The organism is Fischerella sp. (assembly GCF_013388695.1).
Classification (GTDB): Bacteria; Cyanobacteriota; Cyanobacteriia; order Cyanobacteriales; family Nostocaceae; genus PCC9605.
In genome coordinates this window covers 1-56,290 of sequence record NZ_JACAEU010000002.1, presented here as the reverse complement: position 1 = coordinate 56,290, position 56,290 = coordinate 1, and the positions used below count along the sequence as shown (strand labels likewise).

The window sequence follows — 56,290 nt, the reverse complement described above, 5'->3', positions numbered from 1 at the left end:
TATCCGGCTGTTTATTTTTTGACCTCAGCCTCGGTCTTTATTCTTTACTCCCGCAGGCAAGGTGCTTTATAATGGCTTTCAAAACTATCTTGTTTTCATGGTTCGGTCGCCACCCGAGCGGTTCTGTTTCGTGCCCGCTCCGAAGGCACTTTCTTATAGTAGCTACTCCACATCCCTTTGTCAACTATTTTGAGAAAAAATTTTTGAACTACTTTTTTTGATATTCCAAAACTGCTCACAGTGCTGAGTTTAGGCAACAATGGGTTAGGCAATGTTGAGTTTACGGAAGGGTTGTTGTGAATTTTCAGTCGGTAATAGAGGTTTTGCACAAATTTTGGAGCGAGTCTCTTTCAGAGAGACCTGGCGGTCAACGCGGTTGTCTGATCGCTCAGCCTTACGATATTGAGAAGGGAGCAGGAACCAAGAACCCCCATACATTTTTAAGAGCACTGGGGCCAGAACCTTGGGCAGTTGCTTACGTTGAACCTTGTCGTCGCCCTACTGACGGTCGCTATGGCGAGAATCCCAATCGCTTTCAGCATTATTATCAGTACCAGGTGCTGATTAAGCCTTCGCCAGATAATATCCAGGATATTTATCTAGACTCCTTACGGGCTTTAGGTATTCGTCCGGAAGATCACGATATCCGATTTGTGGAGGATAACTGGGAAGATGCAACCGTAGGCGCTTGGGGTACTGGTTGGGAAGTGTGGCTAGATGGGATGGAAATTACCCAATTTACCTACTTCCAGCAGTGTGGAGGAATTGATTGTCGTCCTGTATCGATTGAAATGACATATGGTCTGGAGAGACTGACTATGTACCTCCAGGGAGTGGAGGCGATCGCTAAGATCCAGTGGACGGACAATATTAAATATGGAGATGTTCACCTCCAAGGCGAGATTGAACAGTGTGTTTACAACTTTGAAGCCTCAAATCCAGAAATGCTGCTGACTTTATTTAATATGTACGAGCAAGAGGCGCAACAATTAACAGAGCGAGGATTAGTTTTACCCAGTTTGGATTATGTATTGAAGTGTTCGCACACATTCAATTTGCTGGATGCAAGAGGTGTAATTTCAGTTACCGAACGGACTCGCTACATTGCCAGAATTCGGCATTTAGCACGCAAGGTAGCGCAACTGTATGTGGAACAGCGAGAAAAGTTGGGTTTTCCACTGTTGAATCAGATAGCTGGCTCAATCAGCAACTGATTAGCATTACATTATGATTTGGAGATGCGTTAGTGTAGCTCTAATCCAAGCAGCTTGCTGGCATCTCTTGCCAAGTTATGACTTACGCATATATCCCCAACCCCAAAATGGGGAAATAGATTCTGTGTTATTGAAGGGAATGTGAAAACTAAGTGATGGTGTGAATAAGATGGTTAATTTGACTGAGGTTCTAGAACCGATAGCTGCTTGGTTTCGTAATTTAGGCATCCCCGAACCGATAGTGCATTGGGGACACCCAGCAATGATGGGAATTGTAATCTTTGCGATGGGAAGCTTTGTAGGGTTCACTGGTTGGCGAGGGCGACTTGCTGAAGATAAAGAAGTAGCGATGAAAAGTCGCAGTGATCATCGCAAACTTGTACCGTGGATGTTTTTATTTATGGTGCTAGGTTACACAGGTGGTGTATTGTCTCTAGTAATGCAGCGTCAGTCAATTTTTGAAAGTTCTCATTTTTGGACTGGTTCAATTTTGCTGTTATTGCTGGGGATTAATGGTGCAATTTCTTTGAGTAAATTTGGTGGCAATAAACCTGGATTACGTGCACTTCATGCATATTTGGGTAGTACAGCACTTTGTTTGATGCTTGTTCATGTTGTATTGGGATTGAAATTAGGCATGTCTTTGTGATCTGGGTATTGCCAAAGATAAAAAACGCCCTCAGACTAGAAGTCTGAGGCTACACAAACAAAGCCTGCCTATGCAGGCTTGATGAAGTCCGCTTGCGCGGACTTTGTTTTTGTAGCTGCGACTTTAGTCGCTAGGTATTTTCATAAGAATTGTGATGATTCAAGCAAGTGGTGTGATTATCTGTCTTGGTTACATTATTGGGTTGCTGTTTACAGCAATTCCTTGGGGTGGCGTTTGGATGATGCTTTTAGGTGTAGTGGGAGCAGTTATTTTTCAAAGACGACGCTTGATCCTACAGAAAATCTCGCAAAAAACCAAGACAGCACCACAGCTGTTGTCAACTATTCCTCACCCAAGGATATGGCTAATTGCTGGGGTGGTGGGATTATTGGCAACTTTGTATTTTTCACTACGAGTTCCTCAACCGGGAGCAAACGATATCAGTAAGTTTGTCCCATCAGAGAATAATAACCAAGAACAAATTTTTATTGTGCGTGGTGAGGTGGTGAGTACACCGCGCTTAACTCGCAGTCAGCGAGGACAGTTTTGGCTACAAGCAACTAAGCTTGATGAAGTTAAAAATGACAAGGGATCGGCAGGTGCAAGTAAAGGTGTAACAGGTAAGTTATATGTAACAGTGCCTATACTTCAGGCTACTGGATTGCACTCTGGGCAAGAAATTGCTGTGACTGGCGTTTTGTACAAACCGAAACCACCATCAAACCCCGGTGGATTTGACTTTCAAAAATTTCTTCAGCAAGAAGGAACATTTGCTGGTTTGGTTGGAAGACTAGTAAATGTGTTGCATGAAGAACAACATCAATGGGGATGGTGGCAAGTTCGAGAAAGAATTGTACGATCGCAAGTTCGGTCTTTGGGTGTTCCAGCAGGGCCGCTTGTGAGTGCGATGGTGTTGGGTAGCAAAGCTGTTGATTTACCTTATGATACCCGTGATGTGTTTGTCAAAGCTGGTTTAGCTCATGCTTTGGCTGCGTCTGGATTCCAAACTTCGTTGATTTTGGGTGTAGTGTTGGGATTGACAAAAGGTTTCAAAGAATCAACCCAAATTACCCTTGGTAGTTTAGCTTTAATTATTTTTCTATGCTTGACAGGTTTCCAACCTGCGGTGCTAAGGGCTGTAATTATGGGATTTGCTGCTTTAATTGCTCTAGGATTAAAGCGCAAAGTTAAACAACTAGGATCGCTGCTGGTTGCGGCAACTCTGTTATTGTTGTTTAATCCTCTGTGGATTTGGGATTTAGGATTTCAGTTAAGTTTTTTAGCAACGTTGGGGTTGATAGTTACAGTACCGCCCTTGACTCAACGTTTGGAATGGCTACCACCTGCGATCGCTTCTTTAATTGCTGTTCCCCTCGCAGCTACGATCTGGACTTTACCACTTCAACTTTTTGTATTTGGAGTTGTGCCAATTTATAGTCTATTGCTGAATATTGTTAGCACACCATTGATTTCAGTTATTAGTATAGGTGGGATTGTTAGCGCTGTAGTTGCGTTAATTGCACCGGAAACTGGCACTGTTGTAGCTGGAGTATTGCATTACCCTACTGATTGGTTAATCAAGCTAGTAGAATTTTTTTGCAATCTACCAGGAAATTCTTATGCTGTCGGCAAAATTGGTACTTGGCAGCTGCTAGCTATTTATATGCTGATTATATTAGTTTGGTTGATACGTTGGTGGCAAAAACGATGGTGGCTTGCTGGTTTCATTGCCCTTGGGTTGGTACTAATTCCGATGTGGCACTCTGTAAATACGCTATTTCGGATCACGGTATTGGCAGCTGGCGAACAGCCTGTTTTGGTGGTTCAAAATAGAGGTAAGGTAACGCTAATTAATAGTGGTAATGAGGAAACAGGACGCTTCACAATCTTACCGTTCTTACAACAACAAGGTGTGAATCAAATCGATTGGGCGATCGCTTTTGATTTTGAACACAACGGTAGCAATAGTTGGCTAGAAGTGTTGCAAAGTTTGCCGATTAAAGTCTTCTATGATTGTGCTCCTACTCAGGAAAATGCCCTCAATCGTCAAGTAATTCAACAAGTAGTGCAAAAGCAAAAGGGCTTTTACCAAGCTTTGCCAGTAGGTCAAACTATCAGTACTGATGCAATTGTTGCTCAATTACTTAACAATGAATTGCCGATTTTACAAATGCAGATTCAGGGTCAATATTGGCTATTAGTAGGCAATCTCAAACCCACGGAAATACGTCAGCTAGTTCAAACAGGAGGATTACCTCGTCCGCAAGTGTTGTGGTGTCCTGGTGAGACCTTAAAAGAATTGGTTACTACCTTGCAACCACAAGTGGCGATCGCACCTAGCGCCAACATTGACCAAAAAGCTTTACCAGAAGAAAACCAAAGTCAGACAAAACTATACTTTACAGGCAGAGATGGAGCAATTCAATGGACTGCTAATGGTGAGTTTGAAACATTTATCCAAGCAACAGAAAATAATACTTCAGTGTTGTAAATTTCATCGGCTTTAGTATCTTCAGTTGCGTTTATGCTGTTTTAAAGAATCTGATAATTTCACGAACATGATCGAGAAATTGTCCATCAGTGGAAAGTTGGGCGATCGTAGCTCGTGCATCTCTTGCTAAACGTTCGTGTTCTGTCTGATTTGTAGCACGTAATTCTTCTAAATTAGCAGAAATCCGAGCTAATTCTTTACGTGTTTCTTCTGCATAACGCTGTTGATTTGCTACGACTGAGTAAGAATTTTCTGGATTAAGTTGTTCTTCTAAACGCTTGATACTTTCTTCTAGCGTATAAAAGCGGTTGCGGAGTTCAAATATATCTTCTCGGGGATACTTCCATTCATCACGAATTAAATTCAGGCGTGCATATAAATATTCATAAGCACTGATAGCTGGACGTAAACCTGTTAACAGTAAAGCCGCACCAGAACCAACGTATCCTACAGCACTAATACCTGTGGCGGATAGGATATAAAGACCAGCAGCTGAGAATAGGTGTAAGGCAATGGCAATAATAAGCGATCGCTTTGCTAAAACTTTAACGTAATCAACTTGTTTCTCATCTACGGGAATTTCTTTTTCAGTTGATTGTTCTCCTTCTGCTAATACTTCTTTTGCTTTAAAATATACGTTCCACGGCACAGTTACAATCACTAACAGCCACCAAAAACTTGCACCACCAATTACCCAGTCAAGGAAACTACCAGCAGGTACATGAAACCATTGCAATACACTGAAAATTAGCAGCACTAAAGCTACAACTCCGATACTAGAGCTGATAAAAAAGTTAAAATACACAATCTTCTCTCCTGTAGAGGTATCGCTTCCATCTTGACTTTGGATGAGGAGAGAAGCAGAAATGCTTGTGATGGTTTTTAGAGTTACACACAATAATTTGGATTTTGTTGTTTGTTGGTAGTTGGTAGTTGTTTGGGACAACCAACAATCAACAAACAACAACCAACTCATAACCATTAACTACTGAATCAGATAGCTGTGCCAAACAGGTTCAGTGTCCTTGCCGATTTTTTCGGGAAGCAGCAACCGCCAAGTTTTACCTTCTTGTTGAAGTTGCAAATAAACTTCAAACGGTTTTTGTGGTTGTGTTAACTGACGTTTTGGCAGTTTAAAGGTGAGGTTATACGTTCCACGAACGCGGTAAGTTAGCAGATTTTGAATAGTCAGAGGTTTTTCTTGATTAATTGATAGGTGATTTATTTTAAATCCTTGGAAATCTAGATCCAATTGTTGGTTGAGTTGCTGTTGGGTTTTCTCTAACTGAAGTGCGATCGCTTTTTCCACTAATTGACTTGTTGGTGCAAGTACGGTGGTAGTACACGCAGTCAATAGTCCCAGCAAAATTAAAATCACAATTAATCGCATGATTCCTGCTACTCCTTTATAGTCTTGTCTGCGTTCAAGGCTTGTCTAATTTTCATAACTTTTTTAAAAATAAAAATGCTGCGCCGAGTCACCAGAAATTCTCGAAATACTTTCACGTCATGAATTTTACAGTAAGTAGATAGTTAAATACAGCCATAAAGCCAGATTATACAAATAGATTTGATAGTAGAACTTTGTATAATTTTCTCCGGAACCTTACGTCATGAAGTACTCTTTTGTTTAAGAACATTCATATTTTTTAGAATTTGGCGATCGCATAGCTAGTTTTGTTAAGCAAAAATAAATTTTTTGTAAAAATCAAGACAATTAATTAGACAAACACACGTAACACTACTTAAAATACATCAGAACAATTTCATACAAAAAAAATAGGTAAAAATATGAGTGTTCTTGTTAAAAAGCTACGTAATCGAATCTTAAGAAATGTTTATAAAGTTTCGTTCTTGCTAAATCAAGCAGAACGAGATTATCAAGCAGCGCTAGAACAACACTTTGCTCGTCTACCTGTTATTTCAACTGCAGATTGGAACTTGGTTGAGGCTATTAAACGTGAAGGAGTAGTAGTTACTTCACTAGAAGCTTTATGTATCCCTTCTACAGAGCAAATGTTTGCAGCAGCAAAAAATTTAATGCCAAAACTGCCAAAAGGTAGTTCTGGTGATAACAATGAGTATGTTGTTCATGCTAGTTCTGAACAAATGATGGAGTACCCAGAAATTTTTCTGTGGGGACTCGAACAGCGTTTACTCAATATTGCTGAGAATTATATTGGTTTGCCCGTAGCTTATCATGGTGCATATTTTCGCAGAGATATTGCCAATCAAGTCGAACGTAAATCTAGGCTCTGGCATATAGATGTAGAAGACAGAAAAATTCTGAAAGCGATCGTGTATTTAAATGATATAAATGAAGATTATGGACCATTTCAGTATATTTCAAAGTCCCTAACATCAAAAATAGCTAATTCTTTAGGATATAAACAGGGATATATTCAAGAAAAAAGAATGCAAAATGTTTTATCGCCATCGCATTGGAAATCATGCACAGGTTCTGCTGGCACAGTAGTTTTTGCAGATACTGGCAACGTTTTTCATAGAGGTAAAATACCTATATATGGCGATAGAATAGCAATATTTTATGATTACACTAGCAGACAGCCAAGATATCCATTTTATTGCAAATCTTCCCTACCTGGGGAGGATTTGCTGTTAATGGCTGACAAGTTATCTGAACAGCAAAAACCGTATGTTTTATGGCGATAAAATCTTTCAATTTACTTGGAAAACGCCAGATAAAAGTTTCTCAAACTTCCTGAAAGTATTCAGGATAACGCACCATACCACTAATATTTGTCAAAGCATTAGGTTTTAGCTCTAATGCCATAAATACTGGATCGGGAATAGATAATGATGATTGCAAGCCGAATTCGCTTGCTGTTTGGAAACCAAAGCGTTGATAATAATTCGGCTCTCCAATAACTATGACAATGGCATGATCCAATTCACAGCATTTTGATAAACCTGCTTGTATTAACTTACTACCAATACCTTGGTGCTGGCGTGATGATATAACTGCTAGTGGTGCCAGTACTAGTGCTGGAATAGTTTGCTGAGGCGCTTCAATAACTATACGACTAAAAAGAATGTGCCCTAGCACCTGTTGATTTTCTACTGCTATGAGCGACAATTCGGGTATAAAATTTGGAGAGTGACGGATTTTGTCTACAAGGTCAGCTTCTTCTGTTCGACCAAAAGCATCTATTATTACTTGGCGAATCTTTGCTATTTCTTCGTTTGTTTCTGGGATAATATTTAGCATTATTAACTTTCTGCTATGCTAGCAACACCTGATTAGCTGTCAGGGTGAGTTCAGGAAAGATTTGAGAGATAATCCGGTCATTGCCCCAGAAAACCGCTTGTTCATAAAATCTGTCTACTAAGGTGAAAACTGTTACCCCAAGCGGATACTTTGGATCATTCTCAATAAAGTCCACCACCCAGTATTCAGGAATCTCTACGACGTTGTATTCAGCCCGTTTCCGCCTGTGGTCAATAATTTTGGTTCCCTCACTCACTACCTCAACTACCAATAGGGGCGGCGAGTCAACCAAAACAGCAAACTGATTTTGCAGTTCCTGCCACTGTGACGCTGTAACCACACAAATATCTGGAATCCTAGAGGTTGCCCGTCTACCAACACCAGGAACCATCACTCCTATAGAACTGTGCCGAGAAATCCAATCCTTTCCCAGACGTTTAATTTCCACTTTGAAGATGTCATTGAAAGCATCAGTAATGTCTGCATGTTTACCTCGTGCTGGGGGCATTTCTACCAACTCCCCATCAACAAGTTCATAGCGCTTATCAGTCCCATCACAGAATTTTAAATACTCCTCAAAGCTAACATTGGCTATTGTAGCCCTCATGATTTTGCCTCACCTATTGCCCTTAACTTATAAATTTTATTTTGCCCCTACAATATCATTGCTTCTTTTTTACGTCCTCTGCGATTCTATAATTCTTTATCCACTAAACTTGTTAACAACTTTCACTAGTACACTTGAACTTCGAGCTTCCCAGGTAATCAGTGCCTATGGTGCATATTAAACGGGTGGAACTTACCAATTTTAAATCCTTCGGTGGCACTACCTCTGTCCCTCTGCTGCCGGAGTTCACTGTCATCTCTGGGCCAAATGGTTCCGGCAAATCAAATATCCTTGACTCACTACTATTTTGTTTGGGACTCGCTAGTTCTAAGGGAATGCGTGCCGATCGCCTACCCGATCTTGTCAACACCACACAAACAAGCAAATCTCGTTCTACTGTCGAAGCGATCGTGACAGTGACGTTTGATTTGTCAGATCATCAACCGGATGAACTCTTAGAAAGTGAGCCTATTGTTTCTACGGTGGAAGTGGATACCCTCCCCGCTAGCGAGGAGGATACAGGAAGGGTTCAGGAGGATGTAGGAGAAGCAGAAGAAAGCGAGGATGAAAAAAATCGTAAAGAAAAAATCCGCGCTAAACCTGGCGGAGACTGGAGTGTGACTAGAAGGTTGCGCGTTACCCCACAAGGAACTTACACTTCCACTTATTACATTAATGGTGTCTCTGCCACACTTACAGAGTTACACGAAGAATTAGAGCGGTTGCGTGTTTATCCAGAAGGTTACAACGTCGTTTTGCAAGGGGACGTAACCAGTATTATTTCTATGAACGCTCGCGAAAGGCGGGAAATTATTGATGAATTGGCAGGGGTGGCAGCATTTGACCGTAAAATTAACCAAGCCAAAGAAACTTTAGAACAAGTTAAGGAAAAGGAAGATAGCTGTCGCATTATCGAAACAGAATTAACCGCACAGTGCGATCGCCTTTCCCAAGACAAAGCCAAAGCCGAAAAATACCAAAAACTTCGCACTGAATATTTGGAAAAACAAAAGTGGGAAGCGGTGTTATCTTGGCGTACACTGCAAAATCAACAAGAAAAGTTAGCTAACCAAATTCAAGCAGGCGATCGCAATAAGAGTGAACTCACAGAACAACTCACTAACCTCAATACAGTCATCACTCAAACAAACACCGAACTTGAGCAACTCAACGCCCGTGTGAAAGCATTGGGAGAAGAAGAACTTTTAGCAGTACAATCAACCCTTGCTAACCAAGAAGCAGAACGCAAACAACTCCAGCGCCAGCAAACGGAACTAACAACAGCATCTCAAGAAACAGCAAAGCGTCTTGCTCAAACTCAGCAAGAAATTCAACAGCACCAGCAAACCATAGAACAACTGGTGCAACAACACGGTGTAGAGACGTTGCATGCAACGTCTCTACAAACGGAACGCGATGAAGCACAACAAGCATTAGAAAATTCGCGCCAAGCAGCGGCGGAAATTGCTTCTGCTTCCGAGGCGTGGGTACAGCAACAAACTGCACTCAACCGCCAAATCGAAACTTTATTGCAAACCGTCGAACCTCAACGTACTGAGCAAGCACAACTACGGGAACGCGATCGCCAACTACAGCAGCAAATTCAAGAGCAAACCCAGCTAATTGAAAGCATAGAACCGCAATTAGCCGAAAAACAAGCAGAGTGTGCTAGTTTGGAAACAGAATTTAACGCTGGTAGCGAACCGATCCAAGAATTAGCGCAGAATCTCGCCGCCACAGAACAAGAACTGCAAATTCAACAGGAAACTCAAAAACGCCTGTTGCAAGAGCAGCGAGAGAAACAACGCCAGTTGGATAAATTAGAAGCACAGGCGCAAGCGCAACAAGAAGTGCAAGGAACTGGCGCAAGCAAAGTCATCCTGCAATCAGGGATGCGTGGTATTTGTGGGTTAGTTGTGCAGTTAGGACGGGTGGAACCACGCTTTCAACTCGCTTTGGAAATTGCTGCTGGTGCGCGTTTGGGACATATTGTCGTGGAAGATGACTCAATTGCAGCTGCGGGAATTGAACTGTTAAAGCAAAAACGCGCTGGTAGAGCCACTTTTTTACCACTGAACAAAATTCATGCCCCCAAATTTACCCCTGATGCAACACTGCGCTTGGCTCAAGGTTTTATTGGCTATGCTGTCAATTTAGTAGAGTGTGCGCCTCGTTATCGAGATGTGTTCGCTTACGTTTTTGGCAGTACGGTTGTATTTTCCACCTTGGAACACGCGCGTAAAAACCTGGGATTGTATCGGATAGTGACTCTGGAAGGGGAATTGCTAGAAACTAGTGGTGCGATGACTGGTGGTAGCATCGTCCAGCGTTCGGCGTTGCGGTTTGGCAGTGGGGAAGCGGCAGAATCTGAGGAAGTCGTGGCACTGAAAAAACGCTTGGCAGATGTAGAGAGAATTTTAGAACGTTGTACGGAAGCGATCGCATCTCTTTCTACCCGCACCAAACAGCTTTCGCAAGAACTGACAGAAGCACGACAGGTGCGGCGCGAACAGCAACTGCAATTGGAGCAGTTACAAAAAGAAATAAAAACTTTGACAGCGCAGCTAGAAAGTACGCGATCGCAGCTTGCTCAAAACAGCGAAAGATTTGCTCATGCTCAATCTCGCTTGGAAATTTTAGATCGGGATTTACCAGATCAAGAGCAACAATTGCAACAATTACGTCAGGCATTGGCAGAGTTGGAAGCATCCCAAACTCCGCAAGAATGGCAACAAATTCAAGCAGTTATTAAAGATCAAGAGCAACAATTGCAACAACGAGATAAAGCATTAAGGGAAGCAGAACAACGCCTAAAAAGCTTGGAAAATCAACAACAGCGGTTGCAAGAAAAAATTCAAGAAGCAGAACAGCGTATTACTGAATATCAAAATGAACAAGTAAACCAGCAAAATCAACTAGCGGCGCTCAGAGAACAAGAAGCAGCACTCAGCACTGAAATTGCTGCAACTCGCCAGCGTTTCAGTGAAATGGAGGCGAGTTTGGGAGAAGAAAAACAAAAACGCGATCGCACTGAACAGGAATTGCGATCGCACCTGCTGCGTCAACAACAATTGGAGTGGGAAATTCAAAAACTCCAAGAAACTCAGCAGACACGGCGGGAGGAACTCGCCAACGTGCAAGCGCAACTGCAAACAGTGGCGGCAGAATTGCCATCTCCCTTGCCAGAAGTGCCAGATAAAGTCGATTTAGAAGAATTGCAAAAAGAATTGCGATCGCTTGCTAAGCGCCTGCAAGCGATGGAACCAGTCAACATGCTGGCTTTGGAACAATACGAACGCACCCAAAAACGATTAGAGGAACTCAGTCAAAAATTACAGACATTAGAAGCAGAACGCACTGAATTGCTGCTGCGGATTGAAAACTTTACTACTTTGCGCCAACGTGCTTTTAAAGAAGCTTTCGACGCCGTTAATGAAAACTTTCAATCAATTTTTGCCACACTTTCTGAAGGTGACGGCTATTTGCAACTCGACAATCCCGAAGATCCATTTAGCAGCGGATTGAATTTGGTAGCACACCCAAAAGGCAAACCTGTACAGCGCCTCGCTTCCATGTCTGGGGGAGAAAAATCTCTCACCGCATTAAGTTTTATTTTTGCCTTGCAAAGGTATCGTCCATCGCCATTTTACGCATTTGATGAAGTAGATATGTTTCTCGATGGGGCAAACGTGGAACGATTAGCTAAAATGATTAAACAACAGGCGCAACAAGCACAATTTATTGTTGTGAGTTTGCGTCGCCCGATGATAGAATCAGCCGAACGCACGATTGGCGTTACTCAAGCAAGAGGAGCCTTTACTCAAGTTTTGGGTATTAAGTTACAATCGTCTAATAATTCGGCTTGAGAATTTGTTAATAATAGTGTATAGATAAACCGGATTCGAGATCAGGACTCGGTATAGAATGACCTCTGAACAAGTAATTAGGCGTTCCGATATTTTAAATACTCAGGTAATCACCCGCGACAATGGCAAGCGGCTAGGAATAGTAAGTCAAGTCTGGGTTGATGTAGATCAGCGAGAGGTTGTGGCTCTTAGCTTGCGAGACAGCCTGATCTCTGTGTCTGGGATACCGCGCTACATGTACCTCAACAACATCAGCCAAATCGGGGATGTGATTCTGGTTGATAACGAGGATGTGATCGAAGATATTGAGGTTGATGTATACAGCAACCTCATTAATTGGGAAGTGATTACAGAAACTGGTGAAGTCTTAGGCAAGGTGCGGGGCTTCAAGTTCAACGGAGAAACAGGTAAAATCTACTCTATTGTCGTTGCTTCTTTAGGACTGCCACAAATTCCAGATTCATTCCTGAGTACCTACGAACTGTCGGTAGAAGAGATTGTCAGCACAGGCCCGAACAGACTGATTGTCTTTGAGGGGGCAGAAGAACGGGTAACTCAGCTGACAGTTGGTATCTTAGAGCGCTTGGGTATCGGTAGAGCGCCGTGGGAGCGGGAAGCAGTCGAAGACTACAATTATGCTCCACGGACAGTAGCACCATCAAATCAGCTGCCAAGTGGTGTACCAATCGAGCCAATTAAGCCGAAGGTTCGCGCTCCCGAACCTGTAGCGCAAGAATGGGACGAAGATTATTACGAAGAAGAACGGCCTCCCCAACGTCGGGTAATGGAAGCGCGATCGTACGAATCGATTCGCTACGAAGAAGAGGAAGAAGATAACTGGAGTGAGGCAACGGGTAAAGATAGGTATGAAGCCCAACCCTACGAACCCCCACAGCCTTATACCAGCAAGGCATACGACGAAGATTACGAAGATTACGACGACGATCTCAATCGCGATGCTTGGGATGACGAACCACCAAAGCCAATCAACATTCCCAAGAAGGTGAAAGAGAGACAGCCAGAGTACGAAGAAGAAGGCGGATATTAAGTTTACCCCTCTCCCCAGCCCTCTCCCCGCTTGCGGGGAGGGGGTTATTTTATGTAAAAGTATTTTTCCTCAAACTTTCAAGACAAATTGGAGATTAACTAAGATAGCTTTGCCTAAAAAAGTAGCGATTTTAAACGCAGAGGGGCACAGAGGTAAGCGCAGAGGGACGCAGAGTCTTGGTACAAAATTTTCGCTATGAATTTATGAAATGTGTACTAGGTTCTGATACCTGAAAATTGGGGTTATGGTTTTCAACCATGCCAGTGAATCCACCGATAGAAAGCTGAGCGCTGTCTTCTATACTATCCAATCGGACATATATGAAGTGTTATAGAGTGCGATCGCCCTTACCAATCTTAGGAAACACCAAGGGAGTGTAAATGGCGTTGCTTTGAAGATTTTTGTCCCCATCGACTTGCTCCTCTTGAAGTGCGATCGCAGTTATGGAACAAACTCGCACATCCGTTTTCACTTTTGTCCCCCCAGCAGAATTCTGGTGGGCACTTGGAGGCGCAATTTTATTTGCAGTTGTGGGATATCTGCTGAAGAAATTTAGTCGCCTGTTCTATATTTATGAGTTTGAACACGCCCACAATGATTGATTAAGAGCGATCGCTCTTAAACTCTAAAAAATAAACTAGGTTGCTAGACTCTAAAACTGTATCAATCGCAACCAACCTTTTGGGCTGTCAGATGGCTCAATAGTTTCAATTTACTCTGTTGTAATTTCTTGAAGTTGGCGATTGGGTTAGGCTCAAAAATGACAAATTATGAAAAGTCTCAAAACCGTGGGACTATCTTAATCGAGCATTAAAAATATCGATAAATTTATCTATGAACCATTCCTCGATCCCAGCACAAGAATCCTCTGTCATCTGGTCTAACTTGCTGCAACAATTATTAGACTGCCAATCTTTATCACGCACTCAAGCCGCAGAATTGATGCAAGGATGGCTCAATGAAGCTATCCCTCCAGAGTTGTCAGGAGCAATTTTAGCCGCATTCCACTGCAAAGGTGTGTCTGCTGAGGAGTTGGCAGGAATGGCTGAAGTATTGCAATTCCAGTCTCTAGGGGCATGGGGCAAGGGGCATAGAAAAGATCCAATGCCCAATTCCCAATTCCCAATGCCCAATTTCCTAATCGATACCTGCGGCACTGGGGGGGATGGGGCATCAACATTTAACATTTCGACAGCTGTTGCTTTTGTTGCTGCTGCCTATGGCATACCCGTTGCCAAACATGGTAATCGTTCGGCATCAAGTCGTGTTGGCAGTGCTGACGTATTGGAAGCGTTGGGCATAAATCTGAGTTGTTCAAGTGAAAAGGTGACAGCAGCGTTAAAAGAAGTAGGGGTCGCTTTTTTGTTTGCTCCTGGTTGGCATCCTGCACTCAAGGCGGTTGCTTCGTTGCGGCGAACTCTTAAGGTGCGGACAGTGTTCAATTTACTCGGGCCGTTGGTAAATCCTTTACGTCCAACAGGGCAGGTAATTGGGGTGTTCGATCCTAAGTTGTTAGTAACAATTGCTCAAGCCTTACAGCAACTAGGTACGCAAAAGGCGATTGTGCTGCACGGGCGAGAAAAACTGGATGAAGCAGGCTTAGGTGATATAACTGACTTGGCTGTTTTATCTGGGGAGGAGGTACAGCTAACGACACTGAATCCTCAGGAATTGGGTTTAACTCCTGCTCCCGTATCAGCACTGAGAGGGGGTGATGTCCAAGAAAATGGGGAGATTCTGAAGGCTGTACTGCAAGGTAAGGGAACACAGGCACAACAGGATGTAGTGGCGTTAAATGCTGCATTGGCCTTGCAAGTGGGTGGTGCTATATCACTGTTGGATCACGCTCAAGGCTTAAAAGTGGCTAAGGATATTCTCCAGAGTGGTGCGGCTTGGGCGAAGTTGGAGGAGTTAGTCCAGTTTCTGAGGAATTGAGATGATGCAAGGAAGATGGAGGGCGAAATTCTACTACATTGCGCTTAATGGTGATCTCGTAGTCGCCAAAAAAGTCATGTCCCAAAAGTCCAGTTTCTAGTTCAGCTCCGGCGATCGCCACTGCGATTTTTTTCGCACTCATCCCACCAACTTCAATTGAATTTACATAACCGATCGGAAATTCCACTGCTTTGGCACTGGCAGTATTTGCCTTAGCTTTGCCTACAGGCACTATTGCCAAGGCATTTGCCATATCTTGGGTAATCACGGTACCACTAGCTCCTGTATCCAAAATCATCTCAAATTGCTGATTACCATTAAAGGTAACGTCAATGATTGGCGTACCTCCAACTCGCCGTTTAATAGGAGCAACAAATACCACTGGTTCACTTCGCCGCGTACTCGGTGCTGCAAGTACTTGTTGCGGGTTAGGTGGCGGAGGTGAGAATGCTGTTAAAGGTGGTAGTAGTTGTTCTGGTGTTTCTGGAGGGGGTTCTTGTGCAATCTTTGGTGTAGGAGATGCTTGGGGAACAACAAGTACAATCCGGTTTGGTTTGGCTTGTGTTGTAACTGGTGGCGGGGACTCCCAGCGAGGAGAAGCTTGCTGTTGGGCGTATTTGATTTGGCGTTGATACTCTAGTATTTTGTTTTGAGCACTAGTGAAGTACGGGCTTTGTCGCTCTACTTGCTTCATCAGCGCGATCGCATTTTGATACTGGTTAGCCACCAAATTCCAATCTTCTGGCGATTGAGCAGATTGACTGATAGTATCAGCACTGGCTGCTTTATCTAATCCCAATTCAAAACTGTTGGGTTGCATCTGGGAAGTTTTGATTGGTTGTGGTTCTGGGCTTGCTGTTGGCAATGCAGTAGTCTGAGGAGATGCGATCGCACTGGACGCAATTGATTGTGGCGTTGGTTGCGATCGTTGTTCACCAGTAATGACACTCTGTTTGTCTTCACGGCAAGCAACAGCTAAAATCGCCAGTGTGAAGGAGAAAAATATTAGCCCAATTTGGGATAAAAAAGACTGAAGCATAACTTTTTATAATGCCTACCTTCTCCATACACCGACGATACTTTGGAATAGTATCTGTATCCACTTGACAAAATACACGCCATTCTTTGCTTATTATCGTAGCCGATGCACAGTGTTCTAGGAACCTTTTGACATGTGGCTATTGTACCTTAATAAATTAAGGGGCTTGAAGCCTTGATATTTGGGGCGCTTATATTCCCCCATATCCTTACACCCAACTCAAAGGGGCTTGGTCAAGAAAAAATTGAATAAGTTGAAATAAAAACGGCATAATTATACAGAATTCAAAAACAATGATGAATGCTAAAAATTTCATAATTCATAATTCATAATTCATAATTCATAATTCATATGCCTCTGTTTGACGCAATACCTGCTCTACTTGTTCTCGCTGACGGAACTACTTATCGCGGTTGGTCTTTTGGTGCCACAGGTACCACGATTGGGGAAGTGGTGTTTAACACTGGTATGACCGGATATCAAGAAGTGTTGACCGACCCTAGTTACTGCGGTCAGATAGTAGTTTTTACTTATCCTGAATTAGGAAATACGGGTGTGAACTCAGAGGATGAGGAGTCAACTAGACCACAAGTGCGAGGAGCGATCGCGCGGAATATTTGTACCCGACCGAGTAACTGGCGCTCCACGCAATCCTTGCCTGACTACCTCAAACAGCACCAAATTCCCGGCATTTACGGCATCGATACCCGCGCGTTAACCCGGAAAATTCGCATCTATGGAGCCATGAACGGCGGTATTTCCACAGAAATTCTTGATGAAGCCGAACTGCTAGAACGAGTACTAGCAGCTCCTTCGATGAGTGGATTAAATCTCGTTCGTGAAGTTACCACACAAACAGTTTATGAATGGTCAGATCCCACCCATCCAGTTTGGGAATTCAACCCAGATGCCACAGCCAATTCTGAAGAGACCTTTACCGTTGTGGCTTTGGACTTTGGCATCAAGCGCAATATTTTGCGTCGTTTGGCGAGTTATGGATGCCGCGTAATTGTTGTTCCCGCTCACACCCCACCAGAGGAAATTCTCAAATACAATCCAGATGGAATTTTTCTGTCCAATGGTCCTGGCGATCCAGCAGCTGTCACTGAAGGAATTGAAACTACCAAGGCGCTGCTTTCGGCTCAAAAACCGATGTTTGGTATTTGTATGGGACATCAAATTTTGGGTCATGCGCTGGGAGCAGAAACTTTTAAACTAAAATTTGGGCATCGTGGTTTGAACCAGCCAACAGGTCTAAAACAACAAGTAGAAATTACTAGCCAAAATCACAGTTTTGCGATCGATCCAGACACCTTACCCAATGCAGTTGTGGAAATCAGCCACTTGAATTTGAACGATCGCACCGTCGCTGGGGTACGTCACAAGAACCTGCCTGTATTCTCCGTCCAGTATCATCCAGAGGCTTCTCCTGGCCCTCACGACGCTGATTACCTGTTCGAGAATTTTGTCCAAGCAATGCGAGCAGTGCGTCAAGCAGAAACAACCGGAGTAAAGTAAAAGTAGTAAAAATGGAGAAAGCGAAAGATTGGGAATAGGGAATGAGGACTAGGGACTAGGGCATCGGGCAATGGGCATCGGGCATCGGGCATAGAAAATATCCAATCCCCAATCCCCATTACCCCTTATCCCCAGAGGGGGCCCCACCTTCCCCAATCCCCAGTACCCAATGTAGACAACATCCACCAAAACCATCTATACTTGAGCGTTCACGATAAATATGAGGAGGGAATTATTGCTGAGCCACTTAATTTAACCGTTAGCCTGAGAGGTACTCGAGAAGTCCGGGATAACTGTCAGCTATTCCGCCTCACAGGTTTGTTAGACGCGTTTTCTGAGCCAACATTTCGTAAGGTACTTGGCAGCAAGATTGAAGAGGGACCCAAGCATATTATTCTGGATCTCTCACAAATCGATTTTGTTGACAGTTCCGGCTTGGGAGCTTTGGTACAGCTAGCCAAGCAGGCACAAAATGCTGAAGGTACTTTGCAAATTGTTACCAATGCTCGTGTCACTCAAACGGTCAAGCTTGTTCGCCTAGAGAAGTTTCTCATGCTGCAATCTTCAGTCGATGCTGCTCTAGAAAACATCAAATCATTTTGATTGCTTGACCGTCCAGACAAAATTAGCTATCCGATCTTTCAATCTGGATAGCTTAATTTTTATTTAATTGCCTTGGGTAAAAGACCCTTATGCACAGGGACGCACAATAAAGGAATAAACTCTTCTTCTTCCTTTTGCTACGACAGGCAACACTAGTGGTCTGACAACTTAACTTTGATGGTTAAATAAACGAACTGCCCTACTCTGCCTTCTGTCTTGAAGGCAGAAGGTGCAAATGCTTACAAAATGAGTGTTTGGCTTACTTTCAGGGTAGGATTACTTCCGCTCAAATATAAAGATGGAATGAAACAAAAATTGACAAAACAATCCCAAAAAAACTATGAAGAATGGGATTTTGATACTTCACAAGTTCACACTTTATTCTAATCTAAAAGAAAGTTGTCGTGCAGCGAGGACATTGAACTAGATTCCTGTAGCTGGTAGTTATTCGTGCCAAAACCTGTTCAGAGTCTGTATTTTCTGTAAACTGAGTTTCGGAGGGTTTTCCCAACAACACAAACGTCTCTGTTGAACTTAACAGTTGACAAAATTTTAATTTCCAATTAAAAAGCTAAAATTAGGAAGTGAATTTTGAGCCTGGATTATGCTAGGTAGACCTGCACGACAAACATCCTGCGAGCAAAAGAACATACTTAAATGTGACCTCCCCTATATAGCCTACGAGGAATAGCTCACTTGTGAAATCAAAGGAGGAAAAATTACTACATGAACAAGGTGAACATCTTCAGGTAGATTCATCTTGGTGCCAAGTAATGCAGGCAGCCACAGGGCATTTATCTCAACAAATTTCTCAGGCACAACTACAACAAATTTCTCCTACAGCTCTAGCATATTTGGGAGATGCTGTATATGAACTGTTTGTGAGGATGTTTTATCTCATGCCACCGCAGCGAAGCGAAACTTATCATCGTTTGGTAGTGGCACAGGTAAAAGCGGAAATGCAGGCGCTACACTTGCGATCGCTAATTCCTCATCTGCAACAAAACGAGTTAGAAATTGTCCGACGGGGTCGTAATGCCGCCACAGGACGCCCAAAACGAGTTGATCCCGACACTTACCAACAAGCAACAAGTTTAGAAACCCTAATTGGCTACCTCTATCTCACCGATTGCCAACGCTTAACAGAACTGTTGCAAAAACTGCAATTAGAAAAATAGTGAGAAATCTACCTCACAATAGCAGAATTACCTTTTCTAAGTTAAGGTAGCTAGGCTATAGGGATGTTCACTCACACGCTTAACCCAAAACTCTTATGACAAACAAAACAAAAAAAATTATCACTTCCGGTGAAAAGAATCGTGGGCAACCCTTGAAATTTAAGAGCAAGCGAGTTGTTCCTAATATTGTTCGCACTTCCACAGATATTGATGAACAGAGGGTTAGAAAACAAACCCATGATAGCGATCTCATCTACGGTCGGTATCCGGTGTTGAGTGCGTTGGAAAATCAGCGTTTTCTCAACCGTATTTGGATTACTCCCCGGCTGCGCTACGATCCCCGCTTTCACTCCCTGATTTTACAAGCAAAAGAAAATGGCACCATCATCGACGAAGTTGAACCCAAACGCTTAGATCAAATTACCGACGGAGGCAACCACCAAGGTGTGGCAGCTCAAATTGCCCCCTACGCCTATCTCGAATTGCATGAGTTAATCGAAAAAGCTAAATCTGTCACCGATCCTGTGATTGTTGCCGCTGATGGCATCACTGACCCCCATAACTTAGGAGCAATCATTCGTACAGCAGAAGCAATCGGTGCTCAGGGATTGGTGATCCCACAACGCCGTGCTTCCGGTATTACTTCTACAGTTATGAAAGTCGCAGCGGGTGCTTTAGAAAACTTTCCCGTTGCCAGAGTGGTGAACTTGCACCGTGCTTTAGAGGAATTGAAAGCCGCAGGCTTTTGGATTTACGGCGCTGCTTGTGATGGTGGTAGCGAGCCAATACAAACAGTAGATTTCAATGGTGCGATCGTTTTGGTAATAGGTTCTGAAGGGGAAGGTCTGAGTTTATTGACACAACGTTCTTGTGATGTTTTGGTGTCAATTCCCTTACAGGGCAAGACTCCTAGCCTCAATGCTTCAGTCGCAGCAGGCATGGCACTGTATGAAATTTATCGTCAACGCTGGATGAAAAATACGCTGCATTTCGATAAATTACAAAAAACTACTTGGAAAAAAGAATAGTAACAGAGTATAAAGAAATGTAAAACCACTAAAAACAGCAGCACACTTTTTTAAACCCAGTACCACGTTAATAAATTGGCGAAAACCATGAAAACTATTTGGGATAGCACTAAGGAATTTTTGATTAACGCGTTCCAGAATTTTGGATTAGCTTGGTGGGTGGAAATCGTCACACAGCATCCCCGTTGCACATACTACTTTGGGCCATTTTTAAATTCTGCGGAAGCTAAAGCAGCGATCAAAGGCTACGTAGAAGACTTGGAACAGGAAGGAGCGCAAGGAATAGCTGTGAACGTAAAGCGCTGCAAACCGGAAGCATTGACAATTGCTGAAGACCTGGGGGAACGGATTGACCGCAAAGTACAGCCTGCCTTTAGCGGTCAAGTGTAAAAATAAGGCTTGTTATTAGTCATTTGTCCTTAGTCATTCGTCATTCGTTGATGGTTGTTTGTTGCTTGTTCCAATCAACTATCAACTATTAGCTAACAAGCAATAATCAATGACCAATGACCAATGACTATTGACTATTGACTATCTGTGGATGTGCCTCCAGCCAAAAGTCTATATCGCTCAATACCCGATCGGGAATTTCCCACGGGAAGAGATGGGCTGTATTGGCATAGCATTGCCACTGGCAATCACCCAGGTGTCGGGCTGTTTCTAAGCTAGCATCAGCCGTGATATGGCGGTCTTGGGCACCAGCAAGTACTAAAGTAGGGCACTGAATTTGCTTGAGATCGGTAAGGCGGTTGTATCCTGCTTTTATCGCTGTATAGAGGGCGCGAGTTGCAGCCGCAGAAGTTTGCAAATAGGCTGATACTGCATCTTTGGCAATGTAGCTGTAGCTGGTGGTGGTATGTTGTTGGATCAGGTAGCGAAAGAGCGATCGCTTGCCAAACGTCTCAATATTCCATTCCCAGCCTGGTTTGATCCAGTTCACCACAGAGGCAATTCCAGTATATAAATTATCCTGCCAATTCACAGGCGGATGATTGCCTCTTGGTCGAGCCGCTGTTGCCACTAAAATTAGCCCAGTGACACGCTCAGGTAATCTCAGTGCTAATTCCATTGCTAAGATGCCACCCAACGACCATCCCAATACTAGGCATTTTTGAATTTGAAAGCGGTCTAGAAGGACTTCTAAGTCAGTCAAATGGTCGCTCATATCAAAATTGCCATCAAACCGGCTTTTGCCGTAACCGCGTAGGTCTGGAGCGATGGTTTGGAAGCGTTTTGAGAGGTGATTGGTGAAAACAGAAAGACTAGAACCGGAACCAGGATGACCATGTAAACAGAGAATGGGAAAGCCTTGGCCTTGGATGTAGACGTTGAGAGGAGTGGTTGTGGAGTTTGGGAAATGAGAGCGATCGCCCATATGTGATTTAGTTGCAAAGTAAGGGGATTAAACCGATTTTTCTATATATCCTCCAGCATAATTAATAACGCACATCTGCCTGTATGTGGCGTGAGTACCAAAAGCAACCCCTGTTACTTGAAAAGCTGGGTTAAAAATATTTGTTCGATGACCGCGATCGCTCACTCCATCATCAATAATTAATTGCATAACGATATCCTGGGCAGTATGCGAACCGTAGCTGATATTTTCGCCAGCACTACTTTGCCAAGTTCCGTAGCGACTGAGGCGAGTAAAGGGATCGCTACCATCACTACCATAATGACCCGTCGTACCTTTTGCTCCTTGGTCTTTAACGTGATCTCTAGCTGCCAAAGACATTCCTTTAGACGCAGTTAAAGCGCCGACAGGGCTAACAGACTTGAGAAAAGCGATCGCCTCATCAACAGCTGCAACACCTTCTTGAGTTTGTAAATAGACATTGTTAGAAATTCGGACTCGATCGCCCTCAAAGCGGCTTTTATAGTTTTCTAGTACAGCAACATAACTTGTGGGATCTGTTCTCGCCTTGTTCATTTCCACAATCACTTGTTGTTCCAATGGCGAGAGGGTATCTCCCTGTGTCAGCGATTCTGAATTTCCTGGAGGAGTTTCAGACGCGACTGAGTAAGGCTGAAGCGCTTGCTCAAAAGAGCATCCAGTGAAGAAAGTGATGGGGGCGATGACCCGAAATAGCATCCGATGCATTAACAACCTCACAACTTGGCTGTGATGAGTCAATATATGTTGAGATCCATCCCATCAGAGAAACTTTCCGGAGTCTTCGCCAACAAGTGATAAGTAGTTAGTTGTTAGTTGTTGATTACTACTATCCACTATCCACTATCCACAAGTCTACTTAGCACGCGCCAACAGCTTTTCTAGATCGGTTAGCTGCACAGCACCAGAAACAGTTTCACTTTTCATAATAAAAAATGGCGTGCCAGAAAGACCTAATTTTTCAGCTAATTGAATATCTTGTTGAATTTCTGTATTAGCAATCTCTCTATCTTTTTCAAATTTTTCCAAATCTAAATTTAGTTTTTTGGCAACATCTATGTTTTATTATTCGCCAACAAATCCAGGCTTTGGCAGCTGAGTTAGGATTACTTCAGTACAAGCACATTACAAATCAGCAATCCCCAAGTCTTCTGCTGTAATCCGGGAGATTGCGGAATCATCCATCTGTTCTAGACAATCTGCGATCCGGTTTGCTTGTTGTTCAATGCTGCGCTCGAAGATAACACGCGCAAAACGCCCATTGCCAAAACTTCGATCGCGTTTCGCATACGCAGTTTCAAAAATTGCTTGCAAAGCTATATGTGCTGAAATATCAATTGTGTATCCGTTATCGTGACAGAATTTCTTGAAAATTAAAATGAGTTCGCTGGGTGTGTAGTGATCGAGGTAAAACAATCGACTAAAGCGAGATTGCAGACCGGGGTTCGACTCGATCAAATACTCCATTTCATCTGTATATCCAGCTACAATCACCGCCAGGCGATCGCGGTGATCTTCCATGCGTTTGAGCAAGGCTTGTACCGCTTCCAAACCGAAATCGTTGGATGATGCCTCTCTTGGGACAAGAGCATGGGCTTCGTCGATAAAAAGCACACCGTCTAGCGCTTGCTTGACTGCATCGTCTACACGCAGTGCGGTTTGTCCGATATACCCACCAACGATTCCAGCTCGATCGGTTTCCACTACATGTCCGCGTTGAAGGCAACCCAGTTGTTTGTACAAGCGACCCACTAAACGCGCTATGGTGGTCTTACCAGTGCCGGGTGGCCCGTAAAGGACAAGGTGCAGTGAAGTGTCTGCAGTTTTGAGTCCTCGCGCCTTCCGTTCAGTCTGCACTTTTAAGAAATTTGTCAATGACAAAAGTTGACGCTTGGTGTGTTCGTGCCCAACCAATGCCTTTAAATCGACGAATACATTCTCAAGTGTGTCGCTAGCGGGTGGTTCATGCTCAACGAAGGATGCTGTTGTGGCAGTGTCAGCTCGACGATTTGATTGATGAGTGTTGGTTTCGGTGCTTGGGGTGCTAATGATCAAGCTGTGTACCTTGATTTTAATTTTGTCGTAGATGATGAAGCCAAACTTGCGATCGCTCACCTGCATCACTGTATCTACTGATAGTTTCTCAACCAGCATACTGTTGATATAAAACTCTACGAGTTCTCCATTACGTCGGATATCCAGAATATTTACTGCATTGGGATGTTTAATTTCGTAGCAGCGTTTCCAGGCGACGTAATCTTGAAAAATACCATTCTCGTACTTGGAGATTCGGTAGTAGCCATTGTCGGAGATCACAAACTCAAAGAAGTTACTTGTATTTGCAAGTCCCCAGACGAAACCATATCCATGATTGACACCAGTGACTTTTTCCAGCACAACATGAATGCGAAATTCTTGTTTGTCGTAGAAGAAGTCTGCTGATTGCCACGATAGCCACGAACTACCACCTGAACGTTTGTGTTCAAATGTATAATAATTGGCTTCAACGCAGACAGTGCATTCGGCGGAATCGTTTGTATACCATTTGTGGCGATTGTCTTGAAAGTGTTCCTCGAAAATCAACATAGCCTTCTTGCGTGGACTCAAGCTTGGACAAAGCTTACAGTCATAGTGTAAGCAAGACTCACGTTACCTCAAGGTACTGCTATGACTACCTTGAGCAAAAAGCTTTGAGCCAAGCAATTTAAAATTTAACTTCAGTTCCAAGTAGGCATTTTCCGCTTTTACCTTTTCCTGGGGAATTGGCCCTCTAGGTGAATATCTCATTACTTCTGGATTACTTAAAATCACTGCGAGTTCATCCAGATCGTCTATAGTGTATGGTTTTAGCCGCAATCGTGTAGTTTCAATCTCTGGCATGGTGGCAAGGTAGAAATGCAAACACTACCTTATTACTATTGTAAAAATTAATATAATTTTTATATTATGAGTATCTCCATACCTCGAAAAAAAACTCACTCAGAGTACCGTCGGCGTGAAAACGACTGGCGGTTATTTTTGCATTTGACACCATATGCGCGTACTCATGTACGTTTGTTGGTAGTGTCAATGGTGTTACTTGTGCCAGTAGCTATAGCCAACGCCATACAACCATTGCTAATTGGACAGATTATTTCTCTGATTCGCAATGAACCAAGCACTTACGAATTTCTCCGCAATCTTTCCTTTTGGCAGGCGCTGCAAATTTTGGAAGTATTGTTAGTTGTAACGGTAGTTATCCGACTGATATTTTCAGGTTTTCAGGGTTATTTGGTACAGAAGGTAGGGCAACAAATTACTGCTGCAATTCGCCAAGATTTATTTCATCATGTTACTTCTTTGGCAGTGCGCTTTTTTGACCGCACACCTGTAGGTAAATTAATTACCAGACTCACCAGTGATGTGGAAGTTTTAGGAGATGTATTTGCCACTGGAGCAATTGGTATTGTGTCCGATCTGTTTTCCATGCTGGTGATAGTTGTGTTTATGTTTTCTATTCAGTGGCAACTTGCCTTGTTGCTGCTGTTGATGCTCATACCTGTATCGTTTTTAATTATTTACTTTCAACAGCAGTACCGCAAAGCTAACTATAAAGCTAGAGAAGAACTTTCCGTCTTGAATTCCCAACTGCAAGAAAATATTGTTGGCATTAATATAGTGCAACTATTCCGACGAGAAAAATTTAATGCCAAGTTATTTAGCAATACAAACAAGCACTATGTCAAAGAAGTAGATAAAACCATCTTTCATGATTCCGCTGTTTCTGCAACATTGGAATGGGTTTCTCTAGTGGCGATCGCCGCTGTGCTTTTGGTTGGCGGTTATTTACTTTTGCAAAAAAACTTGACTTTTGGGATTTTATCTGCATTTGTATTGTATGCAGAACGATTATTCCAGCCTTTACAACAGTTTGCAGAAAAATTTACGGTCATCCAAGCGGGTTTCACAGCGATTGAACGCGTTACCGACATTTTAGATGAACCAATAGAAATACGCGATCGCACCAATCCCAGATTATCAGTATTTGATTCTCAATTCGGATACATAGACGAGATAGTTGCTAATCTTGAATCCCAAACTCAAGATTCCCAACCACAAATGGGAGAAATCAAATTTGAACACGTTTGGTTTGGCTATAAACAAGATGATTATGTCATTAAAGACCTAGACTTTACGATTCATCCTGGAGAAAAAGTGGCATTGGTTGGCCCCACTGGTGCTGGGAAAAGTACTATCATTCGTCTTTTGTGTCGTCTTTACGAACCCAGCCAGGGACGTATTTTAGTTGATGGTATTGATATTCGGGAGTTACCCCAAGCCGAACTACGGCGCTACATGGCAGTGATTTTGCAGGAAGGCTTTTTATTTGCTGGTAATGTTAAGAGCAACATCACCTTAGGAGATGGCTACAGCTTTGAGGAAGTTCAACAAGCAGCAGAGAACACCAACATTGCCAAGTTTATTGAACAACTTCCCCAAGGCTACGATACCCAACTTCGCGAACGGGGTACAAATCTTTCTAGCGGTCAAAAGCAACTGTTAGCCTTTGCCCGTGCAGCAATTCGCAATCCGCAAATTTTAGTCTTAGACGAAGCAACAGCTAGCCTAGATGTGGGAACAGAAGCATTAATTCAGGAAGCTTTAAACAAGCTGTTGATCGGACGTACCGCGATTATTATTGCCCATCGTCTGTCTACAATTCGTAACGTAGATCGAATTTTCGTACTCAAGCGTGGAGAATTAATAGAACAGGGAAGCCATGAAGAGTTACTGCAACTAGGTGGACTTTACGCTACCTTACACAATTTACAGATGTTGGGAACATAAACTGTAACTGTTGTTTGTTGTTAGTTGTTGGTTGTTTGGAGAAAGTAAGAACTAAGCTAAATTGCATCATTACGTAAGACTGTGAATTTACAAATATCGGTAATAGGTAATTGGCCCATTACCAATTACCTATTACCAATTACCAAGTTTAATTGAACTTTTATGATTTACATTGATGGATCTTACGGCGAAGGCGGAGGGCAAGTTCTTCGCACCTCCCTAAGTTTAGCCGCCATTACTGGTATTCCTACAACAATTTATAACGTCCGCGCCGGACGCAAAAAACCAGGGTTAGCTGCCCAACACTTAACAGCAGTTCGTGCCGCAGCAGCAATTTGTCATGCCGAAGTGCGAGGTGATGCTTTGGGTTCGATGATGCTGGAATTTATTCCCAGTAGAGTTGTGACAGCAAAAAACTACACCTTTGATGTCAGCGAAGCACGAGAAGGTGGTTCGGCAGGTGCCATTACTTTAGTATTGCAGACTATCCTGTTGCCTCTAGCGCTTGCAAGCGGTAGCTCTCAGGTAATGCTAAAGGGAGGGACGCATGTTCATCATAGCCCCCCTATGACTTACATTGAGCAAGTATATCTGCCGCTGTTACATCGAATGGGTGTGCAGTCAGAGGTTGAGTTGTGTGCTTGGGGTTGGTATCCCCAAGGCCAGGGTGAAGTGAAATTACTGGTGAGAGGTGATAGCAAGCTTGCTGGGATCAACTTGCTGGAACGCGGAGACTTGCGGCTAGTGTATGGTTCGGCAGTAGTGACAGAATTACCTTCCCACATTCCCCAGCGTATGGCCAGCCGTGCCGAGAATTTATTGCGAGAAGCAGGATTAAAAGCTGTAATCCAACCTGTGCGAAACAAAGGCATTGCACCAGGAGCAGGTTTGTTTCTGACTGCCGAATATGAGCATAGCTTAGCTGGGTTTAGTGCCTTGGGGCGTTTAGGCTTGCCAGCAGAAAAAGTAGCACAAATGGCTTGTGAGGAATTGTTGAAGTTTCACCAAACTGGTGCAGCAGTGGATGAACATTTAGCAGATCAATTATTGTTGCCAGCTGCTTTAGCTTCACAGGAGAGTGAATACCAGGTGGCGGAAGTCAGTACCCACTTGAAAACGAATGCTTGGGTAATTGAACAATTCGCCTTGGCAAAGGTAAGGATAGATGAAGTTCAAAAGATGGTGACAGTACAGCCTTGTTAATGCATCTCTACTGAATTTGATTATTAGATAAACTTATAGCTTATCTTTTAAAATTCTCACTTTTATTTCCGGACGATACTTGTGAAATGATGAATGTCTGTAGAGGTCTATAGATACCTATTGTTCAACACTATAATAAGTAAAATTTGATACTTAAGTTGTTTTACTTAAGCATGATTAGATAATCTCTACTATGAAATGTATTTCTACGAATAAATATCTATCAAACACAAGAATAGAGGTTGCCGCAGCCAATGAAAGCTTAAGTTACAATAGTCGTTAATTTTGTGTCTGTGAAAATAATATCTGCAAAGCGTTAAAACTTTATCACCGTAATTGTTTGAATCTACTATTGGAATTTGACGATTGAGATAAGATTGAATTACTATATAAATAGAACTATAAATAGCAAACAAGTATACTCAAGTATCTTGAAAGTAAGACCCTTAGCTTTTCAGAGTAAATTTAGTTTTTAACCAGAATCCAAGAAATTTATTATGCGATTGAAAAGATGGGAATCTCCACGCCGACAAGGCAGGAATGACAAAGGTAAAGGTGGCTCAGCAAGAAAGCGACAAATCAAGAAACAACAGCAGATGCTGCGACAGAGGCTAAAGGCGGGTAATGAAGAAGACAAGAAAATAAACCAAGGAACGGGGGAAGCAGAATTTAACTTCCCCCTATTTTTTGGGCTTTTCTCTGAATGATAAGAAACAAGGTTATTGATTCCCTGTTACTAAGTGACAGTTATTTCACTAGCACAACAGTAGTAATCAACTAGTCTATATTTTGTTTATAAATAAAAGATTATCAGTCTAAATAAATTTTTCATCAATAATATCTACGCAACAACCAGATAGTCTTGCTGTTTGGTTGTTTTAATTTTATAGTAATTATTTTTACTTCAAGAATAGTTTTCTAAGTCTATATAATCATCATAAACTTTTTTTAAAAAACTAAAGCAAAAATAAAGTAAATATAAAAAAAGCATGAAGTTTACTAAAAAACTACTGACAAGGTACGAATCTGGAGTAAAGTAAGATACAGGTCAACATGATTAAATCATCACCAGGGAAGCAGTTATTTGCTGTAATAACGATTGCATCTCCATGTGTTAACTACCGACCATATCCTAGCCTTTAATGCAAGTCAATCTTGACATGACCTGAAGTTTTTTAGATGTTTAGGTAGGCAATGGTTCAGTGGTTTTTTGATTTTATCTGTGACACAAGGAGTGACTTATGGTAGGAAGAGCTTTTCTACCTACTCAGAAAGTGCTAGAGTTTCCAATTACTGCTTTACGTTTTGAAGAACAAATACAAACAATACTGAGGTGGGCGATCGCACACGAGAGTAAGACTGTATGTGTAGCCAACGTGCATATGCTCATGGAGGCTTATTGGAATCCAGAGTTTGCTTGTGTGTTGCGAGGTGCCGACTTAGTCACTCCTGATGGTATGCCTCTAGTTTGGATGATGAGGCTTTTAGGAGCGCGATACCAAGATCGCGTAGCAGGGATGGATATCTTATCAGCATTGTGTGAGTTGGCTCAAACACTTGATGTAAGTGTTTTTTTTGTGGGTTCTCAAACAGAAATTCTGTCTTGCATGAGAACAAGGCTGGAGCAAGAATTTCCTCGCTTGAAAATTGCAGCGATGGAACCCCTACCATTTCGCCCTTTAACAGCAACAGAAGATGAAGCTCTTTCCCAAAAAATTAACTCCAGTGGTGCTGGTATAGTGTTTGTTTCCCTAGGGTGTCCAAAACAAGAAAAGTGGATGGCTCAGCATCATGGCAAAATTCAGGCAGTAATGATTGGCTTGGGTGGAGTATTCCCAGTTTATGCAGGAATTCATAAAAGGGCACCGCGCTTGGTGAGAGATTTAGGTTTTGAATGGTTGTACCGATGGGTTCAAGAACCCCGCCGCCTCTGGAATCGTTATACAAAGACGATTCCACCTTTTATATGGTTGGCTTTCAAGCAACTTTTGACATCTAGTTCTTTTAGTACTCCATTTCATATTCGCGAACGCTACCTGGGATGGAGAGTTGAGTAATTGTGAGTGATTTAGGTTGTGGTAGTTTAATGCTAACCAAAAAGCTTAGTTATCACCACAAATACTACTCATTTTCCTATCAGAATGAAAGGCAAAATTTATTTTGCATGAACAGTAGTTGTTTTTCATTAAAACTCCCGGAAAAATACAGCATTTCTAGAAATGATGTGACAGGATGTTCTCAAAAAAATTTGCCTAGCAAATATCAAGTAATACAAGGGTTTTTTAAACAGTTTAAGTCTGCCAATTTCATAAAAGCATCTGACTTGTATTATTTTTCTGATATTTCCACCTAATTTCGTGGCAGGACTTTAGCTAGCCTTGTCTACATTGAATGCAGTGTATTTCATGCAAAATAACGGATAAGTAGATGGAGACACAAAAACTCATCATCGAGGCAGGTCGGACTGAACGCCAGTATTGGCGCGACTTGTGGAAATACAGGGAGCTATTCTACTTTCTGGCATGGCGTGACATTTTGGTGCGCTACAAGCAAACTGTGATTGGAATGGCATGGGCATTAATTCGCCCATTTTTAACAATGGTGGTGTTTACCGTTGTATTTGGAGGCTTGGCAAAATTACCCAGTCCAGGTAATGTGCCTTACCCTATATTGGTCTACTCAGCTATGCTTCCTTGGCAGTTTTTTGCTGGGGCACTTACCGAATGTAGCAACAGTTTAATTAGCAATGCCAATCTGCTTTCCAAAGTCTACTTTCCGCGTTTAATAGTGCCTACTAGTGCAGTAATTGTTAGCTTTGTAGACTTCATGATTTCTGGGATGATTTTGCTGGGGTTGATGGCGTGGTACAACTTTGTCCCAGAGTGGCGGATTTTGACACTGCCATTGTTTATATTGATTGCCTTTGCAGCTTCGATGGGTGTAGGGCTGTGGCTAGCGGCTTTAACTGTAGAGTATCGAGATTTTCGCTATATCGTACCGTTTATAGTCCAGTTTGGTTTATACATTTCTCCGGTCGGTTTTAGCAGTACTATCGTTCCCCCACAGTGGCGATTGTTGTATTCACTCAACCCAATGGTAGGAGTAATCGACGGTTTCCGTTGGGCGATTTTAGGAGGTGACTCGCAAATTTACTTACCTGGATTTGCACTGTCTCTGGCTCTAGTAGTTCTGTTGCTGTGGAGTGGTATTTGGTACTTCCGCAAAATGGAACGTACTTTTGCCGATGTGATTTAGGAGAATATTTAATGCTTGCTGACGGGGGTGAGTTGAAGGTAAACCCAGGAAAAGTGTGTTCGCCAGATAAGCTTAATTATTGATCACAAAGTTATTGCGACTGAGTAAAGCGCCAATGTCTGAAACTGTTATTAAAGTTGAAAATCTGAGTAAAAAGTATATCCTCAGTCACCAGCAAGAAGGGCGAAGCAAATATAACAGATATAAATCTCTGCGGGAATCCATCAGTAATGGGGCAAAGTCGCTGAGTAAAAAATTGCTTAAACCTTCTGGCAAAGAAATATATGATACCGCCCGTGAAGAGTTTTGGGCGTTGAAAGATGTATCGTTTGAGATTAAGCAAGGTGACAGAGTTGGCATTATCGGTCGTAATGGAGCAGGAAAATCAACGCTGCTGAAAATTTTAAGTCGAATTACAGAACCAACAAAAGGAAGAATTGAAATTCAAGGGCGAGTAGCAAGTTTATTGGAAGTAGGGACAGGTTTTCATCCAGAACTTACTGGCAGAGAAAATATCTTCCTCAATGGTGCAATTCTGGGTATGAGTAAGACAGAAATCTTACGCAAGTTTGATGAGATTGTTGCCTTTGCAGAAATTGAAAAGTTTTTAGATACGCCGGTTAAGCGTTATTCCTCTGGAATGTATGTGCGGCTAGCGTTTGCAGTTGCTGCTCACCTAGAGCCAGAGATTTTAATTGTGGATGAGGTGCTAGCTGTAGGGGATAGTCAATTTCAAAAAAAATGTATTGGAAAGATGGAGGATGTATCAGCAAAAGAAGGACGAACAGTTTTATTTGTCAGCCATAATATGTCCACCATAAAAAAGCTATGTAATACAGGAGTTTTGCTGGAGAAAGGTTTATTAAAAACACAAGATCATATTCAAAATGTGATGATTACTTATGAAAAAAGTATATTTGATTCCAATAAAAAATTACAAGCAGGGATGATATATGAAAATTTTCTTGTTCATTCAGACGCTGATTTTTGGATTAATAAAATTGAAATGTTTGATGAAGAAGAAAAGCCCAAATTTTTGCTTGCAACTTGGGATTATGTCAAATTTCGTATACATTATGTAGCTAAAAAAACTATACATCAAGGTTCTGGACTTTTGTCAGTTACAACTTTCGATAATACAAACTTGCTCTTATGTTCAACAATGCCAGATAGAAGTGTAACTATGAAAATTTGTGAAGGACAACACTACTTTGATTGTACCTTCAAACAGTGGCCATTGGCAGCAGGGCAATATCTATTACAAGCTGGTTTAGCGATTCCTATGAAAGAATGGCTCTGTCAAACAAATGAGCCAATACCTCTAACTATACATTCAAAAGATATATTTAACTCTGGGATGCCTCCAGAAAGCTCAAGATATCTAATTGCTGCACCCTATGAAATCACTCCTGAGGTAATTGTAAATGGTTAATTCAATCAAAACATTTGTTCCTAAATCTTTTCGTGAGCGCTATTATTTTGCTTATAAAAATTGGAAAAATACTAATGAAATAACAAGTACTGAATCTAAGATTTTACTAGCTAAACTTAGAAGATTATTTCTGCCAATTTCATTGCCTCAACTAGAAAGTGGAGAAATTAATTTGCATCTAGGTTGTGGCCCCATCAATCACCCAAAATTTATCAACATTGATGGATTGCCTGCGCCACATATTCACTATATACGTCCCATCAATAATTTATCTTGCTTCGCAAAAAATAGCGTTGATTTAATATATGCATGTCACTGTCTAGAACACTTTTCACATGCTGATGTACCTATGGTATTAGCTGAATGGTTTAGAGTATTGAAAAAAGATGGTATTTTACGTCTTTCAGTGCCTAATTTTGATGCACTTTTAGATATTTATCATGCAAAGGGAAATGATATTAATAGCATCATTCGTGCTGTAATGGGAGGTCAAGACTACAAATACAATTTTCATATGACAATATTCAACAAAAAAAGCTTGAGTGATTTATTAAATAAATCAGGTTTCAGCAAGATTGAAGAATGGCAGCCAGGCAGTTGTGAGTTAACTACTTTTGATGATTTTTCAAATGTTGATATTGAGATTAATGGTAAAAGTTATCCTGTAAGTCTTAATCTTCAAGCTATAAAATAGTTCAAATTTAGTTATTGAATAAACTTTTATTTATTCTTCAATTAATTGTCTAATCAAACTCCAATCAGTGCTACAAATTCATGTTGTTTGCATTATCACTAAATGGAAATTCGAGTAGAGCAAAGCTTAGATTAGTAGAGGGGAAAATGGAATGAAAAAATTGATGAGTAAAGCTGCAGCTAAATTAGGTAGAAAATTTTTGTCTTTATCTCAGATTCTGTCTCAAAATCAAACTCAACAAACTCATAAAGAAATTTATTTGAAAGATTGGTTTAAAGACAATGGTGATAAAACTTTACGGCTTGATTATGATGATTTGAATGATAAATCTATTGTCTTTGATTTGGGTGGGTATGAAGGGCAATGGTCAAGTGATATTTTTGCCAAATACTGCTGTAAAATTCATATTTTTGAACCTGTTGAAAATTTTTATCAAGCAATCAAAAATCGTTTTTCCAAAAATTCTCAAATATTTGTCCATGATTTTGGATTGTCAAATGAAAATGATGAAGCTTTTATTTCGGTAGATGGATATAACTCTTCTATAACTAGAGATGTAAGTGGAGATGTTGAAAAAATAAAGCTAAGAAAAGCTGTTGAATTTCTTGAAGAGAATTCAATTAGTAAAATTGATTTAATGAAAATAAATATTGAGGGTGCAGAATATGATTTGCTAGAACATTTAATCGATTCTGGAGTAATTAAAATAATTAAAAATATTCAGGTGCAATTTCATGAGTTTGTGCCAGATGCAGAAAATAGAATGAAAGAAATTCATCATAAATTATCTAAAACTCACAATCTTAAGTGGCAATATTATTTTGTTTGGGAAGGTTGGGAGAATAAGGATTTGTGTATTGATTAATAATTGAATTAGTAGCTCTGAAAAAATTATTTAGTAATGGCAATTGTCTTCATATTGAAAGGTTTATGTCATCAAATATTTCAATATAGAGGATTTAAGAGTAATCAATGATTATAGTTAGACTAACTTGTGGACTTGGAAATCAGATGTTTCAGTATGCTGCTGGTAGGCGGCTTGCTGAAATACACTCTACCCTTCTGAAATTAGATATTTCGAGGTTTGAAGATATTCGTGAATATCGGAGTTATGCACTTAACTGTTTCCATATCTGGGAACACATTGCTACTCCCCAAGAAATTGAAATTTTCAAACAGCGGAAGTCTAAGCCAATGGGACAAAGACTTAAAAGCTTATTATATCGCTCGAAAGCTGATCGGAAGTTTTCTGAATTCCAGTTTGAGGATTCTATTCTCCAAGAGCAGCATTTTCACTTTGATCCTAACTTTTTTCAAGCTCCTAATAATGTCTACCTAGATGGTTATTGGCAATCGGAGAAATACTTTAGAGACATTCAGGACATTATACGAAGAGAATTTACAGTCAAGTACCCTCAAGATCCTAAAAGTCAGCATATCGCTGAATTGATTGGTAAGACAAATTCGGTATCAATTCACATTCGCCGAGGAGATTATGTAGAGCATCCAACTATAGCTCCCAAACACGGTTTTTGCGATCTGGACTACTACGATCGCGCAATTAGCTACATTAGCGATCGTGTATCTCAACCTCATTTCTTTATCTTTTCAGATGATCCTCATTGGGTCAAAGAAAATCTCCACCTAAAGTTCCCCATAATAATTGTTGACCATAATGGCTCAACTAGAAATTATGAGGATCTTAGGTTAATGAGTTTATGCCAACATCAGATTATTGCTAACAGTTCTTTTAGTTGGTGGGGAGCTTGGCTGAATTCCAATCCTGAAAAGATAGTTATTGCTCCAGTTAAATGGTTCAGTGGTATTGACTACGACACAAGCGATTTAGTTCCCGATAACTGGCTTAGGATGTAGTTGTCCTCATAAACTAGAGGAACATCACATTTGCTCGTTCACTTGAGAAAAGACAGAAATTAAGATCTACTTGGAGGAAATGTTGATGAAGATAGCTTGTGTAACTAGCCATGATGCTACGACTCCAGACGGGTATGGAGTACGTACTTACTACATGACTCAAGCTCTAAAAGATCAATGTGAATCAATGGAGTATATTGGTCCTTTTAGTGTTCCCAAAATACATTCATTGCTATTTAAAACAAAAACACGCTTCTACAATAAATTCTCTAAAAGACGTTACTCCTATAACAGAGATCAACTTCTGCTTAAAGAGTACGCACGGCAAATTTCTAAAAAATTATCTGGCATAAATGTCGATATAGTGTTTAGTCCAGTGAGTTTTGCTTCTCAACCGATTGCTTATCTTGAATCCAATCTACCTATTGTAATTTGGACGGATGCTACCTTTGCAGCAGCTTTAGATTTCTATCCAACATTAAACAGTAATGATATTTGCAAAGAAACTATCAGGGATAGCATAGCTAATGAAAGAAATGCATTAAGTAGGTGCAGTTTAGTCATATACTCATCTGAATGGGCTGCTCAAACAGCTCTTGAGAATTATCAAATTCATCCGTCTAAAGTTCGAGTTGTTCCATTTGGGGCAAACATTCATTGTAATAGAGAACTTAATGATATTAAAACGATAGTAGAATTGAGACCCTCAAATAAATGTAAGTTGTTATTCTTGGGCGCAGATTGGTACAGAAAAGGTGGAGATATAGCTGTTCAAGTAACTAAAACATTAAACGAAGCAGGCTTAGACACTGAACTAACAGTAGTTGGATGCGATCCCCTCATAACTGATGAACCTCTTCCTAGCTTTGTTAGGTTTTTAGGTTACATTAGCAAGTCTACAAAAGAAGGTTCAGACAAGATGGATAAATTATTATCTGAATCTCATTTTCTGATTTTGCCTACAAGAGCAGACTGTACTCCTAATGTAATTCCTGAAGCAAATTCATTTGGAATACCATGTATTACAACAAATATTGGTGGAATACCTACAATGGTTAGAGATAGTGTGAATGGTAAGACATTTTCAAAAGATGTGAATATTGAAGAATACTGCAAATATATTTTTAATTTATTCTCGGATTATACTCAGTATAAAAAATTGGCACTATCTGCATTTAATGAATATCAAACCCGTCTTAATTGGTCAGTCAATACACAAGCAGTGAAGAAATTAATGAGTGAATTAATATATTAATAAAAAAGATAAATTGTTAAGATAAATTTGGTTGTGTACGGACTGTATAAGTTCAAAATCATTGAGTCATATTCGATAAATATTGGACATGGAGATAAGTTTTATACCAAAATAAATGTTGAGTTTTTTAACTAAAGTAAGTCTTCTTATACCCAAGTTCAGCTAAACATGATCAGTATCATCACACCAGTTTATAATGGCGATCGCTTCATTGAAGCCTGCATTAAAAATGTCATTGAACAAAACTGTTCAGAGATTGAACACATCATTGTAGACGGAGATTCTAAAGATAGAACCGTAGAAATTATCAAATTGTATGCGTACAAATATCCACATATTCGATGGATTTCTGAAAAAGATAAAGGACAATCTGATGCAATGAATAAAGGAATTGCGATGGCTAAGGGAGAGATCTTAGGCATTTTGAATGTTGATGACTTTTATGAGCCAAATGTATTAAATCGAGTTTTGGAAATATTTAAAGATTTACCGGAACCAAGCTTACTTGTTGGTAACTGTAACATATGGGGTAATAACGGTCACATCAATAATGTAAATAAACCCTCCAGACTAAAACTGGAGGATTTATTACTAGGCTCAGATATAAATCCTTTCCCTGCAAACCCATCTGCATATTTTTATCACACCTCATTACATCAAATAATAGGAATGTATAAGGTAGATGAAGATTATGCAATGGACTTAGACTTTATACTCCGATCTGTAAAACATGCAACAGTTAAATATGTTGATGAAGTTTGGGGCAATTTTCGGCTGATTGAAGGTACGAAAACTTTCAATAATGTCAAAACAGGTCGAAATATAAAAAGCAAGAAACTAATATTTGACTTATATCGAAAAGAGCTTTCGCTATCTAAAAGAACTGTACTAGTTTCTAAAATCTACTTTTTTAGAACTCTGATGAAAATTAAGAAAAAGGTTAAATACTTAAAGAATAAGTACAAGTTATATTCAAAAATCTGAGACTAATTTCAGAGTGACTTCTTGGAATAATTTTCCAGCTTATCTAAGGACATTCACTGAAATTAAATTTAGTTTTCAGATTTCATTGTCGCAGGCACTAAGTGAAAATCACGCCAATAACTATGAGATGTGAACAATTATGAAAATTGCTTTTATAGTCAATAACTTTCCAGTTTTATCTCAAACTTTTATTTTAAACCAAATTACAGGCTTAATAGAAAAAGGAAACGAAGTTGATATTTATGCTAACCCATCTCATGAATTAAAAGTACATGCAGATGTAAATAATTTCAACCTAATGAAGCGAACCTATTATTTTCATACAACAAGTAAAAACCCCTTTGTTAACCTACTCAAAAGTCTCAGATTAATCCTTGAAAATTCCTTGAAATATCCTAAATTCCTTTATTGTTTGGTAAAGGGATTTCAGCATGCAAAAGAAGCTTCATTACCAATATGGATGCTACCTTACATAGCCGCACCATTTTTACCTGCAAAAAATTACGACATTATCCACTGTCATTTTGGTCCAAATGGTATAAAAGGTATTTTACTAAAAAAACTTGGCTTAATTCAAGGAAAATTAATTACGTCTTTTCATGGTTATGACATTACGTACTACCTTGAAAAATCTGGTAAAAATCCATACGAGGATTTGTTTGAAATCGGGGATTTATTTCTGCCAATTAGCGAACATTGGAAAAATAAACTTATCGAATTAGGATGCAATGAAAATAAAATCATTGTCCACCGGATGGGAGTTGATTGTAGAAAATTTTCCTTCACTCCACGTTATCCAAGTGATGATGGTCAAGTCCAAATAGTCACAATTGCAAGATTAGTTGAAAAAAAAGGTGTAGAGTATGGAATTCGTGCTATTGCTAAGTTAGCCAAAACCAACCACAAAATAGAGTATAACATTATCGGTGATGGACCTTTAATGGGTTATTTACAAGAAAGAATAAAACAATTAGGTGTTGAGAATACAGTAAAGCTACTTGGTTGGAAACAGCAGGATGAAGTTGTTGAAATACTCAACAACAGTCATATTCTGTTAGCTCCAAGTGTGACTAGTAAAGATGGAGATCAAGAGGGCATTCCTGTAGTGTTAATGGAAGCTATGGCGATGGGTCTTCCTGTAGTCAGTACTCAACATAGTGGAATACCGGAGCTTGTGAAAGATGCAATTACTGGTTTTTTAGCACCGGAAAGAGATGTTGATGCTTTAGCCGAGCGATTGAATTACTTGATTGAGCATTCAGAAGATTGGTTAAAGATGGGAGAAGCGGGATGTAGGTATGTAGAGGAACATTACAACATCAATAAACTTAATGAAGATTTATTTAATATATATAAAATGATTGCATAAGTATTACAATTATAGTAATTATTTTATATTTTGCATCTAAAAATCTAAAAATATTTAGGTTTATTTATATTAATATCTATGAGCAAAGAAGAGGAAATACAATATGTCAAAAACCAATACATACAAACAATTTGTGTCAGTTATCATTCCTGTTTTTAATAATAATGAAAAGTTGAAAATTTGCCTAGAAGCTTTAGAAAATCAAACATATCTAAAAAATCTTTATGAAGTATTAGTTGTAGATAATGATTCTGAGGAAGATGTCAAGAGTGTAGTTAATTGTTTTGATCAAGCCTCTACAGTCTACGAAGCTCGTCCTGGTTCCTATGCAGCACGAAATAAAGGAATATCACTAGCAAAAGGCGAAATTTTAGCTTTTACAGATTCAGATTGTATTCCAGCTTCAGATTGGATCGAAAAAGGGGTAGCAAGTCTTCTCATTACTCCTGATTGCGGGTTAGTAGCTGGTAGAATAGATTTATTTTTCAAAAATCCAGAGCGACCAAGCCCTGTAGAGCTTTATGAAAGTATTGATTTGAATTTTGAACAGGAAGATAATCTCAAGAATAAGCACTTTGGTGTAACTGCCAATCTTTTTACATTTAAGCATGTTTTTAATAGTGTTGGTTGCTTCGATGATAAACTTAAATCTGGTGGCGATCGCCAATGGGGAGAGCGAGTTTTTCAGGCTGGTTATCAACAGATTTATGCAGATGATGCTATTGTAAAACATCCTGCTAGATATTCATTTTCTCAACTTTATAAGCGAGTAGCTAGGTTTGTTGGTGGTAAGCATGATTTAATGATGAGTAAAAATCCTTCCTCAATGGAAATTGTGAGAGATTTAGCAGGAACTTTTACACCACCTTTTAGAAGTTTTTATAGAATTTGGAACAATCAAAAATTAAATGGAAGTAAACAAAAATTACAGTTTATCTTAGTAATGTTTTTTGTTAGATATGTAACTATTATTGAAAAAATGCGGCTTTACTTCGGTGGTACTTCTATAAGAGATTAGTTTCACATATATATTTTGATTCATGATAATCAATGAAATTTATTCGGAAGGCACAACAATTATGGAAAAACAACAACACAAAGATGAAAAAAATCCTCTAGTGAGCATAATTATAGGCAACTATAATTATGAGCGCTTTCTGAAGGAAGCAATAGATAGTGCGCTCAACCAAACATATCAAAATATTGAAGTTATTATTGTAGATGATGGTTCAAAAGATAAATCTCGGGAAATTATTAGTAGCTATGGTGAAAGAATAATTCCTGTGTTCAAAGAAAATGGTGGGCAGCCATCCAATTATAATGCAGGTTTTACAACTAGTCGAGGCGATATCATTTGCTTTCTAGATTCTGATGATATTTTTTTACCTCACAAAGTAGCGGAGGCTGTAAATATATTTGAATCTTATGAAGAAATTGCTTGGTGCTTCCACAGTGTCAGTTTAATAGATGAAAAGGGTAATCCTTTAAATCTCACTACTACACCAAACTACATATCTCGTGAATGTGATTTTCGGGCAAGGATTAAGGCTGGTAGAATGCCGCCTAATTTTCCTCCATCATCTGCACTGTGTTTCAGAAGATCGGTACTAGAGAAAATACTGCCTATGCCAACTACCAAAGCAACTCCGGGCAGTGACCATTATGTCAAGTTAATGGCAGCAGCCCTTAGCAAAGGTTTTATCTTGGGTAATGACCTAACATTGCAAAGAATACACGGTAGTAATATGGGAACTTTGAGAGGTAATGTACGATTCGTAAGAGTTAAAGAGTATACTTATACAGGTTTATGGATAAGACAAGAATTTCCATCCTTCAGAAGATTTGCTAATAAGTTAGTTTCTGGGGCAACTGCTTTTAATTGGATAACTGGGAATGATACTGAAAATATTAAAACTATCAAAAATTATCTATCTTCTAGTTCCATAGTTGAGAGATTGGATATTTACTTGCGAGCAGTATATTATTACGTAAATTCGCTAATTTTAGAACGCTAGTTCTGTATATTACTAATTTATAATTCTGAGTAGAAAAGTAGGAGAAAGCCAAATCAACAAACGCAAGTATAAATCTGAATTTGGAGATTATAACCATATATAATACTTTGAAAAATAGAGGTAAATTATGATTGAGTCAAATGCCAATTTTGGCATAGGAATACAAACGAAATACTACCTTTCGCAAATAGTTAAAAATTGTGTATCAGTAGCAAATTCACTTGCTTATGCAGGTAAAGAGTATAGCTGCCCTTGCTGTAAAGGCAATTTTCGGACATTCTTACCAGCAGGAATTAACAAAAGACCAAATGCGGAATGTCCCAAATGCTTCTCATTAGAAAGGCATCGTTTGTTGTGGCTCTATTTACATGACGAAACAAATTTGTTGAGTGAAAAACTGAAAGTTTTACATTTTGCACCAGAATTTCAACTCTATCGAGTCTTGCGATCGCTGCCTAATTTGGATTACCTGACTGCTGACTTATCAGCACCCCGTTCAATGGTTAATGTTGATGTTACAGATATGCCTTTTGCAGATAATTCCTTTGATGTCATTCTCTGCAATCATGTTTTAGAACACGTTCCAGATGACCACAAAGCCATGAAGGAACTTCATAGAGTTCTCAAACCTACTGGATGGGCAATTTTACAAGTTCCTCTCGATGCTACTCTTGAAAAAACCCTTGAAGATCCTAGCATCGTTTCAGAAGAAGACAGAATCAAGTTTTACGGTCAAAAAGACCACGTTAGGCAATACGGAAGAGACTATAAGAATCGGTTGGAAGCAGCAGGATTTAAAGTAAAAGTAGAAGATTATATCCAGAAAATAGGGACTGAATTAGCAGAAAGATACCGATTAATCAGTGAAGATAGCAATAGTGAAGATATCTATTTTTGTACTAAGTAAAAGCTGAACTTTTCTCCAGCATTTTCATACTAGTTGAGCAAAACATGAGATAAAAAATTACAATTAGGGTTTTGACTCAAGTATCGGATGCCACTAGATTAGGCATTTACGAAAAAACGCATATTAAATAAGCAGGAGAATTAATCATGCGCGTGGCAATTGTACGCAGGTTGCCAGGAGCATCCATCAGCATGGATGTTTATGCTGATGGCTTGGTAAGCGGACTCAAAACCGTCCGTCCCGATTGGGAAATTGTTGAATTAACTCCAAAATCCTACTCTCTTGGTAACAAAAGTTCCTGGTTCAAAGGAGTACATAAATACTACGAGCGCTACTGGCATTACCCTGCTATTATCAAACACCAAAAGGCAGATATATTTCACATCATCGATCATAGTGATGGTCACATCACTTACTGGCTTAAAAGCACAGGTAAACCTATTGTTGTGACATGCCACGATTTAATTAACTTCCTGCAACCTGAAAATATTCAGGAAGGTTCTCGTCTAAGCTTCTTTAGTACAGCCTTTTGGAAATTTGCGGTTAAAGGGATACGCCTGGCAAACCACATTATTACCGTCTCTGCACATACCGCCAAAGATGTCAGACAAATTTTGGGATTGGAATCAGAACGTTTAACAGTGGCTCCCAACGCAGTTGATCCTAGTTTTTGTCCTCTGCCAGCCGCAGAAATTCAAGCTTTTCGCCAGCAACATCAAATTTCACCACAGACAATTTGTCTGCTTAATGTTGGTTCCAATCAACCCCGCAAAAATATTTTTACTATTTTACGAGCTTTGGCTGTTCTCAAAGCTAAAGACGTATCTGTGCATCTGTTTAAAACAGGTGCAGACTTTAATAGTGAGCAAAAAATATTTATTCATACTCACAAGTTAGAAAATAATATTACCTATCTGGGCAAACCAGACAATGCTACTTTAGTGCAAATCTACAATGCTGCTGATATTTTGGTGTCACCTTCATTGTACGAAGGTTTTGGCATCACAATTTTAGAAGCAATGGCTTGCGGAACGCCAGTAATCACCTCGAATACCACTTCTCTACCAGAGGTTGCAGGCGATGCTGCGATCTTGGTGAAACCAACGGATGTAGAAGCGATCGCTGATGCTGTTATCCGCCTCAACAGCAACCCTGACTTTCGTCAGGAATTAATTGACAAAGGACTTACCAGAGCAAAGTCCTTCACATGGGAAAAAACAGCAGAACAGGTGGTTTCCGTCTACGAAACTTTATGAGGAAATTTGTATGATATCAGCCCAACCCACTAATAATGCTCAGCGCCCAAAGGTTCTCATTTCTGCCTACGCTTGCAGACCTGGCATGGGTTCTGAACCTGGGGTTGCTTGGAACATGGTACAGCAACTGGTCAAATACTGTGATGTATGGATATTTACTCGTGCAGACAACCGACCGTCCATAGAAGCTGAACTAGTCAAAAATCCAATTTCTGGACTGCACGTTGTTCACTGCGACCTACCCTCCTGGGCAAGATGCTGGAACTATAAAGGCAAAGGAGTACAAATTCATTACTATCTCTGGCAAATTATCGCTTATTTTGCTGCTCGTAAACTGCATCAAGAAGTGAACTTTGACCTCATACATCATGTGACTTACGTCAAATATTGGTCGCCTAGTTTTCTCTCACTTTTACCAGTGCCATTTATTTGGGGTCCCGTTGGGGGAGGGGAATCTGCGCCCAAGCCATTTTGGCAAGATTTCGGCTGGCGCGGTAAAGTTTACGAAATTTTGCGAAGTTTGGCTCACAGACTGGGTGAAATCGATCCGTTTACCCGTTTGACTGCGCGGCGGAGTATTTTAGTGCGGGCGACAACTGAGGATACAGCCAAGCGGCTGTATCAAATGAGAGCAAGCAATGTAGAGGTATGTTCCGCGATCGCTATATCACAAGAAGAAATTGAGCGCTTTGCCCAGTGTGCTAAGCTAAAAAATTCCCCAGTACGGTTCATTAGTATAGCAAGACTGCTGCATTGGAAAGGACTTCATTTGGGAATGCAAGCGTTCGCCACAGCAGATTTACCTGATGATGCTGAGTATTGGATTTTGGGAGAAGGGCCTGAAAAAAAAAGATTGCAAGCCTTGGCAAAGAAACTTAATGTTGCCCAGCGAGTTAAATTTTGGGGACAGTTGTCTAGAGATGAAACCTTAAGTAAACTCAGCGAGTGTCATGTATTGCTTCATCCTAGCCTACATGATTCTGGGGCATTGGTTTGCTTGGAAGCAATGGCGGTAGGTCGCCCAGTGATTTGTTTAGATTTAGGAGGCCCTGCTGTCCAGGTGACTGAAGAAACTGGTTTAAAGATACCAGCTCAAACCCCAGAACAGGTAGTAAGTAGTCTAGCTGATGCAATCAGCTGCTTGGCTAAAGATTCAGAACTGCGATCGCACATGGGACAAGCAGGACAAAAGCGAGTTCGCGAATTCTATAGCTGGGAAGTAAAAGGTCAGTATATAGCCGAGCTGTATCAAGAAATTCTCGCCAAAAACCAACAACCGCCATTGGCAGAACATAACATGCATCTACTTAACAGAAAAATTTAGACTTTTAAATGCGCTCCCAGGTGTTTACTTTCCAGATATATTAGGTGTAATCCCTGAAGAGATATTTATTGAATACTTTTACTTGATTTAAGGATTTTCACGGGAATGCGTATTCTCAGCGTACATAACCGCTATCAAATTCGCGGTGGTGAGGACGAGTCCCGCCAAGCCGAGGAAGGCTTACTGCGAGAAATGGGGCATGAGGTGGAAGTCTACGAAGAAAACAATGACCGCATCGCCACAATGAGTCCATTAGGTCTAGCATCCCGGACAATTTGGTCGCAAGAAGCTCATCAAATTATCAAACAAAGACTCAGAAAACAAACTCACGATATAGTACACGTACAGAATTTTTTTCCATTAATCTCCCCTTCTGTTTACTATGCAGCCAAGAATGAGGGAGTACCTATAGTTCAGACTCTGCGAAACTACCGTTTGCTTTGTCCCAATGCCCTGTTTTTTCGAGATGGCAGTATTTGTGAAGACTGTCTGGGTAAGTTTGTACCCTTACCTGGTGTAGTACACGGTTGTTACCGTGATAATCGAGTTGCCAGCGCCGCAGTTGCAAGTATGCTCATGGTACACCGTACCCTCCGCACCTGGACAAAAATGGTAGACATTTACATTACTTTGACTGAGTTTGCCCGTCAGAAGTTTATTGCCGGAGGTTTTCCCGCGAACAAAATTGTTGTTAAATCAAACTTCGTTCACCCTGACCCCAAACCAGGGCAAGGAAAAGGGGGCTATGCTTTATTCGTAGGGCGGCTATCTGTGGAAAAAGGTTTAGACACTTTAGTTGCAGCTTGGAAGCACTTACAAATCAAGCTTCCTTTAAAAATTATCGGCGATGGCCCTTTGGCTGGCCACCTGGCTGAGAACAGCAAGAATATGCCTCACATTGAATGGCTTGGCCGCAAACCCATGTCAGAAGTTTATGACCTTATGGGTGAAGCAATATTTTTAATCTTTCCCTCCAACTGGTACGAAACCTTTGGTCGAGTAGCTGTAGAAGCCTTCGCGAAAGGAACACCTGTAATAGCCGCAGAGATTGGCGCAATTGCTGAACTTATAGACCACCAACGCACTGGGCTAAAATTCATACCGGGCAATCCAAAAGATTTAGCAGCGAAAGTTGAATGGCTTTTAACTCATCCAAAAGAATTGAGTCAGATGCGCCAAGAAGCACGAAGTGAGTATGAAGCAAAGTATACAGCTAAACAGAACTATTACAAATTGATGGAAATTTACGAATTAGCCTGTAGCAATTAATCTATTGTCGCGATCGCAGTTATGTTGATTAAAAATTCCTTTCTCTTACTGCTAGCCTTTGCCAGCGCTTTTTTTGTGCGAGTGTTAACATCAGTTGGTATCCCTTCCTTTATTAATTTTGCACATTTTATTCTCATTCCTGCTGTTGCTGTATATACAGTTGTACAAACTCGAACTAAAATTCGAGTTTATGCAGTCTTAGATTTGCTAGCAGGCTTAATGATTATGTTGGCAGTTGTCATCGCTAGTGCGATGCTCAATAAAGCTGGGATAATTAATATATTTATAGATTATTTACTGCGTGCTGAATGGTTTATATTTTTGTTAGCAATTATTAGTATCACTCCCTCTGAAAAAAGTTTAACAACTCTTCGTTATTGGTTACTAAGTTTTGCTTTTATTAATATTTTATTTGCCTATGTCCAGAAGTTTATTTTGCGCTGGGGTGAAGGAATGCCTGCGCCTGGTGACTTCATTACTGGAGTGTTTCTCGGACAAGGTGCAGGTTGTGATGTTTCCTCTGGAGTATCAGTAATTTTTGCTATTTATTATTTCTTCAATAATAGCAATGGCAGAAAAACTAATTTATGGATAAAAATTGCTGTAGTTTTAGTTGCTATTATTCATCTTTTTATTACTGATGCTAAATCCAGTTTCATAATATTTTTAGTTTCTTTAGTATTACTAATGTTAACAAAATTAAAACTAGATAACAAGAGTTTTACTTTAGTAGTACAATATTCGTTAATTTTGATAGTTTTTTCGGGTGTGCTTTACTGGGCAGCCCACACTATTGCTCCAGGTCTACTAACTTTTTCAGACCCAAGCCAGAGACAAGATGGCTTTGACCTCAAGTTTTCAGTATTTTCCATTTTTCCCTCTTTCTATAAATCGCCTTTAAACTGGCTGCTGGGATTAGGTCCAGGACACACAGTTGGTAGATTAGGAGGATGGATGCTCAGAGACTACGCAGATCTGTTAGAACCTTTAGGTGCCACAATCCATCCTGCTTCTCAGGCAGTTTGGGAGGCAGTGCGTTCAACCTGGATAGGCGATCGCAGCCGCTTATGGTCACCATTTTTTGGTTGGGCGGGAATTTGGGGAGATTGGGGTTTATTGGGTGTCGCCGGTTATGTGTATCTCCTGTTCATTACTTGGAGGCGATTTTGTATAAATGATGCTTCTAAATGGATTCTACTTTCTATACCTATCTTTGCATGTATTTTTACTCAAACCGAGGAACCAGGTTACGTACTCTCCGTAGCCGCGATTATTGGTTTGCAATGGCAAGAACACCAAATGGAGCAACAGAAGATTCGGCGATCACATCTTCAAAACTTACACTTAAGTCCAAATTTGCACAGATTGCCAGAACTTAACTGAAATTAATTCTTATCTTTTGTAAACAATAACCAGCGTAGAAAACATTGAAAATACAAAAATTTGTTTTCCAAGCGTTCCCTCACTCTAATCTGATAGACTGTTCTGGCCATCACTTTTTTTTGCGGATAGTCTTTACTCAAAAGCTCTTGACATATCGCTGAGCCTAGAGAATTTACTTCTGAATCTGCTGCAATTTGTTTTAAAACATCCGCTGGTAAGGTTATTCCTGCAAAATGATGAGCTAAGAAAAGACCGATAAAAAGCATTCTTTTACAGTCAAATTCATTAGCTTGTTGGATGAGTTTTTGCCAATTAATTTCCTTAGTAATGCGGATGAGTTGAGCGATATCGAAAGGCCAGCTTAGTTTTTGCCAACGATGTCTAGATCCGTGCACGCATAGAATTAGCAGCCAATCTTCTAGTGGTAGATAAGGTACAGTCAAACCAGCAAAGGAAAATGGCTTCAGGTTTTTCCAAAAGTGCTTAGGTTCTATTGGGGATGTATATTCTGGTGTAATTCGCCAGTGGACTTCTATTAAAATACCTTTGTCAAGGTCTATAAAGTCATAAGTATGTCCACCTTTAGATTTCAGATAGGCGATTTCCTCTGGTTCAGTCATTTCAACCTTTGGTCGATATCCTTGAGCAAGCAGCACTTTTTTGACCTTTAAAACATCTTGCTGCTGAACTATGATATCTAGATCGCAAAACTCTCGCAGTCCAACATTACCGTATAACGAGGTAGCCAATACTGGTCCCTTATATGGAACGGCTATTATTTCTTGCTCTTGTAACAAACCTAGAATTTTGACAAGTTCTCCAGCTAATAGCAAACTGCGTTGAGTATTTGCGTAGAAAAGTTGTCGGAGTAGATTGAGAGCATCTTTAGGAACAGTCTCTGGTGCGATCGCATTCAGGTTTGTATACAAAAGAGGCATTAACCCGTTTTTATATGCATAACTGATTACAGCTTGCCAGTCTATGTTTTCTTGTTGAATTAAAGTTTTAATTAGTTGTGCGTCAGCTTCATCTATCTCGTTACGCGCACAGCACAGAATCAGCTGCATTTCCGGACGAACATCTATGCCTAATATTTTGGTTTGAGGTTTTGTTAGAGTTGGCATTTTGATAATTAGCTGTATTACTTAAGTGTGTTTTATCTATGGACGTTGCTGAATCGAGGTATGAATTTTGTAGAAGTAATTCATGAATTGCTTCTACGGCAGTAGATTGTAAATCTCATGTTAACAGTTTCATACTTTCAATCAGCAACACCTATCTACGATCGGTGTGTGTGCAAGGATGATATTTTTAATTCTTCAGCAGACTCTATCTTCTGTGATGGTTATTTTTTATCTCCCATTGCCAAGTAGCTACCGTACACATGCAATAAAGGAAAATAGTAGCCAAGATATCGTGAAACCTTACCACTACCATAGACTTTTATGCGAGAAAAGCCTATCATCTTGAGCTTCCATTTCAACGCATCATGAAAATGCTGGGAAACATGACTTTCATCATCTAAAACGCTTTCACCGCGAATTTTTTTCTTGATATCTAGAGGATTGGGAGTTGTGAGCAAAAATCTACCCCCAATCTTCAAAACTCTAAATACCTCCGCCAGAGTCTTGTCAACATCTATTGGATATAAATGTTCAATAAATTCTCCGGCGACAACCACATCAAAAGTGCGATCGCCACAAGGAATATTTGTTGATAAACCGTGAATGCCTTCTTGATAAGCTTGGCTAGGTAGCCGTTCTAACCTATCTTTAACACAATCGAGTCCAGAAATTTGCAAACTTTGATTGAGACTTTTTAAAACTTGACCACCTTTGCCAGTATTGCATCCTATATCAAGGACAGTACGTACATTGGCAGGAAGAAAGTGATAAAACTGGCGATAGCGTTCTTCTGTAAAAGGGTCACGTTCGCTAACGACCTGTTGTAAATTTAGTTCCTCATACTTAAGCATGATTGACACCTCTAAATAACACTTCGTAAGCAAAAGACCTTTTAATTACTTTTTCAAAACTAGCTAATTTCTAAACAATTCCACTTTCCATTACCGGGCTGGCACTAGATTCCATTTGTGCTTTCCAAGATTGGGCATACAGACCATCTAAAGCTAGCAATTGATCGTGGCTACCAGATTCGACAACCTGACCATCACGCATTACATGAATAATGTCTGCCTGCATTGCCAAAGTGAAGCGATGGGTAATCACAATTGCCATACGACCTCTGGCCAAAGTGCGGAAACGTTCTAACCAATCGTATTCGGCCCAGGGGTCCATAGCGCTAGTCGGTTCATCTAAAATCACGATTTGAGCGCGTCTAAAAAATGCCCGCGCTAGTGCCAAACGCTGCCATTGACCACCACTTAAATCGGTTCCCTCTGGAAACAACTTACCTAACATGCTCTGATAACCCAAGGGTAAGCGCATAATTTTATCGTGGATACCCGAGGCTTTTGCAGCTGCTTCAATCTCTGCTTGATTGAATTCTGCTGAGATATCACCCAAAGCGATATTTTCTCCAGCACTGGTGTGGTAGTGAATTGGAGATTGGAACAAAACAGTAATTAATCTGCGAAATTCTTGCACAGCAAAGTCACGCACATCAATGCCGTCTAGTTCAATTCTTCCCGACTCAGGGTCATAAAAACGGCACAAAAGCTTAATGAGAGTACTTTTTCCAGCACCATTATCACCAACGATCGCCACTATTTTCCCAGCTGGAATCGTCAAGTTAAAATTCTCTAACACAGGTTCCGTACTACCGGGGTAACGGAAAGTAACCTGCCGAAATCTAATTCCCTGTTGGGGTTTTACGGGTACGGCGATGGGTTTGGCAGGATCGACAATTTTGGGCTGGATCTGTAAAAACTCAAACAAGTTACCAATAAACAAGCCATTGCGATAAATTTTTCCCAGATTGCTTAGTAATTCCTTGACAATACCTTGTCCCTGATTGAATGCCTGGTAAAACAGAGCTAGATCCCCGAGAGTGAGAATACCTAGTAATACTTGCCGCCCCATCCAAGCTAACGCCCCACCAGTAATAATCAGTGCGACGATCGCAGCAACAAAGCGACCTAAAGTTTGTAATTTTAATAACTGAAATTGTTCCTTGACAAGTCGTCGGCGCAAACTCCGATAAGACGACTGGAAATAATTCGCAAAGTCAAATAACCGTACTTCCGCCGCTGTAGAACTGTTTGTGAGCAAATAGTCATAATACATTAACCAGCGGCGATCAGTTGTTGTCCGCTGTGACCATTGATATTGAATTTTGCTGAGATACATTAATACATAGAATGCCGGTAAAGCACTGATGATTAAAATTGTGGGTAGCCATAGCCCGTAGGGAAGCAAGATTGCTGCCATAGCAAACAATGTGATGCTGTTTTGCAGCAAAGTGCCCGCGCTTTCTAGTAATGCTAGCGATCGCCCACTTGCCCCTTCCCGTGCCCGATTAAGTTTGTCATTATACTCAGAATATTCATAAAAGCCATAATCCACAGTCACTGATTGTTTGTGAATCAAATCAGTGATATAGTCCCCTACCAATTCTGATTGAGCAGTGCGAATCCATTCACCAGAACTGTTCAAAAACTCTCCTACTAGCATGATGCCCGCCATCAACGCCACTGGCATGAGAATCTTCTGAATACTTGCCGCAGAAATACCACTGCCAGCAACTACGACTAGATTATCAACTACCTGTCGGGTGAGAGTAATGGAGATAGCTGGAAGCAATCCTTGCACCAGTAACATCACCATCCAAGCGATAGTCCAGTAACCAGATGCCGCCCAGACAAGGCTGAGAGTTTTTATTAAATCGCTTAGTAAAGTATTTGCACTACGAAGTTTGCTCTTCAAGATATCAAAACCCTGCAAATTCAATCTTTGGTGGCTAAGGAATAACTAGAGGAAGTTTGATCGACGTTCCTGCTATCATCTTGTGCTGTCAGTTGGGCAATATCATCTTCAACTAACTTCACTAAATCTGGTAAATCTTCCAAAGAAGGTTTACGAGTAAAACGACAGAAACTTACACTTTGAATTAACTGAGTACAAAGATGTAAATGGCTAGTGACAAATTCCTTCTCTGTTAATAAGTTCATGGCGCGGGTATGACGCACCAGTTCCACAAAGGCTTCTTGGGGCTGGATTTTGGTAATCGCATGCTCACTTCCCTTATCCAACACGTAAATCCGTTGTAGTGGTAGCGGAGTTTGCTGGAAACCACTAGTAAATTTGTAAGATAGTTTTGGCGCGTTTTGGTAAATTGGCGATAAGCTTTTGGTATCGTGTCCCAAACAACTTAAGGCTTCTGGAAACACTTTAAACTGAGGATAGGCAGGAAAAACTATCGCCTGCCTTCCTTCAAGTTGGATGGGCAGTACATCATCTGTTAAAACAGAGTAGCCGTGATTGTGAAAAGCTGTTGCCAAGGTGGACTTTCCCCAACCGGAACCACCCATAAACGCTACACCTTTGTTGTTGATGTCAATACAACTAGCATGTATAACTAGGAGTCCCCTCTGTCGCAGCAGTACGCACAATACAGGGCCTAGAAGTAGAGTGCGAATAAGCGCCTCGTCTACACCCGGTACAGTATTGATAACTATTTCCCGTCCGGAGTGAATAAAAAACTTACCTACTTCTGGTATTTCCCCCAAAAAACTTTTGCCACTCTCGTATTGCGTTGCGATCGCATCATCTATATTGCCAAACCGGACGATCGCATCTGGCTCACCCTCAGTTTCAATCAATTCAGGAAATTGCAATTCGGAAGCTATGCACAAGTTGTAGGCTTTATAAAATTTCATATCCTGACTTTTTTAAATTGCGATCGCAAAAGAGATTTGCTCCAAATTCACCAAACATCTTGTGTTCGTTAAATTACACTCCTAGATAGTAAATCAGCGTAGATATCTTGCACCCTTCTTAACAAGAGTCAGGGGCGGGTAATTTTCGTTACCAGGTTCAACCTGGTAACGAGATTTTGGAGGCTTTCCTTCAACAAGAAAAACATCTGCTACTAGTACTTCACCGTATTAATTTTGACAGTTTGCCATTTTTCAGATGACTTTTTAACAAAGCTTTTCAGAAAAAATTTATCTGTCATCATCTCTGTGGTGTTGTACTAGTCTATTATTTACAAAAGCAGAAGTTTTACATTCTGCATTAGTCCAGTTGAACTACCACAGAGACAATCCATCAAGTTGGTGTTGTCTCTGTGTCCCTTTCACTAAATAGTTTCTACAGCTTTAATCCCAAGATTTGGCTGATAGAACTATTTATTTACAATTCCCCAATCCACCTCCTTGACCATCGCAGAATACATCCCTTGAACCGAGGTCATTACCATCAGATACAGCATTGCCAGAGAAAAACAAAAAATCTTTCCTGGATTCACCACCAAGAATTTGTGTAATCTCGGTAACATCTCCGTGAAAAGTCAGTTGGGGAGCGCTGTATGGATTTTTCATGATATGTCTCCTGATTTTGAGTGTAAATTGATGTAGTTTGTAGACGGTAGTGCCCCATGCTTGGACTTACGGTGTAGCCTAAGGGTGATAAATACCGCTATATCTAAAACCACAGCCTGCCAAGAAGTGGAATTTACAATATTTTTTTTAGTAGTGATGTATAAAAATTCCAAGCTACATCTTGCCAATCTCAAAGATTGGCAAGGTCACATGCTGAGTTTCAAGTTGAAAACTCAAAATGAGTGCTAAAACACCAATTTAGTGTTAGAACTGAAAGCTGAGAAAACAGATTAATCTTGACTTAGAAACACTAAAATTTTGTTGCTCCAACTCAAAAAAATCGCTCTCTGGGATTGGTGAATTGGTGTTTTAGCAAATTGGTCAGAAGCCTGAGGTTATAGGTTTATATGATCTACTTCTTTGGGCACTTCTCTGGTAGACCGTTCTCATCGCACCTGAACAGAATACCGTCTACAGAACCCGTACCGCCAGTAAGACTAACGGTTCCGTTGGGGGAGGAAGCATTTCCACTGAAGAATAAGAAATCTTCTCGTTTACTAGTACCAAACATTTGGGTAATAGCTTCTACACTGCCATGAGTAGTGAGTATGGGTGTGCTGTAGGTTTTTTTCATGATTTGAACTCCTGTTCTGTGAGATTTAGCCGATTAAAATTGAGGTGGTGTTCCTCGCTGCTTGGACTTACGGAGTGACTTAGTAGTTCTAATCCACAACCTGCCAAGAATTTGGACTTAAGGAATGACTTTTTTGTAGTCAATCCACAAAGCTAGGCTAACAGCCTGCCAAACTGCCATACAGTCATCGTCACTAACTTGGTTTCCTGCTGAGATCATCCGTTGATAAGCTGCTTGCAGGAAATCTAAGTTAATGTATTTTTCCAGATGCTTAACTTTGTGGGACATCACCTGATCGAGAATTTGGCGATCGCGGTTGAGTAACCCATCGTTAAAATTTGGCGACATATTTGTTTTTCCACCACGCCACTGAATTTTTTCCGGAAGGATACCTGCTAAAGCACGACGCATCACCATTCGTCCCCATCCTTGGTATAACTTTTGCTCAGCGGGTAATGCTACACAAAATTCTATTAATCGCTTATCCATAAATGGATGGCGGGCTTCTAAAGAAAACATCGCCGCATATTGATCCATTTGTTCTAGAGTGTAGGCTAATATACCTTGATTTAAACTGCGCCAATGTTCTTCTTTTAACGTCAGCGGTGATTCGCGAGGAGGGTTTAACGTTTGAATTCGCTCATCTAGACGAATGCGTTCGGCAAAGTGATGGTTAACTAAGGGAGTCTCAGACAAAGAGGAATGAGAAGATGTTCTTTGTTTGTGCCCTCCCTTCCAAAATCGCTGTATTTGTTCCCAAATAGGTTTAATTCCGTGATAAATAATTAACAGTTTGCGTGAAGCACCAAAATGCTTGTGAATTAGTTGCACTGCTCTAGCAAATTCTATCCATCGCCACTGCTTGACTAAATCCCGCAGGAATGGTAATCCATAATGCCGAAACACTGCATATGGTGAAATATTATGGTGTGGTGCAATGGCTTTTGCTTCCTGAATGAGAGTTTGCCATTTTCCTTGGCGTCCCAATTCTGTCAATCTAGCTACACCATGACTGACTGTGGTGTCACCATCAAAACCATCAAGGGAAATCCGCAATCCTAATTCCTTGGCAGTGCAGTTCACTATCCAAGGATAGAAATGACTCGGCCCTAGTAAGGCTTCATCTTCATACTGAAAAATGCTATCTAGATTGGATAACGGGCCGAACTCATCACCATGAACGTAGTGAGGAATGAGTCCTCCCTGTTCTAATACAGCATTGATAAAAGGACGCTCATCACATTCAGTAATTTTGTCAAAAATACTTGATATGGTATGCAGTGGGGTTTTTCCAGTTTCCGCAAGTATATCCCGTGCCACACAGGTAACGGCAGAAGAATCTAATCCACCACTCAGGTGACTGACAACAGGGAAGGCACTACGCAAACGACAACGTACCGCTTCTGTGAAGATTTGCCGAAATTCCTCTGCGTAAGCTTCGTTGGAAGCTAAGCGAATCTCCCGGTGCAAATCAAGTGACCAGTAAGACCATAACTGTATTCCTGATTGGCTGACCACCATACTGTGAGCAGGGGGAAGTCGCAAGATATCTTTATATGTAGTGATGGCTTTATCTTCCATCATCAATGCCAAATAATCGCCTATTCTGACCTCATTGAGTTGACGCGGTACTTGCGGTAAACAAAACAGTGCCTTAATCTCTGAGGCAAATACAAAGGCTTTGCCTGGCTGATGGTGGTAGTAAAAAGGCTTGACTCCAAAATGGTCTCTGGCACAAAAAAGAATTTGTTTTTGCTTATCCCAAATCGCAAAGGCGAAATCACCCAGTAGATGCTCTGGGCATTGCTCACCCCATTTTTGATAAGCGGCCAAGATGATTTGACTATCCGTAATTTTATCAGGCAATAAGTTAAATACTTGTAACTTATATAACAATTCTTCTCTATTATCTAAGCGAGCATCTGATGTAATCGCGAAATTATCACCTTGGTCAACAAAAGGTAACTTTTCTAGTAAAGACTCTGGTGTTGTCCACAGCAGGCGATGTGCGAAACCAACAGACTCTCCAACCCAAATATCTGCACCATCTGGGCCTCGATGTGCCAAGACATCTACCATCTTCTCTAGATATTTGCGATTTACAGGACAACCATCAAGATGGTAAGTTCCCATGATGCCACTCATAGTTTCACTCCTTCTAAGGATGGCAACGGGATAAAGCGGTAAAGATCCGAAAGATTACCGATTACAACTCTTCCCTGATGCTCAATCCAAGCATGAGCTTCTAGTTTTCCTGAGTCTGCTTTGGCAACACCAATACGGAGTTGTGGTGCGTATCCGTACTGGTTCATAAGTACATGGGTAGTCAAGGCACGAGCCAGACACTTGACACCAGGCATGTAGCGAGTTACAGCGTTAACAGCCCAAATAATTTTGCTTAGGGTGACTTGATTGGGAGAATGCGATCGCTTACTTAGCTGATTAATTTTCTCTAACAGCTTTAACAGGTTTTTAAAGGGTAACAACCACAGCCCTAGCCTGATACTACCTAGTAAGATGAAGGTTGTGACTAAAAGGTTGCGTTCTCCAGCCCCTAGCCTGAGTAACTTATGCAGCCGTCTCATTCGTGACATTGATTAATTCCGCACCAAACAAGTCTTCTAGCAATGCGATCGCATCGCGCTCGCACTGTTCAGCTTCAACTTCATACTCTTCCAGTAGAATCGCCGTGATGTCTTTCACAGTCTTTGGTTTTTGAATCAAATTCCAGATCCGCGCTCCTACCTCATTCAAACCATGATAAGTACCCGACTTGATATTGAGAATTACTGCTTCGCCGCCTAGATCGGAAGAGATTTGCTCAGCAGATGCTACTACTATTGAATCTTTTAAGATGTTACGCTCCAGTGTTTTTGAGTTCATATTCTCTACAATTTCCTTTGACTATTTAACTGACTGTGCAGGGAGTACTGTATAAACTAACAATCCTATTCAGTGCTTATCCGGATGCTTTTGTCAAAAATGTGAAAAATTTTCCCAAGCTTGGCGCGACACACGTAGCTGTATATTGTTGATTTTATTTGTAAACATCTAAAAATGCGAACATCAAAATAGTGTTTAAATTGCTACTAGGTAAGTAAAAAATTGAATTTGACAAGTCTAGTCACTAGAATTTTGCAGTCGGTGATTTCAGCAAATATGTACTGAAACAGTGGCGTTGCTGAATCAAGATATGAATTTACAATTCACGGGTATGTAGAGACGTAGCAATGCTACGTCTCTACAATGATTTGGCATCGAACTACAAAAATGTATGCACACATAATTCATGACCAAATTCAGCAACGCC

52 protein-coding genes are annotated in these 56,290 nt (G+C 40.7%); 32 read left to right on the top strand and 20 right to left on the bottom strand.

Features of this window, described 5'->3' with window-relative positions; genetic code table 11:
- Positions 1 to 296 precede the first annotated feature (296 nt).
- From glyQ to HXY43_RS00320, 3 genes are all read left to right on the top strand, one after another.
- Positions 297 to 1,214 carry a glycine--tRNA ligase subunit alpha gene (gene glyQ, locus HXY43_RS00330; protein WP_290878593.1) on the top strand — a complete coding sequence of 306 codons (918 nt, stop codon included), beginning with the start codon at positions 297 to 299 and terminating at the stop codon, positions 1,212 to 1,214.
- A gap of 169 nt (positions 1,215 to 1,383) precedes the next feature.
- Positions 1,384 to 1,863 carry a DUF4079 domain-containing protein gene (locus HXY43_RS00325; protein WP_290878591.1) on the top strand — a complete coding sequence of 160 codons (480 nt, stop codon included), beginning with the start codon at positions 1,384 to 1,386 and terminating at the stop codon, positions 1,861 to 1,863.
- A 154-nt stretch (positions 1,864 to 2,017) separates the two neighbouring features.
- Complete coding sequence (locus tag HXY43_RS00320) at positions 2,018 to 4,354, top strand: ComEC/Rec2 family competence protein (protein ID WP_290878589.1); 2,337 nt, start codon at positions 2,018 to 2,020, stop codon at positions 4,352 to 4,354.
- A gap of 31 nt (positions 4,355 to 4,385) precedes the next feature.
- Here the strand turns inward: HXY43_RS00320 and HXY43_RS00315 are convergent, their stop codons facing one another.
- Both HXY43_RS00315 and HXY43_RS00310 read right to left on the bottom strand, forming a co-directional pair.
- Positions 4,386 to 5,159, bottom strand: a complete 774-nt coding sequence (locus HXY43_RS00315; protein WP_290878587.1) for a hypothetical protein — start codon at positions 5,157 to 5,159, stop codon at positions 4,386 to 4,388.
- 180 nt (positions 5,160 to 5,339) lie between these two features.
- Positions 5,340 to 5,744 carry a hypothetical protein gene (locus HXY43_RS00310; RefSeq protein ID WP_290878585.1) on the bottom strand — a complete coding sequence of 135 codons (405 nt, stop codon included), beginning with the start codon at positions 5,742 to 5,744 and terminating at the stop codon, positions 5,340 to 5,342.
- 401 nt (positions 5,745 to 6,145) lie between these two features.
- On the opposite strand from HXY43_RS00310, the gene HXY43_RS00305 reads away from it, so the two are divergent.
- Positions 6,146 to 7,027 (top strand): 2OG-Fe(II) oxygenase, encoded by an 882-nt coding sequence (locus HXY43_RS00305; RefSeq protein ID WP_290878583.1) that lies wholly within the window; start codon positions 6,146 to 6,148, stop codon positions 7,025 to 7,027.
- 40 nt (positions 7,028 to 7,067) lie between these two features.
- Here the strand turns inward: HXY43_RS00305 and HXY43_RS00300 are convergent, their stop codons facing one another.
- Positions 7,068 to 7,583 (bottom strand): GNAT family N-acetyltransferase, encoded by a 516-nt coding sequence (locus HXY43_RS00300; RefSeq protein WP_290878581.1) that lies wholly within the window; start codon positions 7,581 to 7,583, stop codon positions 7,068 to 7,070.
- Between the two features lie 13 nt (positions 7,584 to 7,596).
- On the bottom strand, positions 7,597 to 8,190 hold the full coding sequence (locus tag HXY43_RS00295; protein ID WP_290878579.1) for a Uma2 family endonuclease: 594 nt from the start codon (positions 8,188 to 8,190) through the stop codon (positions 7,597 to 7,599).
- A gap of 167 nt (positions 8,191 to 8,357) precedes the next feature.
- Here HXY43_RS00295 and smc point away from each other — a divergent pair, with 167 nt between their 5' ends.
- On the top strand, positions 8,358 to 12,056 hold the full coding sequence (smc, locus tag HXY43_RS00290; RefSeq protein WP_290878577.1) for a chromosome segregation protein SMC: 3,699 nt from the start codon (positions 8,358 to 8,360) through the stop codon (positions 12,054 to 12,056).
- Positions 12,057 to 12,114: 58 nt separating this feature from the next.
- Positions 12,115 to 13,104: a PRC-barrel domain-containing protein gene (locus HXY43_RS00285; protein WP_026733902.1), complete on the top strand. Its 990-nt coding sequence runs from the start codon at positions 12,115 to 12,117 to the stop codon at positions 13,102 to 13,104.
- Between the two features lie 328 nt (positions 13,105 to 13,432).
- Here the strand turns inward: HXY43_RS00285 and HXY43_RS00280 are convergent, their stop codons facing one another.
- Positions 13,433 to 13,576 (bottom strand): hypothetical protein, encoded by a 144-nt coding sequence (locus HXY43_RS00280; protein WP_290878597.1) that lies wholly within the window; start codon positions 13,574 to 13,576, stop codon positions 13,433 to 13,435.
- Positions 13,577 to 13,938: 362 nt separating this feature from the next.
- Between HXY43_RS00280 and trpD the strand changes: the two genes are divergently transcribed.
- Positions 13,939 to 15,039 (top strand): anthranilate phosphoribosyltransferase, encoded by a 1,101-nt coding sequence (gene trpD / locus HXY43_RS00275; RefSeq protein ID WP_290878574.1) that lies wholly within the window; start codon positions 13,939 to 13,941, stop codon positions 15,037 to 15,039.
- Here the strand turns inward: trpD and HXY43_RS00270 are convergent.
- Positions 14,969 to 16,078 carry a retroviral-like aspartic protease family protein gene (locus tag HXY43_RS00270; protein ID WP_290878572.1) on the bottom strand — a complete coding sequence of 370 codons (1,110 nt, stop codon included), beginning with the start codon at positions 16,076 to 16,078 and terminating at the stop codon, positions 14,969 to 14,971. The two genes, trpD and HXY43_RS00270, sit on opposite strands and share 71 nt — an antisense overlap.
- A 351-nt stretch (positions 16,079 to 16,429) precedes the next feature.
- On the opposite strand from HXY43_RS00270, the gene carA reads away from it, so the two are divergent.
- From carA to HXY43_RS00240, 6 genes are all read left to right on the top strand, one after another.
- The gene (gene carA, locus HXY43_RS00265; RefSeq protein ID WP_290878570.1) at positions 16,430 to 17,596 is read left to right on the top strand and encodes a glutamine-hydrolyzing carbamoyl-phosphate synthase small subunit; all 1,167 of its coding nucleotides are present in this window, start codon (positions 16,430 to 16,432) and stop codon (positions 17,594 to 17,596) included.
- Positions 17,597 to 17,797: 201 nt separating this feature from the next.
- Positions 17,798 to 18,199, top strand: a complete 402-nt coding sequence (locus HXY43_RS00260; protein ID WP_290878568.1) for an STAS domain-containing protein — start codon at positions 17,798 to 17,800, stop codon at positions 18,197 to 18,199.
- 216 nt (positions 18,200 to 18,415) lie between these two features.
- Complete coding sequence (locus HXY43_RS00255; protein WP_290878566.1) at positions 18,416 to 18,586, top strand: hypothetical protein; 171 nt, start codon at positions 18,416 to 18,418, stop codon at positions 18,584 to 18,586.
- A gap of 311 nt (positions 18,587 to 18,897) precedes the next feature.
- Positions 18,898 to 19,377, top strand: a complete 480-nt coding sequence (locus tag HXY43_RS00250) for a ribonuclease III domain-containing protein (RefSeq protein ID WP_290878565.1) — start codon at positions 18,898 to 18,900, stop codon at positions 19,375 to 19,377.
- A 95-nt stretch (positions 19,378 to 19,472) separates the two neighbouring features.
- Positions 19,473 to 20,405, top strand: a complete 933-nt coding sequence (gene rlmB, locus HXY43_RS00245) for a 23S rRNA (guanosine(2251)-2'-O)-methyltransferase RlmB (RefSeq protein ID WP_290878564.1) — start codon at positions 19,473 to 19,475, stop codon at positions 20,403 to 20,405.
- Between the two features lie 87 nt (positions 20,406 to 20,492).
- Positions 20,493 to 20,795, top strand: a complete 303-nt coding sequence (locus HXY43_RS00240) for a DUF1816 domain-containing protein (RefSeq protein ID WP_290878562.1) — start codon at positions 20,493 to 20,495, stop codon at positions 20,793 to 20,795.
- Positions 20,796 to 20,922: 127 nt separating this feature from the next.
- Here HXY43_RS00240 and HXY43_RS00235 read toward each other — a convergent pair whose 3' ends face one another.
- The 5 genes from HXY43_RS00235 to HXY43_RS00215 form a co-directional block, all read right to left on the bottom strand.
- Positions 20,923 to 21,780, bottom strand: coding sequence for an alpha/beta hydrolase (locus tag HXY43_RS00235; protein ID WP_290878560.1), 858 nt, complete (start codon positions 21,778 to 21,780; stop codon positions 20,923 to 20,925).
- A 27-nt stretch (positions 21,781 to 21,807) separates the two neighbouring features.
- On the bottom strand, positions 21,808 to 22,506 hold the full coding sequence (locus HXY43_RS00230; protein ID WP_290878559.1) for a CAP domain-containing protein: 699 nt from the start codon (positions 22,504 to 22,506) through the stop codon (positions 21,808 to 21,810).
- A 147-nt stretch (positions 22,507 to 22,653) separates the two neighbouring features.
- Complete coding sequence (locus HXY43_RS00225; protein WP_367161439.1) at positions 22,654 to 22,857, bottom strand: DsbA family protein; 204 nt, start codon at positions 22,855 to 22,857, stop codon at positions 22,654 to 22,656.
- Between the two features lie 66 nt (positions 22,858 to 22,923).
- A complete protein-coding gene (locus HXY43_RS00220) occupies positions 22,924 to 24,384 on the bottom strand; it encodes an AAA family ATPase (RefSeq protein ID WP_290878557.1) in 1,461 nt (486 codons plus the stop codon).
- Between the two features lie 63 nt (positions 24,385 to 24,447).
- A complete protein-coding gene (locus tag HXY43_RS00215) occupies positions 24,448 to 24,678 on the bottom strand; it encodes a GNAT family N-acetyltransferase (RefSeq protein ID WP_290878556.1) in 231 nt (76 codons plus the stop codon).
- A gap of 66 nt (positions 24,679 to 24,744) precedes the next feature.
- Here HXY43_RS00215 and HXY43_RS00210 point away from each other — a divergent pair, with 66 nt between their 5' ends.
- The 19 genes from HXY43_RS00210 (at position 24,745) to HXY43_RS00120 (ending at position 46,846) form a co-directional block, all read left to right on the top strand.
- The gene (locus tag HXY43_RS00210; protein ID WP_290878555.1) at positions 24,745 to 26,625 is read left to right on the top strand and encodes an ABC transporter ATP-binding protein; all 1,881 of its coding nucleotides are present in this window, start codon (positions 24,745 to 24,747) and stop codon (positions 26,623 to 26,625) included.
- A 162-nt stretch (positions 26,626 to 26,787) separates the two neighbouring features.
- On the top strand, positions 26,788 to 27,828 hold the full coding sequence (gene rtcA, locus HXY43_RS00205; RefSeq protein ID WP_290878554.1) for an RNA 3'-terminal phosphate cyclase: 1,041 nt from the start codon (positions 26,788 to 26,790) through the stop codon (positions 27,826 to 27,828).
- Between the two features lie 497 nt (positions 27,829 to 28,325).
- Positions 28,326 to 28,535 (top strand): hypothetical protein, encoded by a 210-nt coding sequence (locus tag HXY43_RS00200; protein ID WP_290878553.1) that lies wholly within the window; start codon positions 28,326 to 28,328, stop codon positions 28,533 to 28,535.
- Positions 28,536 to 29,069: 534 nt separating this feature from the next.
- A complete protein-coding gene (locus tag HXY43_RS00195) occupies positions 29,070 to 29,885 on the top strand; it encodes a WecB/TagA/CpsF family glycosyltransferase (RefSeq protein ID WP_290878552.1) in 816 nt (271 codons plus the stop codon).
- A 370-nt stretch (positions 29,886 to 30,255) separates the two neighbouring features.
- Positions 30,256 to 31,083: an ABC transporter permease gene (locus HXY43_RS00190; RefSeq protein WP_290878550.1), complete on the top strand. Its 828-nt coding sequence runs from the start codon at positions 30,256 to 30,258 to the stop codon at positions 31,081 to 31,083.
- Positions 31,084 to 31,198: 115 nt separating this feature from the next.
- Positions 31,199 to 32,515 (top strand): ABC transporter ATP-binding protein, encoded by a 1,317-nt coding sequence (locus HXY43_RS00185; RefSeq protein WP_290878549.1) that lies wholly within the window; start codon positions 31,199 to 31,201, stop codon positions 32,513 to 32,515.
- Complete coding sequence (locus HXY43_RS00180) at positions 32,508 to 33,209, top strand: methyltransferase domain-containing protein (RefSeq protein WP_290878547.1); 702 nt, start codon at positions 32,508 to 32,510, stop codon at positions 33,207 to 33,209. The genes HXY43_RS00185 and HXY43_RS00180 overlap by 8 nt, the downstream gene beginning before the upstream one ends.
- Positions 33,210 to 33,360: 151 nt before the next feature.
- The gene (locus HXY43_RS00175) at positions 33,361 to 34,074 is read left to right on the top strand and encodes an FkbM family methyltransferase (RefSeq protein ID WP_290878545.1); all 714 of its coding nucleotides are present in this window, start codon (positions 33,361 to 33,363) and stop codon (positions 34,072 to 34,074) included.
- 107 nt (positions 34,075 to 34,181) lie between these two features.
- On the top strand, positions 34,182 to 35,084 hold the full coding sequence (locus HXY43_RS00170; protein WP_290878543.1) for an alpha-1,2-fucosyltransferase: 903 nt from the start codon (positions 34,182 to 34,184) through the stop codon (positions 35,082 to 35,084).
- Between the two features lie 85 nt (positions 35,085 to 35,169).
- Entirely contained in the window at positions 35,170 to 36,339 is a 1,170-nt protein-coding gene (locus tag HXY43_RS00165; protein ID WP_290878541.1) for a glycosyltransferase family 4 protein, read from the top strand.
- 168 nt (positions 36,340 to 36,507) lie between these two features.
- Positions 36,508 to 37,323, top strand: a complete 816-nt coding sequence (locus HXY43_RS00160) for a glycosyltransferase family 2 protein (RefSeq protein WP_290878539.1) — start codon at positions 36,508 to 36,510, stop codon at positions 37,321 to 37,323.
- Between the two features lie 139 nt (positions 37,324 to 37,462).
- On the top strand, positions 37,463 to 38,692 hold the full coding sequence (locus HXY43_RS00155; protein ID WP_290878537.1) for a glycosyltransferase: 1,230 nt from the start codon (positions 37,463 to 37,465) through the stop codon (positions 38,690 to 38,692).
- 103 nt (positions 38,693 to 38,795) lie between these two features.
- Positions 38,796 to 39,710, top strand: a complete 915-nt coding sequence (locus tag HXY43_RS00150) for a glycosyltransferase family 2 protein (protein ID WP_290878535.1) — start codon at positions 38,796 to 38,798, stop codon at positions 39,708 to 39,710.
- A gap of 61 nt (positions 39,711 to 39,771) precedes the next feature.
- The gene (locus HXY43_RS00145; protein ID WP_290878533.1) at positions 39,772 to 40,707 is read left to right on the top strand and encodes a glycosyltransferase; all 936 of its coding nucleotides are present in this window, start codon (positions 39,772 to 39,774) and stop codon (positions 40,705 to 40,707) included.
- Between the two features lie 127 nt (positions 40,708 to 40,834).
- Positions 40,835 to 41,614: a methyltransferase domain-containing protein gene (locus HXY43_RS00140; RefSeq protein WP_290878532.1), complete on the top strand. Its 780-nt coding sequence runs from the start codon at positions 40,835 to 40,837 to the stop codon at positions 41,612 to 41,614.
- A gap of 146 nt (positions 41,615 to 41,760) precedes the next feature.
- Positions 41,761 to 42,870, top strand: coding sequence for a glycosyltransferase family 1 protein (locus tag HXY43_RS00135; protein WP_290878531.1), 1,110 nt, complete (start codon positions 41,761 to 41,763; stop codon positions 42,868 to 42,870).
- Between the two features lie 10 nt (positions 42,871 to 42,880).
- Positions 42,881 to 44,194 carry a glycosyltransferase gene (locus HXY43_RS00130; RefSeq protein WP_290878529.1) on the top strand — a complete coding sequence of 438 codons (1,314 nt, stop codon included), beginning with the start codon at positions 42,881 to 42,883 and terminating at the stop codon, positions 44,192 to 44,194.
- A gap of 105 nt (positions 44,195 to 44,299) precedes the next feature.
- Positions 44,300 to 45,463, top strand: a complete 1,164-nt coding sequence (locus HXY43_RS00125; RefSeq protein ID WP_290878527.1) for a glycosyltransferase — start codon at positions 44,300 to 44,302, stop codon at positions 45,461 to 45,463.
- Between the two features lie 21 nt (positions 45,464 to 45,484).
- Complete coding sequence (locus HXY43_RS00120) at positions 45,485 to 46,846, top strand: hypothetical protein (RefSeq protein WP_290878525.1); 1,362 nt, start codon at positions 45,485 to 45,487, stop codon at positions 46,844 to 46,846.
- Positions 46,847 to 46,848: 2 nt separating this feature from the next.
- Here the strand turns inward: HXY43_RS00120 and HXY43_RS00115 are convergent, their stop codons facing one another.
- From HXY43_RS00115 to HXY43_RS00075, 9 genes are all read right to left on the bottom strand, one after another.
- Complete coding sequence (locus HXY43_RS00115; RefSeq protein ID WP_290878523.1) at positions 46,849 to 47,970, bottom strand: nucleotidyltransferase family protein; 1,122 nt, start codon at positions 47,968 to 47,970, stop codon at positions 46,849 to 46,851.
- Positions 47,971 to 48,191: 221 nt separating this feature from the next.
- The gene (locus HXY43_RS00110) at positions 48,192 to 48,821 is read right to left on the bottom strand and encodes a bifunctional 2-polyprenyl-6-hydroxyphenol methylase/3-demethylubiquinol 3-O-methyltransferase UbiG (RefSeq protein WP_290878521.1); all 630 of its coding nucleotides are present in this window, start codon (positions 48,819 to 48,821) and stop codon (positions 48,192 to 48,194) included.
- Between the two features lie 70 nt (positions 48,822 to 48,891).
- The gene (locus tag HXY43_RS00105; RefSeq protein WP_290878520.1) at positions 48,892 to 50,754 is read right to left on the bottom strand and encodes an ABC transporter ATP-binding protein; all 1,863 of its coding nucleotides are present in this window, start codon (positions 50,752 to 50,754) and stop codon (positions 48,892 to 48,894) included.
- Positions 50,751 to 51,683, bottom strand: a complete 933-nt coding sequence (locus HXY43_RS00100; protein WP_290878518.1) for a hypothetical protein — start codon at positions 51,681 to 51,683, stop codon at positions 50,751 to 50,753. The genes HXY43_RS00105 and HXY43_RS00100 overlap by 4 nt, the downstream gene beginning before the upstream one ends.
- A gap of 471 nt (positions 51,684 to 52,154) precedes the next feature.
- Positions 52,155 to 52,346, bottom strand: coding sequence for a lasso peptide (locus HXY43_RS00095; protein ID WP_290878516.1), 192 nt, complete (start codon positions 52,344 to 52,346; stop codon positions 52,155 to 52,157).
- Positions 52,347 to 52,758: 412 nt separating this feature from the next.
- Positions 52,759 to 52,980, bottom strand: a complete 222-nt coding sequence (locus tag HXY43_RS00090; RefSeq protein ID WP_026733936.1) for a lasso peptide — start codon at positions 52,978 to 52,980, stop codon at positions 52,759 to 52,761.
- 117 nt (positions 52,981 to 53,097) lie between these two features.
- Positions 53,098 to 55,125 (bottom strand): lasso peptide isopeptide bond-forming cyclase, encoded by a 2,028-nt coding sequence (locus HXY43_RS00085; protein WP_290878512.1) that lies wholly within the window; start codon positions 55,123 to 55,125, stop codon positions 53,098 to 53,100.
- Positions 55,122 to 55,565 (bottom strand): lasso peptide biosynthesis B2 protein, encoded by a 444-nt coding sequence (locus HXY43_RS00080; RefSeq protein WP_290878595.1) that lies wholly within the window; start codon positions 55,563 to 55,565, stop codon positions 55,122 to 55,124. The genes HXY43_RS00085 and HXY43_RS00080 overlap by 4 nt, the downstream gene beginning before the upstream one ends.
- Complete coding sequence (locus HXY43_RS00075) at positions 55,549 to 55,863, bottom strand: lasso peptide biosynthesis PqqD family chaperone (RefSeq protein WP_290878510.1); 315 nt, start codon at positions 55,861 to 55,863, stop codon at positions 55,549 to 55,551. The genes HXY43_RS00080 and HXY43_RS00075 overlap by 17 nt, the downstream gene beginning before the upstream one ends.
- Positions 55,864 to 56,290 lie beyond the last annotated feature (427 nt).

Coding starts and splice junctions, on each gene's coding strand:
- HXY43_RS00165 (WP_290878541.1), top strand. CDS start 35,170: ATGAAGATAGCTTGTGTAACTAGCCATGATGCTACGACTCCAGACGGG.
- trpD (WP_290878574.1), top strand. CDS start 13,939: ATGAACCATTCCTCGATCCCAGCACAAGAATCCTCTGTCATCTGGTCT.
- HXY43_RS00240 (WP_290878562.1), top strand. CDS start 20,493: ATGAAAACTATTTGGGATAGCACTAAGGAATTTTTGATTAACGCGTTC.
- HXY43_RS00210 (WP_290878555.1), top strand. CDS start 24,745: ATGAGTATCTCCATACCTCGAAAAAAAACTCACTCAGAGTACCGTCGG.
- HXY43_RS00075 (WP_290878510.1), bottom strand. CDS start 55,863: ATGAACTCAAAAACACTGGAGCGTAACATCTTAAAAGATTCAATAGTA.
- HXY43_RS00295 (WP_290878579.1), bottom strand. CDS start 8,190: ATGAGGGCTACAATAGCCAATGTTAGCTTTGAGGAGTATTTAAAATTC.
- HXY43_RS00200 (WP_290878553.1), top strand. CDS start 28,326: ATGCGATTGAAAAGATGGGAATCTCCACGCCGACAAGGCAGGAATGAC.
- smc (WP_290878577.1), top strand. CDS start 8,358: ATGGTGCATATTAAACGGGTGGAACTTACCAATTTTAAATCCTTCGGT.
- HXY43_RS00180 (WP_290878547.1), top strand. CDS start 32,508: ATGGTTAATTCAATCAAAACATTTGTTCCTAAATCTTTTCGTGAGCGC.
- HXY43_RS00155 (WP_290878537.1), top strand. CDS start 37,463: ATGAAAATTGCTTTTATAGTCAATAACTTTCCAGTTTTATCTCAAACT.
- HXY43_RS00270 (WP_290878572.1), bottom strand. CDS start 16,078: ATGCTTCAGTCTTTTTTATCCCAAATTGGGCTAATATTTTTCTCCTTC.
- HXY43_RS00080 (WP_290878595.1), bottom strand. CDS start 55,565: ATGAGACGGCTGCATAAGTTACTCAGGCTAGGGGCTGGAGAACGCAAC.
- HXY43_RS00230 (WP_290878559.1), bottom strand. CDS start 22,506: ATGCATCGGATGCTATTTCGGGTCATCGCCCCCATCACTTTCTTCACT.
- HXY43_RS00305 (WP_290878583.1), top strand. CDS start 6,146: ATGAGTGTTCTTGTTAAAAAGCTACGTAATCGAATCTTAAGAAATGTT.
- HXY43_RS00125 (WP_290878527.1), top strand. CDS start 44,300: ATGCGTATTCTCAGCGTACATAACCGCTATCAAATTCGCGGTGGTGAG.
- HXY43_RS00085 (WP_290878512.1), bottom strand. CDS start 55,125: ATGAGTGGCATCATGGGAACTTACCATCTTGATGGTTGTCCTGTAAAT.
- HXY43_RS00285 (WP_026733902.1), top strand. CDS start 12,115: ATGACCTCTGAACAAGTAATTAGGCGTTCCGATATTTTAAATACTCAG.
- HXY43_RS00190 (WP_290878550.1), top strand. CDS start 30,256: ATGGAGACACAAAAACTCATCATCGAGGCAGGTCGGACTGAACGCCAG.
- HXY43_RS00100 (WP_290878518.1), bottom strand. CDS start 51,683: ATGAAATTTTATAAAGCCTACAACTTGTGCATAGCTTCCGAATTGCAA.
- rtcA (WP_290878554.1), top strand. CDS start 26,788: ATGATTTACATTGATGGATCTTACGGCGAAGGCGGAGGGCAAGTTCTT.
- HXY43_RS00185 (WP_290878549.1), top strand. CDS start 31,199: ATGTCTGAAACTGTTATTAAAGTTGAAAATCTGAGTAAAAAGTATATC.
- HXY43_RS00150 (WP_290878535.1), top strand. CDS start 38,796: ATGTCAAAAACCAATACATACAAACAATTTGTGTCAGTTATCATTCCT.
- HXY43_RS00120 (WP_290878525.1), top strand. CDS start 45,485: ATGTTGATTAAAAATTCCTTTCTCTTACTGCTAGCCTTTGCCAGCGCT.
- HXY43_RS00160 (WP_290878539.1), top strand. CDS start 36,508: ATGATCAGTATCATCACACCAGTTTATAATGGCGATCGCTTCATTGAA.
- HXY43_RS00140 (WP_290878532.1), top strand. CDS start 40,835: ATGATTGAGTCAAATGCCAATTTTGGCATAGGAATACAAACGAAATAC.
- HXY43_RS00145 (WP_290878533.1), top strand. CDS start 39,772: ATGGAAAAACAACAACACAAAGATGAAAAAAATCCTCTAGTGAGCATA.
- HXY43_RS00110 (WP_290878521.1), bottom strand. CDS start 48,821: ATGCTTAAGTATGAGGAACTAAATTTACAACAGGTCGTTAGCGAACGT.
- HXY43_RS00170 (WP_290878543.1), top strand. CDS start 34,182: ATGATTATAGTTAGACTAACTTGTGGACTTGGAAATCAGATGTTTCAG.
- HXY43_RS00235 (WP_290878560.1), bottom strand. CDS start 21,780: ATGGGCGATCGCTCTCATTTCCCAAACTCCACAACCACTCCTCTCAAC.
- HXY43_RS00320 (WP_290878589.1), top strand. CDS start 2,018: ATGATTCAAGCAAGTGGTGTGATTATCTGTCTTGGTTACATTATTGGG.
- HXY43_RS00195 (WP_290878552.1), top strand. CDS start 29,070: ATGGTAGGAAGAGCTTTTCTACCTACTCAGAAAGTGCTAGAGTTTCCA.
- HXY43_RS00115 (WP_290878523.1), bottom strand. CDS start 47,970: ATGCCAACTCTAACAAAACCTCAAACCAAAATATTAGGCATAGATGTT.
- carA (WP_290878570.1), top strand. CDS start 16,430: ATGCCTCTGTTTGACGCAATACCTGCTCTACTTGTTCTCGCTGACGGA.
- HXY43_RS00325 (WP_290878591.1), top strand. CDS start 1,384: ATGGTTAATTTGACTGAGGTTCTAGAACCGATAGCTGCTTGGTTTCGT.
- HXY43_RS00090 (WP_026733936.1), bottom strand. CDS start 52,980: ATGAAAAAAACCTACAGCACACCCATACTCACTACTCATGGCAGTGTA.
- HXY43_RS00300 (WP_290878581.1), bottom strand. CDS start 7,583: ATGCTAAATATTATCCCAGAAACAAACGAAGAAATAGCAAAGATTCGC.
- HXY43_RS00175 (WP_290878545.1), top strand. CDS start 33,361: ATGAAAAAATTGATGAGTAAAGCTGCAGCTAAATTAGGTAGAAAATTT.
- HXY43_RS00310 (WP_290878585.1), bottom strand. CDS start 5,744: ATGCGATTAATTGTGATTTTAATTTTGCTGGGACTATTGACTGCGTGT.
- HXY43_RS00095 (WP_290878516.1), bottom strand. CDS start 52,346: ATGAAAAATCCATACAGCGCTCCCCAACTGACTTTTCACGGAGATGTT.
- HXY43_RS00220 (WP_290878557.1), bottom strand. CDS start 24,384: ATGTTGATTTTCGAGGAACACTTTCAAGACAATCGCCACAAATGGTAT.
- HXY43_RS00130 (WP_290878529.1), top strand. CDS start 42,881: ATGATATCAGCCCAACCCACTAATAATGCTCAGCGCCCAAAGGTTCTC.
- HXY43_RS00215 (WP_290878556.1), bottom strand. CDS start 24,678: ATGCCAGAGATTGAAACTACACGATTGCGGCTAAAACCATACACTATA.
- HXY43_RS00135 (WP_290878531.1), top strand. CDS start 41,761: ATGCGCGTGGCAATTGTACGCAGGTTGCCAGGAGCATCCATCAGCATG.
- rlmB (WP_290878564.1), top strand. CDS start 19,473: ATGACAAACAAAACAAAAAAAATTATCACTTCCGGTGAAAAGAATCGT.